The 57,671-nt window shown below is 49.0% G+C and carries 49 protein-coding genes (2 of these 49 only partly in view); 27 read left to right on the top strand and 22 right to left on the bottom strand.

What is annotated here, in order from left to right; translation table 11 throughout:
• From hppD to ACW9SV_RS18960, 4 genes are all read left to right on the top strand, one after another.
• Window positions 1–170, top strand: the end of a protein-coding gene (gene hppD, locus ACW9SV_RS18975; RefSeq protein WP_479558342.1) for a 4-hydroxyphenylpyruvate dioxygenase. The gene continues 931 nt to the left of window position 1, outside the view; the window shows 170 of its 1,101 coding nt (coding positions 932–1,101); the start codon falls outside the window, past its left edge; its stop codon occupies window positions 168–170.
• 71 nt (window positions 171–241) lie between these two features.
• Complete coding sequence (locus ACW9SV_RS18970; protein ID WP_479558341.1) at window positions 242–1,990, top strand: phospho-sugar mutase; 1,749 nt, start codon at window positions 242–244, stop codon at window positions 1,988–1,990.
• Window positions 1,991–2,710: 720 nt separating this feature from the next.
• Window positions 2,711–5,326: an Ig-like domain-containing protein gene (locus tag ACW9SV_RS18965; RefSeq protein ID WP_479558340.1), complete on the top strand. Its 2,616-nt coding sequence runs from the start codon at window positions 2,711–2,713 to the stop codon at window positions 5,324–5,326.
• Window positions 5,327–5,330: 4 nt separating this feature from the next.
• Window positions 5,331–6,338, top strand: coding sequence for a PorP/SprF family type IX secretion system membrane protein (locus tag ACW9SV_RS18960; protein ID WP_479558339.1), 1,008 nt, complete (start codon window positions 5,331–5,333; stop codon window positions 6,336–6,338).
• 296 nt (window positions 6,339–6,634) lie between these two features.
• On the opposite strand, the gene ACW9SV_RS18955 is transcribed toward ACW9SV_RS18960, so the two are convergent.
• Complete coding sequence (locus tag ACW9SV_RS18955) at window positions 6,635–7,756, bottom strand: glycoside hydrolase family 43 protein (protein WP_479558338.1); 1,122 nt, start codon at window positions 7,754–7,756, stop codon at window positions 6,635–6,637.
• Window positions 7,757–8,229: 473 nt separating this feature from the next.
• On the opposite strand from ACW9SV_RS18955, the gene ACW9SV_RS18950 reads away from it, so the two are divergent.
• Window positions 8,230–10,173 carry a glycoside hydrolase family 2 protein gene (locus ACW9SV_RS18950; protein WP_479558337.1) on the top strand — a complete coding sequence of 648 codons (1,944 nt, stop codon included), beginning with the start codon at window positions 8,230–8,232 and terminating at the stop codon, window positions 10,171–10,173.
• A gap of 154 nt (window positions 10,174–10,327) precedes the next feature.
• The gene (locus tag ACW9SV_RS18945; RefSeq protein WP_479558336.1) at window positions 10,328–11,089 is read left to right on the top strand and encodes an MBL fold metallo-hydrolase; all 762 of its coding nucleotides are present in this window, start codon (window positions 10,328–10,330) and stop codon (window positions 11,087–11,089) included.
• Between the two features lie 105 nt (window positions 11,090–11,194).
• On the opposite strand, the gene ACW9SV_RS18940 is transcribed toward ACW9SV_RS18945, so the two are convergent.
• Together ACW9SV_RS18940 and ACW9SV_RS18935 are read right to left on the bottom strand one after the other, a co-directional pair.
• A complete protein-coding gene (locus ACW9SV_RS18940) occupies window positions 11,195–11,575 on the bottom strand; it encodes a hypothetical protein (RefSeq protein ID WP_479558335.1) in 381 nt (126 codons plus the stop codon).
• Window positions 11,576–11,773: 198 nt separating this feature from the next.
• Complete coding sequence (locus tag ACW9SV_RS18935; RefSeq protein ID WP_479558334.1) at window positions 11,774–12,046, bottom strand: hypothetical protein; 273 nt, start codon at window positions 12,044–12,046, stop codon at window positions 11,774–11,776.
• A 177-nt stretch (window positions 12,047–12,223) separates the two neighbouring features.
• Between ACW9SV_RS18935 and ACW9SV_RS18930 the strand changes: the two genes are divergently transcribed.
• From ACW9SV_RS18930 to ACW9SV_RS18920, 3 genes are all read left to right on the top strand, one after another.
• A complete protein-coding gene (locus ACW9SV_RS18930; protein ID WP_479558333.1) occupies window positions 12,224–13,399 on the top strand; it encodes a transglutaminase domain-containing protein in 1,176 nt (391 codons plus the stop codon).
• A gap of 121 nt (window positions 13,400–13,520) precedes the next feature.
• On the top strand, window positions 13,521–15,989 hold the full coding sequence (locus ACW9SV_RS18925) for a S9 family peptidase (protein WP_479558332.1): 2,469 nt from the start codon (window positions 13,521–13,523) through the stop codon (window positions 15,987–15,989).
• Between the two features lie 150 nt (window positions 15,990–16,139).
• Entirely contained in the window at window positions 16,140–16,580 is a 441-nt protein-coding gene (locus tag ACW9SV_RS18920; RefSeq protein WP_479558331.1) for a hypothetical protein, read from the top strand.
• Between the two features lie 98 nt (window positions 16,581–16,678).
• On the opposite strand, the gene ACW9SV_RS18915 is transcribed toward ACW9SV_RS18920, so the two are convergent.
• From ACW9SV_RS18915 to ACW9SV_RS18890, 6 genes are all read right to left on the bottom strand, one after another.
• Window positions 16,679–17,722, bottom strand: a complete 1,044-nt coding sequence (locus ACW9SV_RS18915; protein WP_479558330.1) for a 2Fe-2S iron-sulfur cluster-binding protein — start codon at window positions 17,720–17,722, stop codon at window positions 16,679–16,681.
• 290 nt (window positions 17,723–18,012) lie between these two features.
• Window positions 18,013–20,514, bottom strand: a complete 2,502-nt coding sequence (locus tag ACW9SV_RS18910; protein WP_479558329.1) for a TonB-dependent receptor — start codon at window positions 20,512–20,514, stop codon at window positions 18,013–18,015.
• A gap of 625 nt (window positions 20,515–21,139) precedes the next feature.
• Window positions 21,140–21,892, bottom strand: a complete 753-nt coding sequence (locus ACW9SV_RS18905) for a hypothetical protein (protein WP_479558328.1) — start codon at window positions 21,890–21,892, stop codon at window positions 21,140–21,142.
• Window positions 21,893–21,898: 6 nt separating this feature from the next.
• Entirely contained in the window at window positions 21,899–22,276 is a 378-nt protein-coding gene (locus ACW9SV_RS18900; protein WP_479558327.1) for a GntR family transcriptional regulator, read from the bottom strand.
• A 15-nt stretch (window positions 22,277–22,291) separates the two neighbouring features.
• Window positions 22,292–23,068, bottom strand: coding sequence for a hypothetical protein (locus tag ACW9SV_RS18895; RefSeq protein WP_479558326.1), 777 nt, complete (start codon window positions 23,066–23,068; stop codon window positions 22,292–22,294).
• Window positions 23,052–23,906: an ABC transporter ATP-binding protein gene (locus ACW9SV_RS18890; RefSeq protein ID WP_479558325.1), complete on the bottom strand. Its 855-nt coding sequence runs from the start codon at window positions 23,904–23,906 to the stop codon at window positions 23,052–23,054. Before ACW9SV_RS18890 ends, ACW9SV_RS18895 begins: the two co-directional genes overlap by 17 nt.
• A gap of 297 nt (window positions 23,907–24,203) precedes the next feature.
• Between ACW9SV_RS18890 and msrA the strand changes: the two genes are divergently transcribed.
• Window positions 24,204–24,896 (top strand): peptide-methionine (S)-S-oxide reductase MsrA, encoded by a 693-nt coding sequence (msrA, locus tag ACW9SV_RS18885; protein WP_479558324.1) that lies wholly within the window; start codon window positions 24,204–24,206, stop codon window positions 24,894–24,896.
• A gap of 145 nt (window positions 24,897–25,041) precedes the next feature.
• Here the strand turns inward: msrA and ACW9SV_RS18880 are convergent, their stop codons facing one another.
• From ACW9SV_RS18880 to dnaB, 9 genes are all read right to left on the bottom strand, one after another.
• A complete protein-coding gene (locus ACW9SV_RS18880; protein WP_479558323.1) occupies window positions 25,042–25,362 on the bottom strand; it encodes a peptide-methionine (R)-S-oxide reductase in 321 nt (106 codons plus the stop codon).
• Window positions 25,355–25,810 (bottom strand): AAA family ATPase, encoded by a 456-nt coding sequence (locus ACW9SV_RS18875; protein WP_479558322.1) that lies wholly within the window; start codon window positions 25,808–25,810, stop codon window positions 25,355–25,357. Before ACW9SV_RS18875 ends, ACW9SV_RS18880 begins: the two co-directional genes overlap by 8 nt.
• Before the next feature lie 15 nt (window positions 25,811–25,825).
• Window positions 25,826–26,209: a methionine-R-sulfoxide reductase gene (locus ACW9SV_RS18870; protein WP_479558321.1), complete on the bottom strand. Its 384-nt coding sequence runs from the start codon at window positions 26,207–26,209 to the stop codon at window positions 25,826–25,828.
• Window positions 26,210–26,404: 195 nt separating this feature from the next.
• Window positions 26,405–26,785, bottom strand: a complete 381-nt coding sequence (locus tag ACW9SV_RS18865) for a PH domain-containing protein (protein WP_479558320.1) — start codon at window positions 26,783–26,785, stop codon at window positions 26,405–26,407.
• Window positions 26,786–26,936: 151 nt separating this feature from the next.
• Window positions 26,937–27,860, bottom strand: coding sequence for a class I SAM-dependent methyltransferase (locus ACW9SV_RS18860; protein WP_479558319.1), 924 nt, complete (start codon window positions 27,858–27,860; stop codon window positions 26,937–26,939).
• 232 nt (window positions 27,861–28,092) lie between these two features.
• Window positions 28,093–30,105 (bottom strand): S41 family peptidase, encoded by a 2,013-nt coding sequence (locus ACW9SV_RS18855; protein ID WP_479558318.1) that lies wholly within the window; start codon window positions 30,103–30,105, stop codon window positions 28,093–28,095.
• 122 nt (window positions 30,106–30,227) lie between these two features.
• Window positions 30,228–30,677: a hypothetical protein gene (locus ACW9SV_RS18850; protein WP_479558317.1), complete on the bottom strand. Its 450-nt coding sequence runs from the start codon at window positions 30,675–30,677 to the stop codon at window positions 30,228–30,230.
• Window positions 30,678–30,893: 216 nt separating this feature from the next.
• Window positions 30,894–31,625 carry a TlpA family protein disulfide reductase gene (locus ACW9SV_RS18845; protein ID WP_479558316.1) on the bottom strand — a complete coding sequence of 244 codons (732 nt, stop codon included), beginning with the start codon at window positions 31,623–31,625 and terminating at the stop codon, window positions 30,894–30,896.
• 208 nt (window positions 31,626–31,833) lie between these two features.
• Window positions 31,834–33,399 (bottom strand): replicative DNA helicase, encoded by a 1,566-nt coding sequence (gene dnaB, locus ACW9SV_RS18840; RefSeq protein ID WP_479558460.1) that lies wholly within the window; start codon window positions 33,397–33,399, stop codon window positions 31,834–31,836.
• 454 nt (window positions 33,400–33,853) lie between these two features.
• On the opposite strand from dnaB, the gene ACW9SV_RS18835 reads away from it, so the two are divergent.
• The gene (locus tag ACW9SV_RS18835; RefSeq protein ID WP_479558315.1) at window positions 33,854–35,236 is read left to right on the top strand and encodes a UDP-N-acetylmuramate--L-alanine ligase; all 1,383 of its coding nucleotides are present in this window, start codon (window positions 33,854–33,856) and stop codon (window positions 35,234–35,236) included.
• Window positions 35,237–35,245: 9 nt separating this feature from the next.
• Complete coding sequence (locus tag ACW9SV_RS18830) at window positions 35,246–36,067, top strand: exonuclease domain-containing protein (RefSeq protein WP_479558314.1); 822 nt, start codon at window positions 35,246–35,248, stop codon at window positions 36,065–36,067.
• A gap of 203 nt (window positions 36,068–36,270) precedes the next feature.
• Here the strand turns inward: ACW9SV_RS18830 and ACW9SV_RS18825 are convergent, their stop codons facing one another.
• Window positions 36,271–37,059, bottom strand: a complete 789-nt coding sequence (locus ACW9SV_RS18825) for a M48 family metallopeptidase (RefSeq protein WP_479558313.1) — start codon at window positions 37,057–37,059, stop codon at window positions 36,271–36,273.
• Window positions 37,060–37,302: 243 nt separating this feature from the next.
• Here ACW9SV_RS18825 and ACW9SV_RS18820 point away from each other — a divergent pair, with 243 nt between their 5' ends.
• The 12 genes from ACW9SV_RS18820 to ACW9SV_RS18765 all read left to right on the top strand — a co-directional run bounded on the left by ACW9SV_RS18820 (window position 37,303) and on the right by ACW9SV_RS18765 (window position 49,690).
• Window positions 37,303–37,914, top strand: a complete 612-nt coding sequence (locus ACW9SV_RS18820) for a fumarylacetoacetate hydrolase family protein (RefSeq protein WP_479558312.1) — start codon at window positions 37,303–37,305, stop codon at window positions 37,912–37,914.
• On the top strand, window positions 37,901–39,817 hold the full coding sequence (locus tag ACW9SV_RS18815) for a M23 family metallopeptidase (RefSeq protein WP_479558311.1): 1,917 nt from the start codon (window positions 37,901–37,903) through the stop codon (window positions 39,815–39,817). Before ACW9SV_RS18820 ends, ACW9SV_RS18815 begins: the two co-directional genes overlap by 14 nt.
• Window positions 39,818–39,978: 161 nt before the next feature.
• Window positions 39,979–40,425: a thioredoxin-dependent thiol peroxidase gene (gene bcp, locus ACW9SV_RS18810; protein ID WP_479558310.1), complete on the top strand. Its 447-nt coding sequence runs from the start codon at window positions 39,979–39,981 to the stop codon at window positions 40,423–40,425.
• Window positions 40,426–40,565: 140 nt separating this feature from the next.
• A complete protein-coding gene (locus ACW9SV_RS18805; protein ID WP_479558309.1) occupies window positions 40,566–41,423 on the top strand; it encodes a transketolase in 858 nt (285 codons plus the stop codon).
• Window positions 41,424–41,475: 52 nt separating this feature from the next.
• Window positions 41,476–42,873, top strand: coding sequence for a vWA domain-containing protein (locus tag ACW9SV_RS18800; RefSeq protein ID WP_479558308.1), 1,398 nt, complete (start codon window positions 41,476–41,478; stop codon window positions 42,871–42,873).
• 1 nt (window position 42,874) lies between these two features.
• On the top strand, window positions 42,875–43,828 hold the full coding sequence (locus ACW9SV_RS18795; RefSeq protein ID WP_479558307.1) for a transketolase family protein: 954 nt from the start codon (window positions 42,875–42,877) through the stop codon (window positions 43,826–43,828).
• Window positions 43,829–44,022: 194 nt separating this feature from the next.
• The gene (locus tag ACW9SV_RS18790; RefSeq protein ID WP_479558306.1) at window positions 44,023–44,562 is read left to right on the top strand and encodes an RNA polymerase sigma factor; all 540 of its coding nucleotides are present in this window, start codon (window positions 44,023–44,025) and stop codon (window positions 44,560–44,562) included.
• A 32-nt stretch (window positions 44,563–44,594) separates the two neighbouring features.
• Window positions 44,595–45,038 (top strand): hypothetical protein, encoded by a 444-nt coding sequence (locus ACW9SV_RS18785; protein ID WP_479558305.1) that lies wholly within the window; start codon window positions 44,595–44,597, stop codon window positions 45,036–45,038.
• A gap of 10 nt (window positions 45,039–45,048) precedes the next feature.
• Window positions 45,049–45,507, top strand: a complete 459-nt coding sequence (locus ACW9SV_RS18780; protein WP_479558304.1) for a Spy/CpxP family protein refolding chaperone — start codon at window positions 45,049–45,051, stop codon at window positions 45,505–45,507.
• A 338-nt stretch (window positions 45,508–45,845) separates the two neighbouring features.
• Window positions 45,846–47,039, top strand: coding sequence for an aspartate aminotransferase family protein (locus ACW9SV_RS18775; protein ID WP_479558303.1), 1,194 nt, complete (start codon window positions 45,846–45,848; stop codon window positions 47,037–47,039).
• A 159-nt stretch (window positions 47,040–47,198) separates the two neighbouring features.
• On the top strand, window positions 47,199–48,956 hold the full coding sequence (locus ACW9SV_RS18770; RefSeq protein ID WP_479558302.1) for an SLC13 family permease: 1,758 nt from the start codon (window positions 47,199–47,201) through the stop codon (window positions 48,954–48,956).
• A gap of 101 nt (window positions 48,957–49,057) precedes the next feature.
• Window positions 49,058–49,690 (top strand): hypothetical protein, encoded by a 633-nt coding sequence (locus ACW9SV_RS18765; RefSeq protein WP_479558301.1) that lies wholly within the window; start codon window positions 49,058–49,060, stop codon window positions 49,688–49,690.
• Between the two features lie 23 nt (window positions 49,691–49,713).
• On the opposite strand, the gene ACW9SV_RS18760 is transcribed toward ACW9SV_RS18765, so the two are convergent.
• On the bottom strand, window positions 49,714–50,145 hold the full coding sequence (locus tag ACW9SV_RS18760; protein WP_479558300.1) for a tellurite resistance TerB family protein: 432 nt from the start codon (window positions 50,143–50,145) through the stop codon (window positions 49,714–49,716).
• A gap of 300 nt (window positions 50,146–50,445) precedes the next feature.
• Here ACW9SV_RS18760 and pfkA point away from each other — a divergent pair, with 300 nt between their 5' ends.
• Together pfkA and ACW9SV_RS18750 are read left to right on the top strand one after the other, a co-directional pair.
• Window positions 50,446–51,417, top strand: coding sequence for a 6-phosphofructokinase (pfkA, locus tag ACW9SV_RS18755; protein ID WP_479558299.1), 972 nt, complete (start codon window positions 50,446–50,448; stop codon window positions 51,415–51,417).
• 207 nt (window positions 51,418–51,624) lie between these two features.
• The gene (locus ACW9SV_RS18750) at window positions 51,625–52,680 is read left to right on the top strand and encodes an aldo/keto reductase (RefSeq protein WP_479558298.1); all 1,056 of its coding nucleotides are present in this window, start codon (window positions 51,625–51,627) and stop codon (window positions 52,678–52,680) included.
• Window positions 52,681–52,779: 99 nt separating this feature from the next.
• On the opposite strand, the gene miaA is transcribed toward ACW9SV_RS18750, so the two are convergent.
• Both miaA and ACW9SV_RS18740 read right to left on the bottom strand, forming a co-directional pair.
• A complete protein-coding gene (miaA, locus tag ACW9SV_RS18745; protein WP_479558297.1) occupies window positions 52,780–53,715 on the bottom strand; it encodes a tRNA (adenosine(37)-N6)-dimethylallyltransferase MiaA in 936 nt (311 codons plus the stop codon).
• Window positions 53,712–54,797: a glycosyltransferase gene (locus tag ACW9SV_RS18740; RefSeq protein ID WP_479558296.1), complete on the bottom strand. Its 1,086-nt coding sequence runs from the start codon at window positions 54,795–54,797 to the stop codon at window positions 53,712–53,714. The genes miaA and ACW9SV_RS18740 overlap by 4 nt, the downstream gene beginning before the upstream one ends.
• Window positions 54,798–54,937: 140 nt before the next feature.
• Here ACW9SV_RS18740 and ACW9SV_RS18735 point away from each other — a divergent pair, with 140 nt between their 5' ends.
• On the top strand, window positions 54,938–57,671 hold the 5' portion of the coding sequence (locus tag ACW9SV_RS18735; protein ID WP_479558295.1) for a PAS domain S-box protein. 2,531 nt of this gene lie beyond the right edge of the window; 2,734 of the gene's 5,265 nt are visible here — the first part of the coding sequence; the start codon lies at window positions 54,938–54,940; its stop codon lies beyond the right edge, outside the window.

Here is a 57,671-nt window from a genome sequence, read left to right as displayed (position 1 = left end):
GCGACAATGAAGGGTATCTGCTCCAAATCTTCACCAAACCCGTGGAAGACCGCCCTACCGTCTTTTATGAGATCATTCAACGAAAAGGGGCCAAATCTTTCGGGAAAGGGAATTTTAAAGCTCTATTTGAATCAATTGAACGTGAACAGGCCCTTAGGGGTAACTTATAAACCGTTAAAGCCGTTCTGAGACTGTTTTCACCAAAACAGCCCCTAAACGCTTTTGTCTTTTCTACAAAACTATGGAAAACAATCTATCGCTGGAGCCAGCCGTATTGAACAAGGTAAATACCTGGTTAGAAGGTGCCTATGACCAAGACACCAAGACAGAACTGCAACGTCTTATTGATAGTCAGGATGCCGATGCCTTGACGGACTCCTTTTACAAAGACCTGGAGTTTGGGACTGGGGGCTTGCGCGGGATCATGGGCGTGGGCAGCAACAGGATGAACCGCTACACGGTAGGCATGGCCACCCAAGGCCTTAGCAACTACCTGTTAAAATCTTTCCCGGGGCAGCAGATCAGCGTGGCTATCGCCCATGATAGTCGTAACAACAGTCCTTACTTTGCCAACGTGGTAGCCGATGTGTTCAGCGCCAACGGTATTAAAGTGTATTTCTTCAAAGAACTGAGACCAACCCCCGAATTGTCTTTTGCTATTCGCCACCTGGGCTGCCAAAGCGGTGTGGTGTTGACTGCTTCCCATAACCCTAAAGAATACAACGGCTACAAAGCCTACTGGAACGACGGTGGCCAAGTAACCGCCCCGCACGATAAAAACATCATTGCCGAGGTAAACAAAATCACCTCTTTGGACCAGGTGAAGTTTGAGCGCAACGAGTCCAACGTAGAATTCATCCTGGATGAGGTGGATCAGGCCTACTTAGACAAAGTGGCGACGCTTTCCGTGGATCCGGAGATGATTAAACGTCAGCATGACCTGAGCATCGTCTACACGCCTATTCACGGAACGGGCATTACCCTAGTGCCGCGGGCGCTGGAGCGTTTTGGGTTTACCAACATGCACGTTTTAGAGGCACAAGCTACCCCAGATGGAAACTTCCCGACGGTAGTGTACCCTAACCCCGAAGAGAAAGACGCCATGAACCTGGCGATGCAGAAAGCAGAGGAGCTGAACGCCGAGCTGGTTCTGGCCACTGACCCTGATGCTGACCGCGTAGGCATTGCAGTTCGGGACCTTAACGGAAAGTTTGTGCTCCTGAACGGTAACCAGACAGCTGCCCTACTCACCTATTACATTCTACAGGCCTGGAAAAAAGCCGGAAAGCTCACCGGCAAAGAGTACGTGGTCAACACCATTGTCACCACAGACCTGATCAACCGAGTGGCCGAGGGCTTTGGGGTGGACTGCTACGAAACCTTAACAGGCTTCAAGTACATTGCCACCATCATGCGCGAGAAAGAAGGCCAGGCCCAGTATATCTGCGGCGGCGAGGAAAGCTACGGTTTCCTGGTGGGTGATTTCGTGCGCGACAAAGATGCGGTCTCTTCCTGCGCTATGATTGCCGAGATGGCAGCTGCGGCAAAAGATCAGGGCAAGAGCTTGTATGAGCTTATGATCCAGATGTACCAGGAGTTTGGCTACTACAAAGAGGATTTGATCTCCCTCACCAAGAAAGGTCATAGAGGGGCCCAGGAAATCCAAGAGATGATGCAGGAGCTACGGGAGAACCCGCCTAAAACCATTGCTAGCTCTGAGGTGGTAGAATTGATTGACTATAAAACCGGCTTCCGCAGAAACCTGCGTACTGGTGAAGAAAGCGCCACCGGCCTGGAAAGCTCTAACGTTCTTCAGTTCCTGACCGAAGATGGCACCAAGGTATCAGCGAGACCATCCGGCACTGAGCCTAAGATCAAGTTCTACTTCAGCGTTCGGGAGCCTTTAGCTTCAGCTGATGAGTTTGAACAAGTAGGTACCAAATTAGACCAGAAAATACAGCAGATTATCTCAGATCTAAACCTGAAGTAATTGCAAATGATTAATAAGATAAAGCCCTTGCTGAAAATTTCAGTAAGGGCTTTATCTTTTATGAACAGACCACACTTACAAGGAATTTTGGACTAGAGAGAGTGCCCCTTCCAGCCTACCTGATGCCTTGAACAATCTTAGGCCTTCAAGCTTGATTTTAAAAAAGTATAAACTTTTTTACACCTATTGTATTTAAAAAAGATAAATTATACCTTTTCAGAAATTAATCTACAATATACTTCTAGTTTAAATCTACTTTTTTCAGAATTTACGTAGATACAACGCGTGGTTAGTAAAATTTTGGGCCCTAGTAGTAAGAAGAGTTCTCTATACTTTGAAAATCCTTTAAGATTTTGGCCCAATAAACCGTTTTAACAAAGCACTTGTGCTTATGCTTTCAATTTTGTAGTATTAAATACTGAATACCTGATGCTTACCGCTTATTTCTGGGGAGCAAGGTTTCAAGCCTTCGCTTACCATTTTACCGTAAATGTTTTCAGGGATCTTATATACTAAAATCCCCTTTTTTACGATTAATAACAAGAGGTTCATACACTTAAGAAGACAGAACATTTGATATAACTATTACTACCCTCCTACATCTGGATCACCCCACCAAGTAGCACCTGTTTCTGGATAGGCAGACGCAATAGTTCTGTAAAGTTTTCTTCTTCACAAGGTTACCTATATTGATGTTGTTTACTTTTTCCAGAAAACCGAATGCATTCATTCAAAAGCTATCTGCTGATATTTGCTATTTATCTCTATAGCTCTTCCCTGGCATTGGGGCAAACCACCCCACCGCCACCTTGCGGCGCCGCTATTACACCACCTGCCAACACCACCGTCTGCTCTGGAACCCCATTAACGGCCACGCCATCTGGTGCCGGCTTTTTCTACCAATGGCAGAAAGACGGGGTTAACATTCCTAATGCAAACCAGAGCACCTTCCCTTTGGAAGAATCTGGCAGCTACACCGTCATTGTGGTAGGCCCTACCTGCGCGGCCGATACTTCTGATGCCGTTGCCATGACGGTAAACAAAGAGGAAGCAAAGTTCAGCGTGGAGAGTAGAGATCCGATGTCTCCCCAAAGCACTGATCCGGACTCATGCGGTATACCTGTAAAGGTTACGTTAAAGAATGAGTCTACTCCTGCTACCGGTGTTACCTACAAATGGGAAATCTTGGAGGGAGAAGACCCGGTAGCCCCAACTACCGCCAAATACATTGAGGGCACTTCTGAAACATCGGAGAATCCGATCATTCAGTTCAATGTAAAAGGGCAATACACTATTAAACTACGAATTCAGGGACCTTGCTTTGACCCTAATAACCCAGACGGACCAGAAGACCCTGAAGATCCTGAGAACCCAGACGCAGAATCTGACGGACGCTATGTCCACGAAGAAACAGTGGTCATTGTTTATCCGCAAGTTACTCCGCAGGCTTTTAGTGAATGCGAAGAGCCTGGCGTTCCCTATCAAACCACAGGGAACGCCCTTGCGCAGTTTGACCCCAATACTCCAGAACCAATCAAACAGGGCTCTATTTTGTGGGCAGTGGTGCAGGGAACCGGCGTAACCATCAGTAACCCAGCTGAGGAGAACCCTACCATTACGTTCCCCGAGAAAAGAGGCTCTTACGTTTTATCCGTTAAATTTGAAAACCAGTGCGAAAGCTCCGATGCTTTGGAAGGTACCCCAACGTTGATTAACGTTGACTTCAATCCGCGTCCGGCTAAGCCTTTCTTACAGGTTGCTCAAACTTCTATTTGCGCGGGGGGGAACTATGAAATTGCTCCTAGCCCTAATGATCCTAGGAAATCTTACAACTTCTACGCTACGGCTACAAGTACCACGCCTTTGAATACCAGTGGTCCGGTACCTTCTTATTTCGCGGGTCCGGTGAACAGCAGGACTGTGTATTACATTACGGCGGTAGAAGGCGATTGCGAAAGCTTAGAACGTAGTGAATTCACCATCAACATCATTCAGCAGGACATTGAAAATACCATTGGTACTGCCCAAACCATTTGTGCTGACACACGGCCAGCTACCTTAACCGGGAATGATGCAAGTTCTGGCAATAACAGACCTATTTATTTGTGGGAAAGCCGTGCCGAAGGTGAAACGGAGTTCACTACCGCCCAGGGAACCAGCAACCAGCAAAGCTATTCACCTCCGGTTTTAACACAAACTACCACGTACCGTCGTACCGTCACGTTTGAAGGTTGTGACACGCCAATCCTTAGCGCTGAGGTAACCATACAGGTCCTTCCGGTGATTGAGCCAAGTGAAAACACCATTGAAGTAGACCGCGAGCTGGTATGTAGAGGGTCGGCCCCAACTTTTACCGGCAACCTGCTCACCGGAGACATTGAGTACGTGTGGCAAAGCAGCACTACCAGCGAGACCGCGGGCTTTGTGGATGCCCCTGCTGCTCCTGGCTCTGACAATAAAAATGGAGCTTCCTTTACCCCGGCTTTCGTGTCACAGCCTACCTGGTTCAGAAGGGTAGCCAGATACAGAAACACCAACTGCGGGTTCGTGCCATCAGCCCGAGCAATCCTGATCAACATTGAGGAATTGCCGCAGGCTCCTATTGTGAAGTCAGCTGATGTGAGTACTTGCCAGGGAAGTTCTGCTATTTTGGAAGTGGAGCCTGCCACAACAGGCACGTATACTTACGTATGGTACACAGAGGCTACCGGAGGATCTCCTATTGGCTCTGGCTCACCGTTCTCTACTCCTCCGTTAACCGCGAACAGCATATTTTACGTGGAGGCCATCAGCGCCAATGAATGCGTAAGTGATCGCAGAACTGCCGTGCGGGTGACCGTTGCCCCTATTTCTGCCAACGCAGGAAGAGACACCACTATCATCCAAGGGCAATCGGTTCAACTGAAGGCATCAGGCGGTACTACTTACACCTGGACTCCAACCACTGGCTTAAGCGATCCAAACGTTGCAAACCCTCTGGCAACCCTGGCGGTGACTACCACTTACACCGTGACGGTTTCCAGCGGAGCAGGTTGCGAGGCGGTAGATGATGTTACCATTACGGTTTTACCAAGAATCGTGATTGTAAACACGTTCAGCCCAAACCGCGACGGTATCAATGAACTCTGGGAAATCCAGAACATTGAGAATTACCCCGATGCCACAGTGGAGATTTTCAACCGCTACGGTGCCCGGGTTTTCCAATCAAACGGATACGCGCAGCCTTGGGATGGTACTTACAACGGCAGTCCGCTCCCACTGGCCACATACTACTACATCATCCGCCTGAGAAAAGACGAGAAACCATTCACGGGCAGCATCACCATTATCAAATAATCAGATGAAGAAACATATAGGCGCTTTTCTGGTTTTTCTGCTTTTCACTGCCCCAGTGTGGGGACAACAGCGGCCGCAGTACAGCCAGTACATGATCAACAGCTACTTGCTGAATCCGGCCATCACCGGGATTGAAGATTACACCGAAGTAAAAATTGGGACCCGTCAGCAGTGGGTGGGGTTAGAGGGTGCTCCCAAGACTTATCACGTTAGTGTGCACACCCCTTTGAATAAACAGGTTGCCAGTGTGCGCACGTCGGGTAAGGGAATTACCAGCACCCGTACGGTGAACAAGAACCGTTTCGTGCGGGCATATCCGCACCACGGGGTGGGCATCCAGGCCATTAGGGATGAGACCGGGCCTTTAAGCCGCACCAATGTGAACCTGACATACGCCTACCACTTGCCCATTACCAGAACCATTACCGTGTCTATGGGGGCCAGTGCCGGAATTCTGCGGAACAGTTTCAACCCAAGCAAGGCCACCTTCACCAATCCAGACCCAGCAATCGGTAGCAGTTACGTAAACCGTAATTACTTTGACCTGGGCCTTGGAGCCTGGATTTACTCTAACAGCTTTTTCGTGGGATTGTCAGGCGCCCAATTATTAAAGAGCAACAGAGATTTGAACCCAGGTGAGGAAAACGAGGTATCTAACAACGTCCTTCAGAAGCACTTTATAGGAACAGCGGGTTACAAATTCAATGCTGGGCGCGATGTAACCCTTATCCCGTCGGTGTTAGTAAAACTCACCGATCCTAGCCCCACCACTTTGGATTTTAACCTGAGAGCCATTTACGCAGACCGCGTTTGGGCGGGAGTCTCTTTCCGGAACCAGGATGCTTTTGCCTTGATGACTGGTGTGAACATCAGCCACATTATGGATGTAAGCTATTCTTATGACTACAACACCTCTGAGTTAAGATTGGCTAATTCTGGAACCCACGAGGTGGTGTTAGGTTTGAAACTCTTCAACAAAGCCAAGGTGATTTGCCCAAGGTGGATGCATTGATTATGTAACTAAATAAAAAAGAAGCCCCTAATCCAAAATGAATTAGGGGCTTCTTTTTTGAAATCACCCGAAAAAGATAAAAAGGAGTTTAGTGCTTGTTTTACTAAAGTAGGCTCCAAACTCCTTTTAGGGTTCTGCCCTACCAGTTACTACCTTTTGATAAAGGACTGGGATCAATGCCAAACTAGTCTTGCGGATATCCAGCCTCCCCATCAGAACTAATTTTCCTCACGCCCTTAAAATAGAAAGGCCCCACCTCAGTAGAGATGGGGCCTTTCTAGTAGGGTTTAGCTTTGTTATGATTTCACAGCCGTGATGGTTTGAATAGTGCCATCTGGGTTGTGCTTTAACTCAGTGACTTTGATGTTACGCAGGTGGGTTTTTCCGGAAAGCTGCGTGTCATGGTAGAAAAGGTACCATTTGCCTTTGAACTCCACTATTGAATGGTGGTTTGTCCAGCCTTGTACGGGGTTCAGGAGAACGCCTTGGTACGTGAAAGGTCCGGCTGGTGAATCGCCAATGGCGTAGGCAATGTTGTGGGTATCCCCGGTAGAGTAAGAGAAGTAGTACTTACCGTTGTATGTGTGCAGCCAGGCAGCCTCAAAGAAACGTTTGTCGTGATCAGTGGCTGGGAATGGCTTTCCGTTTTTATCTAAGATCTGCACGTCTTTCACCGGACCATCGAATCCTAACATATCGGCGCGCATCTTGGCCATTTTAGGAGCCAGAGCGTTACCCGTAGCCGGCTCAGGAGCAGCCGTAGAGTCATACTTCCCGGTTGCCCAACGCTGTAATTGTCCGCCCCAGATGCCGCCGAAATACATGTAAGAGGTACCGTCGGTGTCGGTGAAAACGGCTGGGTCAATGCTGAAAGAACCAGCTATTGGTTTTGGTTCCGCTTTGAATGGGCCGGTAGGCGAAGTAGACGTTGCTACTCCTATTCTGAAGACATCCTGCTTGTCTTTCACCGGGAAATAGAGGTAGTATTTACCATTCTTGAAAGCGGCATCAGGCGCCCACAATTGGCGACCTGCCCACGGAATATCTTTTATGTCCAAGGCTACCCCATGATCGGTTACCTTGCCGTTAATGTCGTCCATGGAGAAGATGTGGTAATCCCGCATGTCAAAGTGGTCACCGTTGTCATTCTCAGGGGTACCGGCTTCAATGTCGTGAGAAGGGTAAATGTAGATCTTACCGTTGAACACATGCGCCGATGGGTCGGCGGTGTAGATCTCCGTTACCAAAGGTTTAGACAGGTACTTTGAATCAGAGGAATCGGTAGAAGCAGTAGTGCCACTCTGTACTTCTGAAGATTTAGTTTCTGCCGACCCAGACTGCTTTTGGCAGGCGCTGGTGAAAGCAGAAGCTGCTACAAATACCAAAGGCAGGTACTTGGCGGTTCTAAACTTTGTCATCTTTCGTTTGTGGTTTTAGATTAGTTAGGTGAATATAGGCAAAACTCTTTTTCTCTCTGCAACCGATTGCAATAAAATCACAACAAAAGCATTACACCAGAGTAACTTTCAATTAACCTTCCATTTCCGCTTCATCTTTGAGGCTTTGATTCGGAATATCCGAAAGGAATAAACGTGAGAGTTGCCAGAGCCCAGCCAAGGCTCTCTCTGCTTACTGCCCTCCATTTTAAAATCAGGCTTAAAGGTTTAAGGTGGTACTTTGTTTTTATTAAAATATAACGCACTGGAAAGGTGGAGTCGTAAACTTCTGCGTATCAACCTTTTCGGTCTACTTTGTAAAAAATAGCCTGAAAGCCGTTCGGAAATAAAGTTGAATTATTCCAAACTGATTTCATCCGGAGACAACCTTAGCCGAAATAAACTTCGTTTAAGCAAGGAAAGATAAATGATACCTCTACAAATTATCTACAACTATGACTGTTAAACACCCCAACCTCAACGTAACCGAGAGCTTTGAAGAAGCAATTGTTTCAAAGAATATTGAGGAGTCCATAGAGGCTGAAATAGAGGATGTTTCCCTTGCCCATAAAAGCACCGAAAACCCCTTACCCCGGGTAGTTCTGCGGCCTAACACCTACTCTTTGCTGGACGGAGAATGGAAATTCTCCCTTGACCAGGATGACCGGGGCCTGCGGGAAGGTTGGTACCTGGGTTATAAATTCAAGCATACCGCCAACTGGCCGGGCTCTGTAGAGGAACACATGGCCCAGAACAAAGAAACGCTGCAAACCCCTGCCTGGCAAGACAAGGTGATTGCCTGGTACGAGCGGGAGTTCACCAGACCCGAGAAGCTGGAAAGCGGCGGGAAGCGGATCTACCAAATCACCTTCGGGGCTTGTGGGTACGAAACTCGGGTTTGGCTTAACGGCCGGCTGCTCACCGACATTGAAGGCGGCGAAGTGCACTACGGGGAATACAACTCCTTTTCCTTTGAGATAAACGAAGACCATCTGTTGCCGGTGAACTGGCTTACCGTGCGTATCTCGCACAGCATGGATGCAGAGGTACCGCGGGGTAAACAGGAATCTCACGTGTACAAGCGCGGGGGTATCTGGTACCAAACCTATACCGGGGCGGTAAGAAGTGTCTGGATTGAAACGGTAGAGCGCAACCGCCTCCGCTCCAGGGTAGGGGTGCAAGGCCTCATTGAAGACTCACTAGTACGGTTCAACTTCACCACCAGAATCCAAGACCCGGGCCAGTACACCCTCCGATTGAACATCTATGAACGGGATGCCCCCGATGACTCCGCTCCTCTTGCCACCTCAGACTATGAACTTAGGTTAGAGGCCGGCCAGAAATCTCAGTATGTTGTCATTGAGGTTCCGAATGCCGAGCTCTGGAGTCCCGAGGACCCACACCTGTACCGGTTTGAGGCGCACCTGATAGATGCCTCTGGATACGCCTCTGAAATAGCCGGACACTTTGGTCTGCGCAAGATTGAAGCCCGCGGTCGGCACATCTACCTTAACAACAAGGAAATCTACATTGATGGTATTTTGTACCAGCCGGGTACGGCCACTTATGAGGAGATGAAGCGGCACATGTACGCCATGAAAGAACTGGGCTGTAACCTGGTTCGGGTGCACATTGCCGGAATTGATCCTCGGATTTATAATCTGGCCGATGAAATGGGCTTGCTGCTCTGGGTGGAAGTGCCCAGTCCGCACTCCTCTACCAAACGCAGCCGCGAAAATCACCGCATAGAACTGCTGCGCATGTTGGCCCTCATTGAAACTAACCCATCGGTGGTGATCTGGAGCTTGTACAACGAGGACTGGGGAGCCCAGGACATTGCCACCAACCCTGAAACGCGCCAATACATTATGGAGATCTTCCACTTCATGAAGATCAGATATCCGCAGTTCCTGGTGGTAGACAACGACGGTTGGCAACACATTTCCTATGAAGGCAAATTAAAGACTGACTTACTCACCGCCCACCTGTACACGCCCAAATTGAACAAGTGGAAAAAACTGCTGGATAAAATGACGGCCGGTGAAATGGAAGGCGTGGCCGTGCTGCCTTTGGTGATTGGGGACCAGTACTTCTACCGTGGCCAGACTCCGTTGATTGTAAGTGAGTGGGGTGGATTCGGGTTCTCAGATTACGGCGGACCGGAAAGTTCTGAGGAACGTACTGAACGGATCAGGGCATTCAAACAGGAGTTGCGTAAGCGCCGGATAGCCGGTGATGTCTACACCCAGGCTACCAACATTGAGGAAGAGAAAAACGGATTGATTGACTTCCATACTGGAGAGCTATCGGTGCCGGCGGGTCTATTGAGCACCCAGAATACCGACTTTGAGCAGCAGCCCAGCAAGCGGGTTGGCCGTAAGAAAAAGAAAAAAGAGTAGTTAGTGGGAGCTTCGCTCCGAAAGGACCTGTTTAGGGTGTGTTTTGCAAAAACGTGCTTTAAACAGGTTCTTCTTTATCAAAAGATTTAAGCTATAACCCTCTAAAACATTCCTCCTTTTAAATTGTCATTCACCAACTAATAAAGAACAACCTATGAAAAAACTTCTGCTGTCTTTGATGCTAGGCATCGGTACGGTACAAGGCTGGGCGCAAAACCTTCCTCAGCCAGACCGCATCAAAACCGAGAAAGGCGATTTGATTGTCCAACCCATTAACCACGGAACGCTGGCCCTGCAGTGGAACGGCAAGAACATTTGGGTTGATCCTTACGGAGGCGCCTCCTTGTTCGCGGGCCTGGCGAACCCTGACCTGATCCTCATCACTGACATTCACCCTGACCATCTGGACCTGAAAACCTTGCAAGCCCTCCCCATCACTGGTGCTACCATTGTAGCCCCTCAAGCGGTGGTAGACCAATTACCTGAGCAGATGAAGTCCAAAGCGGTTGTGCTCAGCAACGGGGCCAAAACAAAACAACTGGACATGGACATCCAAGCCATTCCCATGTACAACCTACCTGAGTCTCCCACTACGCCCCACACCAAGGGCCGCGGCAACGGGTATGTGCTTCGTATTGGAAACAAAAACGTGTACCTCTCCGGTGATACCGAGGACATCCCCGAAATGCGTGCCTTGAAGAACATTGACGTTGCGTTTGTGTGCATGAACCTGCCCTATACTATGGACGTTGACCAGGCTGTTTCAGCGGTGTTAGACTTCAAACCTAAAGTAGTGTACCCCTACCATTACCGGGGGCAGAACGGCTTCAGTGATGTAAATGCCTTCAAAACCAAAGTAGAGGCAGGCAAGAAGAATGTAGAAGTACGTTTGCGGGAATGGTATCCTAAAAGCTAATCCTCGGCCTGCTTACAGAACCATCTTTAAGCTTCATTTTACAAAACATCCTAAAAACAAGAGCGGGGCTTTTCTAAGCCCCGCTCTTGTTACTTAGAAAGCTTCCTACAGTCTGTTATAGTCTACATCCTCTGAATCAGTTTCTTTGCTACCCAGGGGTTGGTCATTCATTCTTAGGCCATTGGCGCTCCCATCCATGGCATCATAACTTCCTTCCATCTCAAACCCGGGACCTTGGGTGTCAGACTCCTTGCTGTCTGGGTCATTGGCTCCGTAGCCGGTTAATTCATTTCCACCAATGTGCAGATTCTCCAGTTTGTCTTTCTGATCGTTCCGCTGCAGGTCACCCTTTGGTCCTACGTTACGCTTGGCCGAAGGGTCTGGGCTGTTGCCCATGGTGTTCCGGTCATTGTAATCATCGTGGATGTTTTTGGTGTTTGATTTCTCCTGGTCTTTATCGTCGTTGAAAATATCTAGAATACCCATAGTTGTAAATTTAAAGTTCTAGGATTGTTTACGGCGATGGGTGCAGGTAGTTTAAAACCAGCCCTTTCTACATGAAAAGAGGACCTGCTAATTACAGGTCCTCTTTTCATGTAGAAAGGGCTGGAAGGATAGGCTTAGTGTTTTTTGCCTTTTTTCTTCTTTCCGCCGTGCCCTTGGCCATTCCCGTTGCCGTGTCCTTTACCGTTTTTTTTTCTGTTGGCCTGGGGCATACGCTTTGGCAGATTTGTCACCGTACACCTTCTTGGCTTGTCCTGGAGGCATTCCACTGGTAGAAGAGGTTCTGGGTTCCCGGAAGATGACACCCGGCAAGGAACCTGGATACCGCTGGCTTTTAGAAGTGCCGGTGCCTGAAGGGTACCGCGAACTGCTGTTGTTTCTGGAACTGGAGCAGGAAGCAACACTCACCAGAAAGACGATCAAAACTACTAATTGTACAATCTGTCTTTTCATAAAATTCTCTCAATAGCCTAACTTTTGCAAAGGTGGCTGCAAGTATAAAGCCAAAAAATTTACGAGAAGACGTTTGCAAACCCATTTTAGTAAACAAACCCTGAAACGATATCATACCAGGCGCTGTTTGGTCGTTACAAGAAACACAGATCCTCCTTCTTTTCAGGGCGTTACAGAATGGCTAAGCTAGCTTTTTATATTTTACTTTTTTTCTTCTCCTTACCGTCTTTTGCCCAGGGAACCATCGCCTCCCCGGACAGGGGGCCGCAAGGTGCACCCGTGATACCGGTGTCGCAAGCCAAAACCACGGAAGGCATTGCCCGGTTTGTCAACAGCCACTACAAAACGCCGCAGGAGAAAGTGAAGGCCATTTACCAGTGGCTTGCCACCAACATAAGCTATGACGTGCTGGCTTTGACCAACATGCCCCGCTACTATGAGAAGGAAGCGCTCATCACCCAAACGCTTTCTACCAAAAGAGCCCTTTGCCAAGGCTATGCCGAGGTCTTTTCTGACCTTTGCGCCAAAACAGGCATACAAGCGCACCTGATTACCGGTTTTGTCATCCAGCGGGGTACTTCTACACCCATGACGCACGCCTGGTGCGCCGCTCAGATTGGTGGTCAGTGGTACCTGTTTGACCCCACCTGGGGGGCGGGCTATGTAGACAACGGAATGTTTGTCTCGCGCATCAATGACCGGTACTTCATGGTAGCCCCCGCCAAAATGATTCAGACCCACATCCCGTTTGACCCTCTGTTCCAGTTCCTGACTCAGCCGCTTACCTACCAAGAGTTTCTATCCCCAAGGGCTTTAACCCCTACCCGCAAGCCGGTCTTCTATTTCCGGGATTCCCTTGCCGTTTACCAGGCGTCTACCAGCAAAGCGCAACTGGAGGGCACTATTAGAAGAATTTCGGAGAACAAGGTAATTCCGGCAGTGGCCTTGGAACAACTAAACCACGTGAAGAAAAACCTGGCCGTGGTACACCACAACCAAACCGTAGACCTGTACAACCAGGCGGTCAAATCTTTCAATGCAGCCATCGACAAACTAAACCAATTCACCCGGTACCGCAACAACCGGTTCCAGCCCGCTAAGTCTGACCAGGAGTTGAAGAAAATGCCTCAGAAATGTACAGAAAAGCTGTTAGAGGCGAAGCAATTTCTGCAGCAGATTAAACCTGAGGATAATACAAGTCTTTTTCTTTCGCTGCAGAACATGAAAGCCATGGTAGAAAAGGCCTTGCTGCAGGCGGAGAAACAAGAGGCTTTTGTAGCAAGATACCTGAACACCCCGGTAAAACAGCGCAATGCCCTCTTCTACAAACAAGCCTTGGCTGACACGAATTAATTGTATTAGGTTGTGATGGTGGGAGCTTCGTTTAGGGCTATTTTGATCAAACAAAGCCCTAAACAGAAGTCAGGAGATTTAGCTATATTAGCTTTTACATCCTTCCACCAACTACACAAACATGTCACACAAAGTCATTTCCAGCCGCTCCAGGTTGGCGGTTTGGTTTCTGGCGCTTTCCTTAACAGGGCCTGCCGCCCTGGCCCAGGGAAACAAAGACCTGAACCTCCCCTACCAACGCCCCGCCGAGTCCATTGCCAAGCTGATTGAGGCCCCTGCCACTCCTTCCGTTCTCTTTGATTCTAAAGGAGAATGGATGTTGCTCATGGAGCGGGCCGGATATCCTTCCATTGAAGAGGTGGCTGCGCCCGAGGCTCGTATTGGCGGTCTGCGCATTAACCCGGCGGTGAATGGGGCCAGCCGTGGTTCCTCTTTCCATAACCTCAAGTTCAAGAAAGTAACGGGAGGCCAGGAGTTTGCCATCCAGGGCCTGCCCAGCAACGCCAAGATCACCGATGTGACCTGGTCACCAGACGAGAAAATGGTGGCCTTCCTGAACACCGTTTCCAATGGCATTGAATTGTGGGTCATCTCTGCTGCTGACAGAAAAGCTCAGAAACTCACTTCCGCTGCCGTGAACGACGCCTGGGGCAATGCCTTCAGTTGGACCCCAGACAGCAAAAACCTTTTGGTAAAACTAGTAAACCCTTCACGCGGCGAAGCACCCAAAAGCAACACCACTCCCGTTGGGCCCATCATCCAAGAAAACCTGGGCCGCACCGCTCCTTCCCGCACCTACCAAGACTTACTTAAAAATCGGCAGGACGAAGCCCTGTTTGATTATTACCTCACCAGCCAGTTGGTGCAAGTCTCCCTTGATGGAAAACAAACTAACTTAGGCAGTCAGGGCATTATCCGTTCGTTCAGTGTTTCGCCAGACGGGCAGTATGTGCTGGTGGCCAATACCCATCGACCATACTCGTATCTGGTGCCTTCCAGTTTGTTCCCCTACACCGTGCAGGTGTGGGACCGGTCAGGCAAAGTGGTGAAGCAGATAGCCGATATTCCTTTGGGTGAAAACATCCCTGTAGGATTCAACGCCGTGGCAGCTGGCCCCAGGAACGTGGCCTGGCGCGCCGATCAACCAGCTACGTTGTATTGGGTAGAAGCCCAGGACGGAGGCGATGACAAGAAAGACGTTCCGGTAAGGGATATCGTCTACACCCAAACTGCTCCTTTCTCAGAGAAACCCGTGGCTTTGGTAGGCACTAAGCTGCGCTTCAGCGGCATCACCTGGGGAAACAATGACCTGGCACTAGTGACGGAACGCTGGTGGAGAACCCGCCAGGAGCGTCGTCTGCGAGTTAAACCAAGCCAACCTGGTGCTGAGCCAGTGGTGCTGGTGGAACGCTCATACGAAGACCTGTACACAGATCCGGGGTCACCCGTCATGACTAAAAACCAATTCGGCCGAAGCGTACTTCTAACGGATAAAATAGGCCAGCATCTGTACATGATCAGCGAAGGAGGTTCGCCGCAGGGGAACCGGCCGTTTTTGAGCAAGTTTAACGTAAACACCAAGAAAGCCGATATTCTTTGGCGCTCAGAGGCTCCGTATTATGAACTTCCGGTTGATGTGATTAATGCCGAGAAGGGCACCTTTATAACCCGCCGCGAGTCTGAGAACGATCCGCCTAACTATTTCCTACGGCAGGTGGGCTCAAAGAAACTGACCGCTGTAACCAAATTCCCGCATCCCTCTCCTGAGCTGATTGGCGTGGACAAGCAGTTACTCACCTACAAACGCAATGATGGGGTAACGCTAACGGCCACTCTTTACACCCCTAAAGGCTACAAGAAAGAACAAGGCCGCCTACCTATGCTTATGTGGGCCTACCCACGGGAGTTCAAAGATGCCGCCAGTGCCGGACAAGTAAAAAGCTCGCCTTATGAGTTTACTCGCATCAACTACGGCTCTCCCCTGTTCTGGGTCACCAGAGGCTACGCCGTTCTGGACCGCACCGATTTCCCAATTGTGGGCGAGGGCGATGCTGAACCTAATGACACGTATGTAGAGCAGTTGCTGGGCAGCGCCAAAGCCGCCATTGATGAGGTAGCCAAAATGGGCATCGCAGACCCTAACAGAGTAGCTGTAGGAGGGCATTCTTACGGTGCGTTTATGACAGCCAACCTGCTGGCGCATTCAGATCTGTTTGCGGCCGGCATTGCCCGCAGCGGCGCCTACAACCGCACACTTACTCCCTTTGGCTTCCAGGCTGAGGAACGTACGTTCTGGCAAGCCCCCGAGGTGTACGCGAAAATGTCGCCGTTCAATTACGCAGACAAGATCAAGACGCCTTTACTCATGATCCACGGCGAGGCCGATAACAATTCAGGAACGTTCCCTATACAAAGCGAGCGCTTCTACAATGCCCTTAAAGGCCACGGTGCCACCACCCGCCTAGTGTTCCTGCCTGCAGAGAGCCACGGGTACGGCGCCAAAGAATCTATCATGCACATGTTGTGGGAGATGGACCAGTGGCTGGAGAAATATGTCAAAAACAAACCCCAACCGCAGACCAAGCGGTAAAGGGAACAAATAGGTGCAAAAAGGGCTGGCAAAAATCGCCTGCCTTTTTTGTTTTCCGTATTTCTACCAAAGAATACCCATAAAAACAACAGCAAGGGATAAGCGAAGAATAGTATCTTTGCCCAATTCCTTGACAATAATTACCTCCTCATGTCGAAAGTTGAATTGAAAAAAGCAAATGGAGACGTTTTCCTGATCGCAGAACGTGCGCCCGAAAACGAATACATTCATGCGCAATGGATAGGCATCCAGACCCTGGATACGGTGAAGCAAGGGGGAAGCTATTACATCAAGTTAATGGAGGAACTGCCTTGTCCCCGGCTATTGAACAACCACAAAGAGTTGATCGGTCCTTGGGATGTCGCAAACGAATGGATTGTGCAGTACTGGACCCCAAAGGTGATGGAACTTGGGTTACATTATATGAGCCAGGTGTTGGCCCCGGGGGTGTACGGGCAGATGTCATTTCACCAATTGCACCAACACATCGGAGACAAATTCCAGATCAAGATGTTTGAGCATGTGCCCCCTGCAATGGAATGGCTGCTCACTGTGGGCAAGGAAAATTCCCCCTTTTCCCCGACCAAATAATGTTATACTTCTGTATCTAAAAAGGCAGCCACTCTCTTGTAGCTGCCTTTTTGGTTTTTTACCCTTTTGTTCGCCAAACGGTCTTTAAAACGAAGACGTTACAGCACCTTTAGTACCACATCTCCCCCAACGGCATACCCCACGCACGTCAAGACTAACCCGGAGGCTACTTCCCTTTCAGTGAGGACCTCGTTGTACGACATCCAGACTTTTCCTTGTTGGCAGATAGCAGCGCAGTTGCCGCACCGGCCCGCCTCACAACTGTAAGGCAAGGAAAGCCCAGCCTTCTTAGCGGTTTGCAGAATGGTCTCTGGGTATTGCGCCTGAAGTTTGTGACTCTGGCCTTTGTACTGAAGAGTAACCGTATGTGGGTCTGTATCAGGCGGCGTTTCCCTTGTCTGGATCTTGGTGGTGCTGAACGTCTCCTGCCTTATGTTAGCCGCAGGAACTCCTATCTCCCGCAAACCATACAAACATAAGCGGCGGTAATTCTCCGGCCCACATACATAACATAATATTTCAGCCAGAGACACTCTTGCATATTGCCTGACAAACTGCTTCAACAAATCTTTGTGTAGCCTAGCTTCATTCAACTTAGGGGAAATGCTGAACAGAAGTCTCAATTGGAAACGGTCTGGGTTCTGCTCCGCCAATAACGTCAACTCCTGAAGGTAAATGGTGGTCTCGGGCGAGTGGTTGCTATACACCAGAACAACAGAGATACTAGGGTGAGAATGCAGAATGGTTTTCAGGAGAGCATAGATAGGCGTAATGCCACTTCCGGCAGCCCAGAAATAAACTTGCTTGTACGGCGAAAGATCCTCAGGCAATGTAAAAAAACCGGCAGCCCCAATCGTGAGCACCGTGTCCCCAGCTTTGGCCTGGTCCACTAACCTGCGCGACAGAAAGCCATTCTCAATCCTTTTCACTCCAATGGCCAAAGGCTCCTGTAATGCCGGGGCCGAGGTAATGGAGTACGATCTCCTGATTTCTTCTTGTCTGCCTTGGGCCACCAAGGTGAGGTATTGGCCGGGCAAATACGTGATCTTCTGGGCATCTTCCCCGCCAAACACCAAAGTCTTTACGCCCGGTACTTCTTCTTTGATTTGAGTGATGGTGAGGGACAGGTAATCAGGAGTCATGCAGGAAGTGCTTTCAAAGTTGATTTGTCTCTAAACGGAATTACCCCAAACAGAGATCACCCAAACAGCAAAATACCTAAGCCTTCTTAAATGAACAAAGGCAACCCTAATGGATTGCCTTTGCTTTAGTAAAATCACGTGTAAAACGCCTCCTTGTTTTAGGTCTATTTTCTACATACTAGCCATTAAAAGTCCAATCAGGATAAAGACGATCATCATAAAACTAATCCTAAAAGCCAGATGACCTAAAACTCTGGTTACCTACCACAAACAGTAAAAATGGACACCTGTTAGTTGGCGTTGGCATCACTTTCTGATTTAGCGTCATCGTTGTTGATTTTCTTCTTGCGTTTAGGTTGGCCTTTGGTGGTTACTTTCCCAAACTTGTAGCTGCCTGTTACCTTGAATTGACGCGCATAGATGTACATGTTGCTGGTCTGCTCCACCGAAGGTGTTCTGAAGATGTTTCGCTGTCTCAGGGTTTCAGAGAAAGGGTTTTCCACGCCCACCGTGATGCTGGCATTCTTGTTCAGAATCTCTTTTTTCAAGGCAAAGTTAAACACGGTGAAAGGATACATTTTGCCTTGTAAGGTCACTCGGGGTGAATTGTACTGGCCAAAAGCCTGAGCACTGATTCCTTTGTTAAAGGCATAGGAAAGGTTCAGGTTGGCGTTATACATCATGCTGGAATTGGAAGCATTCAGGAAGGAGTTTTCGCTTTGCAGGTCTACGTAAAAGACATTCAGGTTGCCGCTCAAATTTCCTTTCTTCAGGAACTTGGCGCTACTGAAAAGGCTTACCCCGTAGCTTGAATTCCGGCCGATATTGGCGAAAGTGGTATAGTTCACCCCATCCTGGTTCGGTAAGGTATAGGGTTCAATGGAGTTGTTGGTTTGCCTCCAGTAGAACGTAGCATTCACAGAGAACCCGTTCTTGAAAAAGGTACTGTACCCCAGTTCATAGGCATTGGTGATCTCGGCCTGCAGGTTAGGATTTCCTACCTGGATGTTGAACGTATCCGTGCGGTTTTCAAAAGGATTGAGGTAGCTTAACTGTGGCCGCTGAATGCGTTTGGTGTAGTTGAATTTCAACGTCTGATTGTTTTTCAGAGATCGGGAGATGGCTATGCTGGGGATTAAGTTGTCATAATCCTGCGCCACTGAAGTCTTGGTAGAGGTAAAGTCGCCCCGCACGTGGGTGTACTCGTAGCGGGTACCAAACTTGAAGTTGTATTTCTTGTTCACGCTGAACTCATAGGAAGCATATGCCGCCCCCACGTTCTGATCATATTCAAACACATCAGTGCGGTCAGGAACCAGGACAAAAGGCGCAATAGCCGGATTGGCTTGCAGGAACTGGAAATCACTCTCGGCGTAACGCAAAATGGCTTTGGCGCCCATTTCTAATTGATGCTTGTTTTTGAACGGATGGGTGTAATCTATCTGCAGGGTCTTTTCCTCGTTGTACGCCTCATTGAAGTAGTTCTCTTTCAGCGTCAATTGCTGTTCAAGGTTCAGCACATCGGCAAAGTTGTCGTTGTTTCGGTTGCTGCGGCTTAACAAGCCCAACACGCTGAGTTCCTGGCCTGGTTTTGATAATTGGCTCGTAAAATCCAGGTTGAGGTCATAGTTCAGGTTGTCAAAGTTACTGCGGTTGTTTCTGGTGTTTCCCGCGATAATGCCTCCGTTCAGGAACTGCGTGGAGACCTGGGAAGTCTTGAACGTAAACTCCCCGCTCTGCATCCGTAAGCCCGCCGATAAGCTGCTTTTTTTGCTGAGGTCGTAATCGGCCCCGAACTGGATCATCTGGAACTCGCCGTTGCGTTTTCCATCCATGGTTTGGCTCAACCGATCAATGCCTTCTATCCCGGTGTAATTTGTCTCTCTAGTACTTTCCAGGGGGTTATTGCGCCACATACGGCCTAAGGTAGTGTTCACCCCAAACTTACCTTTTCGGTAATTCACATTGCCGTTTACGTTGCTGGCGCGGTTGCCATAAGTGGCGTTCACGGTGCCGTTTATCCCCTGCAGGTTGTTTTTCTTGGTGATGATGTTGATGATTCCGGCGGTGCCTTCTGCATCATACTTAGCCGATGGGTTGGTGATGATCTCCACGCTTTTGATCTGATCAGCAGGAATCTGCTGCAAGGCATCGGCCACGCTGGCCGCCATCACCGCCGAGGGTTTGTTGTTGATGAGCACCCGTAAGTTGGAGCTTCCGCGCAGATTCACGTTCCCCTCCAAATCTACTGTTACCCCAGGTACTTTCTTCAGGACATCACTGGCCGTGCCCCCTGCGTTGGTAAGGTCTTTCTCGGCATTGTATACCATGCGGTCTACTTTGTCTTCAATGAGCAGCTTATCTCCCACTACCGCCACTTCATCCAGTACCTTGGCATCGGTTTTCAACGCAATAACCCCCACGTTTGCTTCGTCTTTGTTGCCCAGTGAGATGTTCTCCACCATCTTGGTTTCATACCCCATAAAACTGATGGATACGCTGTACTGTCCCGGAGCCACCCGTACCAACGAGAACTTTCCTTTGTTGTCTGACACGGTGCCGTCTACTGTTTTTCCGGTGGCTTTGTCAATCAAGGTAATGGTGGCAAATTCAATCGGTTTCTGCCCTCCTCCGTCTAAAACCACCCCAGATATTTTCCCGTTGCCTTTGGGTACAGAGGTGGTAACAGCCGGCGAGGGTTTGCTGTTTTGGGGCTTGTCTTGGGGAGTTTGGGCAAAACTGTGCTGCGCGACCAGGATGCCGGCCACAGCCATGAGTACAACTTTTTTCATAAGTCTGGTTTTATTAAGTAAAAGAAAACTTAAAACAATACTATCTCAGGGCACCTTTCTGGCGCCATTCCTATTTGAATATTTCAAACACTCTAACCCGAATGCCGATCAGGGAGAAGAAATTTTATGAAGCAAGAATAGGGAGCCTCCTGCTTAGCGGAAACTAAATGTGATGAAAGGCGGAAAAAATGTGACAAACTTCAACTTCCCTACATTCTGGAAGTAACTGGTGGGCGAAAAACCAGCGTCTAAAGATTAACAGGCAGTACTAACCATGCACGTTCTTCCCTGCGAAAACATGGCAGGATCGTTTCTGAGCATCATTACCGGTTCAACCGCTTCTAAGCAGCCGTACAAAAAGGAGCAGGTTCAAAACGTTCGAAGTAAATCAAACTAATCGGTGATAGTAAATAGAAAAGGGTTTTAGCGGGATTGTTAGTTGAAGTATTCCTGTGGCAGGCTATATCATCAAGAATTTCTGCAGAGAATAGGATTAGGAAAATACAAGCATATTGGTTTTGTGCTGTTTTCCTGGCAAGGGCACCAAACCAAGAATTACAATTTTGAGATAAGGCAGGGAGGAGAAAAGTACAAACCTATTAAAACTCTTCCCCTCCCGTTCTTACTACTTATGGCTTACTAGCCCTAAAGCCTTACCAGAAAACTCTGCTCTGGCACTGTCAGAGAATTGGTAAGAGACAGAAGGAATCACCACATCATGCATGAATAAGGTGCTTTTGTTTTTGATGTCAAGTGCAGCAGAGTTGATTTGGTTTTCTTTACCAATAACAAGTTTGGAGCCGCTCCCCGGGCTTAAACCTAATATCCCATTTAGGTGTCCAAGTTTAGTTTTTATCAGTTCCACGGTAGTAGCATGGTCCTGCGTGAGTTTTAGACTGTCCTGCTCAAAACCTACCACCTGCACTGTTCTATAGATGTACGAGTCATTAAAGTACAAATCCTGGTGAGGCTTTCCGGCTATGGTATAATCTGTAGTAGTGGTCAGCGCATTTAGTTTAGGACAAGAGATGTACACCACATGACGATTGTTGGTCCAGGAATTTTTCTCTTTTTTGTTGACCTCTATCACTAGTTTATTTCCTTCTTGTTTTATTTGAACAAAGTCCTGCACCCGGTTATGCAAACTGACCTTGTATGGACCTTGTACTATTTTTAAAGCTATTTTACTAGCTGCTAAACTGGTGGTTCCGTTTACTTCTACGGCATCAAACCCGGTAAAATCCCGTGAAACAAACTCATGATAGGGGTCTTTGTAGTGTCCTGTTTCATATTCTGCTTTCATCACGAAGTTGAAAGCCGTTAAGGTGCCCAGGAAAAAGACCAAAGCTGACACTATAAGGATAGTACTCTTTTTCATGATCTTCTAATTAAGGGTGAAATGTTCTGATTTAAATTGCTCGTAGCGTTCCTGCAGTTCTTCCAGAGGTATGTCCAGTAAAAAGACATTTCGGAAGAACTCGGGCAGATCTTGCTGTATGAAGCGTTCTTTGCGGTGCTTCTTTACCTTGCCAACTCCGTCTTGGGTCACAAAGAAGCCTATCCCTCTCTTGTTGTAAATTACTTCTTGGTTCTGGAGGTATTCAAAGGTGCGCATGACAGTATTGGGGTTTACCTGCAATTCTACCGCCAGCTCTCGCACGGAGGGTATCTTATCTTCTGGCAGCCATTTGCCCAGCAAAATGTTTTCGCTTACGTACGCGGCAATCTGCAGGTAAATGGCTTCATTATTTCTAAATTCCATACTTTCTAGTTTAGCCTACACTTGTTTCTCTTTTAACTTAAAGTAGGCACTGGCCCACAACAGCACGGCCGTTCCCATCAAAGCCAGGGTGACCAGAAATTCGTTTTCATCAGGAAAGCCAATAGAGAAATATTCTCCGGCTTCCAACAAAGTGATGGAGGCAAAAGGGATCACCTCATCCAGTTCGCGGCCTATGATGGTCTGCATGAAAGGTTTATTAAGGATGACCAACAGCAACCCGAACGCGAAAAAAAGTAAGGCAGTTTTAATAAATTGCCACTTCTCAAAGAAGATGGAGCCCAGCAAGGCCAATGAGTGCAGCAAGAAATAAGTGGTTAAGGCAAATACCTGCCCGTTTTCCTGAGAATACAGTTGCATGTACTCTATCTCCTCCCCACCCCAGTCATCTAAAGGCAATAAGATGACCGCTACCAGGTAAAAACAGGCAATATACACCACCTGAAAAATGACATAGGAGTAAAGCCAACCTACCAGGTACTTTTCAAAATGAGAGGCGGGCAAGGTAAGGGAGGCAATGGCTTTTCTCTTATCTCCTAAGTCAGAGAAAATAGTGCTGGTGAATATCGGACCTGCTGCTAAAAGCAAAATAATGAAAATATAGGTTTGCTTTTCTGCATTCATGGGAATTTCCTCCACGATGATAAGAAAACCCATAAACAGGGTCATAATCCCCATCAAGACGGCCGCAGACATCAGGTAGTATTTGAAGTGCTCAGCAGTGTGTTTTTGGAACAACCACCAGAAGCGGGTGAGGCTAAATTGCGTTTTCATATTGTTCAGTTTGTAAGAGGTGAAGCATTGGTCTGTTTCCGGCAATTACGGCGTTAAAGAGAAGTTCCATGTCTACCCGGCTATACACCCCCTCATGGTTTGGCAGAATGACATTTTTCCCTCTGAATGATTCCTCGGAATACAATACCTCGTAGCCATCGGTGGAAGTTAGGGTGGTGAACACCAATTTCTCGGCAATTCTGTCTAACTCCTGGTTCACCACTACCTCGTGGTCGTGCATGATGATCAAGGTATCAATCAAGCTCTCCAAATCACGGATCTGGTGGGAGGAAATAATCACGCACCGTTCTTCGGTTAGCGCCGAGGCAATGATTTTCCGGAACTGGATCTTGGAGGGAATGTCAAGCCCGTTGGTAGGTTCATCCATGATCAGCAGGTCGGTGTTGGTGGCCAACCCAAACGCGATCATCACCTTTTTCTGCTGCCCAAACGAAAGCTTGTCCAATACCGAGTCGCGGGGAACGTCAAACTCTGACAAGTATGTATGGAATTGCTCCTCGTTGAATTTGGGGTAAAAACGCGCGGTGTTAGAAATGAATCTTGCCGTGGTAATGGAAGGCACGTACACCTCCTCCGGAAGGAAGTAAATGTTGGCGAGCACTTCCGGCGAACGCTTAGACACATCGGCACCGTCTATGGTACAGGAACCCGCCGTTGGGTACACCAACCCGATGATGTTCTTCAGCAACGTAGACTTACCGGCACCGTTTTTCCCCAGCAAACCATAGATGTGCCCTCTGGTAAGTGATAACTGCAGGTTATTGAACAGCAATTTGTTCTTCTTGTACCCGAAACTCAAGTTGTTGATGTGTATCATAGCGACCTTGTTTACTGTATTAGTTACATAGTACACTACAAATGTAGAAAGTGTTTTTACAAAAGCAATACCTTGGTTAAAATATTTTAAAGAATAGGTAGGGTTTACAGCATTAAACAAAGAAAACAGCCTCCAAACGTCGTTTGAGGGGTTTTAAAGGCCACCTTCTTTCAAAACTTAACAGGTTTATTGTCTCACTCAAACTTGGAATTTGAATGCGTTTAGCGGAGTTTGCCTTACGCGGAGGTGTACTAGGTGGGCCATTCACGTCTTCTCTTGTTTTGCGTAAAAGGACCCATGAACCCTTTTGAAGAAGATAAATTACCTGCCCTAGACAAGCTCACCTACTCCTCTACCCAAACAGCTACGTTTGCCATGGGCTGTTTCTGGGGGCCAGAGTCTTTGTTTGGCGCTACCCCTGGCGTCATTAGAACCCGGGTCGGCTTTGCCGGGGGAACCACGGAAAACCCCACCTACCGAATCCTCGGAGACCACATAGAAACCGTTCAGCTTGACTATGACCCAGAACTGGTGACCTACCAGCAGTTGCTGAAGTTATTCTTCGGCCATCATACGCCTACCAAAGAACCCCGCAAACGGCAGTACACCTCAGCATTATTCTTCCATTCTCCGGATCAGGAGAAAGCGGCCCGAGAAGCCATTCAGGAAGCAGAAATCCAGTTTAAGGAGAAAGTACAGACAGAGCTAATACCCTATTCTGCTTTTTACCTGGCTGAGGAACGCCACCAGAAATGGAAATTGAGGCGGGTTACAACGGTTTTGCAGGAGTTACAGAAAATCTACCCCAAAGAAGAGGCTTTCAACAATTCAACCGCAGTGACTCGGGTAAACGGATATGTGGGTGGCAACGGTGAGCAAGAGCAGTTTATGGAGGAAATGGGAAGCCTAGGCCTCTCCTATCCGGTACAGCAAACTCTTTTGGCCCATTTCTTGGCGAAGGGCCTAGGTGATTTGCCGTTCATACGGTGACCTCTTTTTGACCAAGGTGGTTCCCGGGTGTTTTTGCTAAAACGGGCTAAAAGGAAAGGTTACAAAAGACTCAAAACTCCCTTTCAAACCAAGGCTACCTATTTTTTGCTTAAAAGTATGAGGCTGTCAGCGTGGATTCCAAAACTCATTCTTTTTTCTGCAGGTGAATGGAATCGGCGTTGATACAGTACCTGACTTGGCTGGGAGTTCTGGCATCCTGAAACAGGTGACCCAAATGGAGGCCGCATTGGTGACAAAGTAATTGAATGCGGTCGCGGTCGTACGTATCTAGCAGGTGTTGTTGTACGTTTTCGCCTAAATGGGCCCAAAAACTAGGGAAGCCAGTCTTAGAGTCGAACTTCTGCCCGGAGGAAAACAAGGAAGAACCACATTGCCGGCAGACGTAGGTTCCAGCCTCCTGTTGTTGGGCGTTTTTATCCCAGTCTATTTTCCGGTTTTCAAACATGTCCTTCTTCCTTTACCCACTCTTCAACCACAAAAGCATCGCCCTGAATACGTACGCTGAACAGCCGGTCAAATCCTTCTGAAAACGAGGGGACCTCTAGCTTATTACGGACGTCATACAGGGCTATGTCTTTTACTTTGTCTTTTCCTTCGCGGGCACGGTTTCGGGCAAGAGCGTCCTGAATGGTTGTTTGAAAATAATACCCTACCACTTGGTATCGGCGCTCTTTCAGCAGGGCGATGTACCCTGCCCTATCCTCTTTCCGGGGATTGGTATTGTCAACCACCAGTTTTGCGCTTGTTTTCAGGCACAGTTGCAGGAACAGCCGCTCCCGGTTGCGGGTCTTCAGCAGATCCAGGCTGATGCGTACGTGGGAGTTAAAGAAATGCTTCTTGTAAAACGTTGACTTCCCAGATGCTTGCAGGCCCATGAAGAGAATGGCTTCCAACCGCGTTTTTTTAGATTATTTGTCTTGGGCGGGTACAAACGCCATAGAAATGGAATTAACGCAGTGTCGGGTGTTTTTAGCGGTGAACCGCTCACCTAGGAATACGTGGCCCAAGTGGCCTCCACAGTTAGAGCAAACGATCTCGGTCCGGCGACCATCTGCGTCTGGTACGCGCGTCACCGCCCCAGGGATTTCATCATCAAAGCTGGGCCATCCGCAATGTGACTCAAACTTATCTTCTGAACGGTACAATGGCGCGTTGCAGCGGCGGCAGACATAGGTACCGGGTTCTTTCACAGTGTACAGTTTTCCGGTGAAAGGCCTTTCCGTGCCTTTGTGCAAAATCACGTATTCTTCCTCGGGGGTGAGGTCATTATATTTTTTCTCTTGGTTTTCCATAACTCAGTTGAAGTTAATTTCTGGGGTTTGTACTCAAATAAGAGGGATCTCGTTGCTCTGATACCAACGATGCAAAGGTAAAGAGAATTATAAAAGCCTCTTTTGTGGTTGATTCCAGGAAACTACCCTAAAAACAAATCGCCACCTCTAAAAAAGAAGTGGCGAACCTTTGATAGTCTTCTGAAGGTGGCGGAGCTACCGTAACACATGCATGGCCAGCACTTTCTGCACCTCGTACACATTCACTGATTTGTTAAAGCGTTTCCGGATGCTGGGCTCTGCCTCTGAAGATACCCAGATTTTGAGTTCGGCATCCAATTCAAAAGTACCGGCAGTTTCAACACTAAACCTTGAGATGCTTTTGTAGGAGATGGACAGGTACTCCACCTTATTTCCAGTAAGCCCCTGCACCTCAATCAGGATCAGCCTTTTAGAAGTGAAGATGAAAGTATCCCTGATCAACTTGAACCCCAATTCTATCTCTTCCCCCTCGGCCAGCAATTTGCCAAAGTCTCTGAGTAAAGTCTCTGGGTTTACCGCCCCGGCGTTTCCTAATATTGCTGAAAAGAACCCCATAGGTGTATTCTTTATTTGAGTTATAAGATAAATTACTCGTAAAACTTTGCCGAAAGTTTCTACTTAATTGCACCCCAAAACAACGGGCTGAACGAGAAAACCAGCTAATTGAATCTAACTTCAATCTGAATTACTGCCTAATCAAAGTCCTTTAAAACGGCTTTTGTAACAGAATTGCCGTTTGGTGGTCGTGAGCTTCGGGAGTCACTGACACTATGTTGGCAAAGCGGGACCATTTTTTGACCAGGTACTCCCGGTTGTAGAATATCTGAGAGGCCGGGTCTGAAAAAATGGTAAAGTAGACGTAGTTCTGCAGCTCCTCGGCCGATTGCTGCTCATAGAACTTTTGGACCGCGTCTATAAAGTAAAAAAACAAAGGATCGTCTTTGTACTTGGTGAACATGAGGTCCAGCGTGTGCTCGTCATGGATGGTCACGTAGGCGTAACCTCCTTTCCGGAGAATCCTTTTTATCTCCAGAAGCCAGGCATCGGCGGTATCGGTGATGTGGGTAAAAACCGAGCCGCAGTACACCAAATCAAAGGAGTTGTCTTCAAAAGGTAAATGCGGAGCGGTGGTATTGGTGAGGAAGTAAAAAGGATCATCAAAATTCTGCTGGCACCAGTTAATGTATTTCGCGTTGATGTCAGAACCCCATAACTCGGTTTTATCGGTGAGCGCCGGGTAATGCCGCAACATCCTTCCGGCCGCGCACCCTAAGTCCAACACCTTCGTCAGCGTTAAGGGGGATTCATTGGCCTCGTTCAGAATGGAAAGCATCGCAGCCATGTCTTTCCGGCCGCCTGCCAAGTAATCCTCCTCTGTTTCAGCGTAACCCTCCCAGTACTCCAAAGGCGGAATCGGAAGAGTGGAGGCAGAACTTCTTCCATCCTTTTCTACCTTGACAATGTACTCAGTAGAGGTGGTATTATAGGGCAATAATTTACCCGTGATAAACGAGTTGTCCAACACCCTGCTATCCATGGGCAACAGCCTCTGCTTCACCATACCTTCAACCATTGGCCGTACCGCATTGACTATTCTGTCTCTTACCGTGTGCTTAAGCTTGTTTATCATGTAGAAATAAGGATATAGGGATAGTTAAGATTCTTTTATTATAAAGAACCAATATTATTTATAACTAAATATAGTAGTTTCTTTTATAAAAGGAAGAGTGAATCAGAAAGCATTGGAGAAGATTACCTAGAAAGAGGTCTTTTTTATGAGTTAAAAAACTGCGGGTGTACCGGATGTGCTTTCAACGAAGCAAACCGATACACCCGCAGGGTAGATAAAATGAAAAGCCAGACTACTTTTTTGCCTGCGCCTTTTTGGTTTCTGCTTTCTTAGGCTCTGCCTTCTTGGTCTGTACTTTCTCTTCCTCTGCGCCAATGGTTTCAATAGCCTTCTCCAGCAGTTCGTCTTTTTTGGAGAGTACACCTTTAATGGTGGGTCGTACCACCTCGTCCAGCTGCACGCCCAAGCGTTGGGTAACCGCATTGTTGGGGTAAAAGATTCCGTTACCAGAAAGCGCCACCACATACTTGCCCGGAAGCACTATCCTTTTCACGTCACCATCGGCACCCGCGGTTTGCTCCCCCATGGTGATGCTGCCCGGGAAAAGACGCTGCAGGCTCATGGTATGCCACTCTCCAATGGTTTGCGTGGTGCCGTTCACCAGAATGACCACCTTGCCCGGGTAAGTGGCTTCATCCGGGGTAATCTCAGTGGGGTAATAGACTTCTGGTTGGGTAAGCAGGCGGTAAGATCCTGGTTGGTAAGGGTTCAACTGAAAATAGCGGGCAAAATAGTGGTTCTGCTTCCCAAACTTCTTGTACACGTAATGGAACACGAAGTCGCTGTTATCGGGCTCTCCGCGCATGTCAAAGATCATTCCCCTGGCTTTCATAGCGCGGGTAAAGAGCGAGTCCATGAGGCGGTAATCTTCCTCAGAGTCCTCATCTTTGATCATCCGGAAGGTATCATTGATCTTAAAGTGGACAATCCCTTTGGCTGCGTACACCAGACCTTTACTCTTCTTAGCCGGTACGGCTTGCTTCTTTTTAAAATAGGCGTCTATGAGTTTCGCCTTGGCGGCTTGGCTAGGGTCCATCAAGCGGAGAGTAGTTGTGATGGGCTTATCAGCCCGGGTGAGTTGCACCTGCATCTCAGCATCCTCTGACCGGAACAACAAGTTATCGCCCCATTCCCCTACCCTGCTCCACAAAGAAGATTCGTTTGAAACGGATAACAGCGGATCTAAGGCACGCACCCACTCGGCAATCTGAACACTGTCCAGCCCTTCAATGATATCGCCCCGGCGGATGTTGGACCGTTTACAAAGCGCCTCATCAATCACCGCGGTAACCACAATCTTGTTTTCGGCTACCTGGTAATCAAAGGGCGGGTAATAATGGTTCTTAAATAGCTTTTCGCGGTGGTGCAGTTGCCTAAAGAAAGAGTATGCCTGGGTGTCATCTAGGTTGGCATTCACGGCCATGAGTAAACGCTCATACTCCTCGCGTGAGGGGCATTGGGCAAACTGGGGTAGGTACTGGCTAACCACCGCATCCCAGTTCTGGTCCATGAGGTGCTTGTATGGATAGAGATAGTCTACAAAGGCCTTGAACTTGGCCAGGGCCAACATACGCAAAGGATACGGTAAATTTTCGGTGGTCTCAGTGGCATACTCCGGCTCATGGGGCATGGTGCCGCCGTAAGGATTGTTGCGCACATAGGTGTAATGGTGCTTATCACCGGTGTAGCGTCGTTCAAAAATCTGGTTTAGCGTTTTGCGGTTCTGGGAAGTCAGGAACTTTGACTTAGTGCGCCAGGAGTCATCCAGGTTCTTGAGCAGGAAAGAGCCTTTGGGATCATCTTTCTGCGGCCCCTGTTTCTGCCCCTCGGGTACGCCCACATCTTTGAGCAACTGTTTGAAGACGGCATTTACCTGTTTCTGGTTTTTAGCGGAGTCTACCAGGGGAAGGTACGCCAGGAAAACAGAATCGGCGTTCAGTTTGCCGGTAGCCGAAGCAGGATGGTGGTACTTCAGATGTCCCCAAACCCGAAAATAGTACAACTGCTTCTCGGTGTCAAAGTTTTCCTGAGCCCAGGCCCTTCCCTCAATTATTAATAAGAGACTAGCCAACAGGAAAAGAGCCCAGCCATTTACCCGGCATTGCGAGACCTTACAAACAAAGGATGGTTTTGTGTAGTTGTTCCTCATAATGAAAATCTTCTCCGGCCCGTTCATCACCTGAAAGTAAAAGTTGCCTGCCTCAAAGCACCTAATCAAAGGGTACTCCCACAGGTTCCTACCCATGCGGGTTGTTAATAATGCTTCCCCACCTTTTGTCTACCTGTATTGGTTTCTAGTACCTTTTTAGAAAAAGTACCTAGAAGCAAGTTCAGTTTAAGAACGGCTGGAAGCAGTGGCTTATTTTGCTACTCTACAATGAGCACGCCCCTTCCTGCTAATGAATCAGCGAAATGAAGGTCATCCAGATGGCTGAATTCAAGTGTTTTCCGCCGGTTGTCATTCAGGAAAAGGGTAATCATGGGCACCTCGTCTGAGGACCGGAGTTTCTTTTGGGCTTTCACAATCTGCTTCACATCAATCTCGTCACGACCTGCATCTTTCAAGCCCCTGGTATAGCCCACGTAGAGCCAAAACAGCACAATGCCCACCGATATGGCGGTGAAAAGCAGTTGGTAAAATTGGTGGGTGAGCAGATAAGTTTTGTAATGTTTTTGCGCTTGGAGGGAGAAAAAAGCCGTCCAGCAGATGGCCGAAAGAAGGTGCAGCACTTTCACATAACCGGCTTGATTACCACTGATGAAAATCCGGTCTCCCTCTAACCGCAGGATGCCTCTCTTTAATTGAAACGTATTCATTAGATGAATCTAAGCCAACACTACCACGAACTTACCACAACGGAGGCAGAAACGAAAATAACGATCCCACCCAATCCGGTTCTATACGGTATTACGGTCATATTACTCTGCTTTGTCCGTAGATTTAGACCTATTTTTATAAGACAAGGCTAAAACGTATTAAGAATTTGAGTTGCAAAGTTCAGGTGATCTCTTTAGACGCGAAGTGGCGATGTTTTAAAGGTTAGTTACGGAAGACTTGTGTAGCAATTCTTTGACCTCAGCTTCTAACCGAGCAAAGTTCTGCCGGTTTGCTTCTTCCACGGTGATGATGACTTCTTTCCCGTCCTCGCCTGTGTAAGTTCTGGCGGCTTGTGCTCCCTGGCTAAAGTTGACCACCTTGTTTTCAGCGGTGATCAGGTAGTTGCTGGGAAAGCCCATGGTGTGCCTGAAACCAGAAATGTCAATGGTATTGGGGTCTGACACTTCCTTATTGGAAGGTACCAAGGTGATGGTAGAATTGTATTCTTTGGAAAGGTTTGTAAGCCTGTCTGCCGGGTCCTGGAACAAAAGGACAAAATTTACCTGATCTTGGTACTTCTCCGCAATCTGGTTTAATGCCGGGATTTCCGCCTGGCAAGGCACGCACCAGGAAGCCGTCACCTGCAGGAACAGAGGCTTGGCCTGTTTGGCAGTCTCAAATACAGCACCATTCAGAGAGGTGAAGCTATGTTCTTTGAGGTAGGTGTTGACAATGACTGCTTTGATGGAGTCGCGGTACTTTTGGGCATTCTCTGCATCACTCCTGTCCCAATATTTTTGAGAGTCTTCCCGGTACTGCTGTATTTTGCTTTCGATGCTTGCCAAATAAACCTTCTCCTCTGGTAAAATTTCTGCCGCCTGTTGAACTTCTTTGGTGCAAGACCATGATAATGAAGCAAGTAAAATAGTGTAGGCGATTCTTTTCATGAAGGTTTACTAAAGAATAAGTTTGTTTATAGATACTAATGATAGGTGGGCAAGGAAATTGGTAGTTTCACCCTCAACGGAATATTAAGAGTTTCTAATATACACTATCAAACTTGTTTTAGGCTAGATTCTTCAAAACAAGAGGTAAAACGAAAAGGCCGCTCCTAAACAGAAGCGGCCTTTTATGCCTGATTTCTCCAAAAAAGCTTTAAAACGGAGGCGCATCGTCAAACGAAGAAGCAGGGAATCCGCCACCATCATTCATTTTGCTGCCTAACCGAATGGTACTTGGGCCGCCGCCCGCCGGTGGTCCGTCGAAGTCGGAGGTCGGGAATCCGCCGCCACTGTCTATGCTGCCACCGCCGCCGAAACCGTCTTCCAGGTTCCCGAATTTGGTGTACTTTCCGATAAACTTTAGGAAAACGCTACCCACTTCACCGTTCCGGTGTTTGGCTATGATGACCTCACCCACGCCTAAGGTTGGGTTACCCATCTCATCCTCGGTGATACCGTAGTATTCCGGACGGTACAGGAACACCACCATATCCGCATCCTGCTCAATGGACCCAGATTCACGTAAGTCAGAAAGCATTGGCTTTTTGTCACCGCCTCGGGTTTCCACGGCCCGGCTCAACTGCGAAAGCGCAATTACCGGCACGTTCAATTCCTTGGCGAGCTGCTTCAGAGCCCGAGAGATAGACGCAATTTCCTGTTCACGGTTACCGCCGCCTTTGCCTTCGGTGTTACCGCTCATGAGCTGCAGGTAGTCAATGATGACCATCTGGATGTCATGCTGAGCTTTCAAACGGCGGCATTTGGTCCGAAGCTCCCTGATAGAAAGACCCGGGGTGTCGTCAATGAAAATAGGCGCCTGGCTTAGACGGGAAATTTTGTGGTTCAGCTGCGCCCACTCGTAGTCGGCGAGGTTACCTTTTTTGATCTTCTCCCCTTCCAGCTCAGCCTCGGCCGAGATAAGACGGTTAACCAACTGAATGGACGACATCTCCAGAGAGAAGATCGCCACGCCTTTGTTGAAATCCACGGCGGCGTTCCGCATGGCCGAAACCACGAACGCCGTCTTTCCCATCGCTGGACGGGCGGCAAGGATGACTAAGTCAGAAGGCTGCCAGCCAGAGGTTACACGGTCCAAGGCATTGAAGCCACTAGGTACCCCGGTCAAGCCTTCTTTCTGGCTTTTCTTCGCTTCCAGTTCTTTGATGGCTTTGTGCATCAACGACTGCATGTCATCAAAGTTCTTCCGGATGTTGCTTTCAGACACCTCAAACAGTTTAGCCTCGGTGGAGTCCAGCAGGTCGAATACGTCGGTGGTGTCTTCGTAGGCGCGGCCTAATACTTCAGAAGAAATACTGATGAGGTCGCGCTTGATGGCGGCCTCCGTGATGATACGAGCGTGAAACTCAATGTTCGCCGCTGAGTTGATGCGGGTCGTGAGCTGCGTCACGTAAAAGGCACCGCCCACAAACTCCAGTTCCCCCTGCTCGCGCAGTTCCTGTGTAACTGTCAAAATATCGATCGGCTCTGATTTGTCAAACAAAGCCAGAATCGCTTTAAATATGCGCTGATGCGCGTCTTTGTAAAAACTTTGGGGTTTTAATAAGTCAATTACGGCCGTAAGGGCGTCTTTCTCCAACATGAGCGCACCCAATACCGCCTCTTCCAGCTCCAACGCCTGCGGCGGAAGCTTTCCCATTCCCGGAGATACGGTCTGCTTGGGGTTCCAGGCAGCCTTACCTCGCGTCGCTTTTAATTTCATCTCCTCCATAAAAGCAAATGTAACTAAGTTCAGGCTTCCGGTAATCCACAAAAAAGACCTACATATCCACACTCCAAAAGCAGAATGCCTGACCAGAAACCTATCTCGCTGATTTTCTTTAGGTCAATGCCACTAGAGGACAGAAAAGGAATTTGAAGAAATTACCTGTGCTTAAAGCAATATACTCAATACAAGTTATCTGCATGATTTATTTTGCAGCAGTTTGCACAATAGCTACGCTTCCGTTTAAAGGCTTTTTTTGTGAAACCACACCTAAACCAGAGGCGCACAGAGGCGCATTTTTGAACTGTTGGCGCTATTCATTGGGACTTCGGCTGACATCACCGGAAGAGTAATCCACAAATTTCATGGGAGATATCCACAAATCGGTTGCGGGTCTCGTAGAAGGTCGTATTCTAAAATCACTACATTTGCTCTCTTTGATTGAGACTACATGAGTACAGAGGCGTATCAACACATTCACATGATTGCCATCGGAGGTAGCATTATGCATAACCTCGCCCTGGCATTGCACCGGAAAGGCCTGAAAGTAACAGGCTCAGACGATGAGATTTTTGAACCGGCCAAAGGCCGATTAGCAGCCGAAGGGTTACTCCCCGAAGCAGAAGGCTGGTTCCCCGAAAAGCTTCATTCCCGCCCTGATGCCGTGATTGTGGGCATGCACGCCCGCCCGGATAACCCCGAGCTGCTCTACGCCCAGGAACACAACATTCCTATTTTCTCTTTCCCCGAGTTCATCTACGAGCAGTCAAAGAACAAGCAGCGCATTGTGATTGCGGGCAGCCATGGAAAGACGTCCATCACGTCTATCATCCTGCACGTACTGAAATACCATAACCGCCAGTTTGACTATGCAGTAGGTGCCCAGCTGGAAGGCTTTGACCTGATGGTGAAACTCACCGAGGACGCTCCTATCATTATCATTGAAGGCGATGAGTACCTGTCCTCCCCTATTCAGCGCGTGCCCAAGATCCATAAGTACCACCACCACATTGGCGTGATCAGCGGTATATCGTGGGACCACATCAACGTGTTCCCCACGGAGGAAAATTACCGCGAGCAGTTCCGCATTTTCGTGGACATGACGCCAAAAGCAGGCACCCTTATTTACAACCAGGACGATGAGCAGGTGCAGGAAGTATGCGTGCCCAACAACTCAGACGTGAATTATATTGGGTACACCATCCACGAGCACAAAATCAAGAAAAGCGGCAAAACCGTGCTCAAAACCAAAAAGGATGATGTAGAAATCCAATTATTCGGTGAGCACAACCTGCGCAACATCAGCGCAGCCAAAGAAGTCTGCAAGCAAATCGGTATTAAAGGACAGGCATTCTATGAGGCATTGGCTACCTTCAAAGGAGCCGCCCGCCGTCTGGAGAAAATAGGTGAGAACGAGCACACACTGGTCTACAAAGATTTCGCGCACGCACCGTCTAAGCTGAAAGCCACGTCTGAGGCACTGAAAAAGCAATTCCCAGACCGCCAGCTGATTGCCTGCCTGGAGCTGCACACCTTCAGCAGTTTGAATAAAGACTTTCTTCCGCAATACAAAGGCACGTTCCTGTCACCAGACGTGAAGATTGTCTACTTTAACCCGAAGACCTTGGAACACAAGCGCATGCCTCCGCTGGACCCACAGGATTTAAAGGCGGCCTTCGGCGATGAAGGAATAGAAGTGTACACCGATAACCAGGCCCTGCAGGAGTTTCTGCTCAGCAACAACTGGAAAGACAAAAACCTGCTCATGATGACATCTGGCAACTTCGGGAACCTGGACTTGCAGAAACTGGCAGATACCATCACCGCTTCTTAAACCAAGTCAATGAAATTACATCTGCGCAAACCCATTGTCTTCTTTGACCTGGAAACCACGGGAGTGGACATCTGCCGCGACCGAATCGTGGAAATAAGCATGCTCAAGGTGATGCCTAACGGTGAGGAAATCCTCAAGACCACGCGTGTCAACCCCACCATTCCTATTCCCATTGAGTCCAGCATGATTCACAAAATCTACGACGATGACGTGGCTGATTGCCCTACCTTCGCCAAGCTGGCTCGGTCGTTGGATGAATTTCTGAAAGGCTGTGATCTGGGCGGTTTTAACCTCATCAAGTTTGACATTCCCTTGCTGGCCGAGGAGTTTCTGCGCGTAGACATTGACTTTGACATTGAGAACCGCTCCATTGTAGACGTGTGCCGCATCTTCCACATGATGGAACAGCGCACCCTCTCAGCGGCTTACAAGTTCTACTGCAACAAACCGCTGGAGAACGCCCACTCCGCCGAGGCGGACACCATTGCCACCTACGAAATTTTGAAATCACAAGTGGAAATGTATGACCAGGTGCCTCTCCCCGGAGCCGAAGACCAGGCCATATTCCCAGTGCAGAACGACATGCAGGCCCTGCACAAATTCACCTTCCAGAAAACCGCTGACCTCTCTGGCCGCATTGTGTACAACAGTAACGGTGTAGAGGTCTTTAATTTCGGGAAGCATAAGAACGTGTCAGTGGAAGATGTGCTGAAGAAAGAACCCAGCTACTATGACTGGATGATGAAAGGCGACTTCCCGCTTTACACCAAGAAGGTGCTGACCCGCATCAAGCTTAGAGGTGCTTTGCAGCAGACAGCTTTGAAACTGTGATCAGAATCAGCTTATAAGACTCTAGCAATCCGTTAAGGGCCGTTTTATTGAAAACCGCCAAGAAACAGAAAGGCCTCTTTCAGATGAAAGAGGCCTTTCTGTTTAGGAGTATCAAGGGGTTCCTACTTTGCTTTGTCAGATTTCAGTAACAAGGCAATCAGAACGGTACTGAAGATAAACCACTTTGTTCTTGCTTTCATGGCCTAGCGGGCTTTGTAGTATTTTCTGGCTTCTGGTAGGTTCTTCTGGATATCCGCAATCCTAGTCTCGTTGGAAGGGTGCGTGCTCAGCAGTTCAGGTGGTGATTGCCCGTTGCTGGAGGCAGCCATTCTTTCCCAGAAGGAAAGCGCGGCTTCGGGGTTGTATCCGGCCATGGCCATAAAGATCAAGCCTAAACGGTCGGCTTCAGATTCTTGGGTACGACCCCACTTTAAAAGAACACCTTGCGCGCCAATACCGTAGGCCGCATTGATCACCTGAGAAGAAGCTCCTCCGCTCAAAGATCCCAAAGTAGCGCCCCCGTATTGGGCTAACAACTGCTGACTGATGCGCTCATTAGAATGCTTGGCAATAGCGTGGGCAATTTCGTGGCCCATCACTACCGCTAATCCGGTCTCGTTCTGGGTGATGGGCAGCAAGCCGGTGTACACAGCAGTTTTACCTCCGGCCATGGCAAAGGCATTCTGTTGTTTGTCATCCTGGATCAGGTTGAACTCCCACTGGTATCCTTCAAGCTGCGCCGAAGCTCCTTGTTGGCGCATGAAGGTTTCTACGGCGCCTTGGATACGCTGGCCTACTCGTTTCACCATAGCGGTTTGCGAGGCATTAGAAGACAATTTGCTTTGTTTCAACAGGTCATTGTAGGCCTGGAAAGACATCTGGATCACTTCCTGGTCACCCACCAGCGATACTTGCCGGCGGCCGGTGATAGGAACGGTGGTACACCCTACCATCAGCAGAACCGCCAACGAGAGAAGTGCATTTCTAAACATGCTCATTTTCATAGATAGATTAAGGTAATACAAAATAGATCCTGCTCCGGCGCTGCCCTCTGCATAGGAACGATGACCTATACGGAGAAAAAGAGACAAAGTGATAGCCGCTCAGAAATCCGGGGCAAATCTATGTTTATTCCCACATACAATTCCATGCCAATTTTATTTTTGAGGAAGTCTTTTTGACAGGCTTGAGGCGGCAGGGAGAATGTCCTATCTTTGAAAACAAAAAATTTCCTCATGAAAATACTTGCCATTGGTCGTAATTACGCCGAACATATTGCTGAGCTGAAAAACGAGGTACCAGACGAGCCCGTGATTTTCTTTAAACCAGATACCGCCGTTCTGCGCAACAACGAACCTTTCTACTTCCCAGATTACAGCACGGATATTCATTACGAGGTGGAGTTGGTGCTGCGCATCAGCAAGGAAGGCAAGAACATTCAACCCAAGTTCGCGGCCAAGTATTTTGACGCCATTGGCATAGGCATTGATTTTACCGCCCGCGATTTGCAAACGAAGGCAAAAACGAAAGGCCTGCCCTGGACCCTGGCCAAGGGCTTTAACGGCTCTGCCCCTATTTCCGACTTTTTACCGGTAGAAGAGTTCCCGGCGTTTGACAACATCAACTTCAGCCTGAAGCTGAACGGCGAGTTGAAGCAGCAGGGAAATTCAGGCATGATGATTCATGACTTCGGCGCGATTCTGGCGTATATGTCCCGGTTCATCACGCTTAAGAAAGGCGACTTGATTTTCACGGGAACGCCAGCAGGCGTGGGCCCGGTTAAAATAGGAGACAGACTTGAGGCGTTCATTGAAGACAAAAACCTATTGAATTTTGAAGTTAAGTAGCGTACGTCATTACCTAGTAGCATTTCTTTTGGGAACCGGCGGAGCAGCCATGGCACAAGCCCAACCTACTCCCCCAGCTCCTTTTACCGCCAATCCGTTTGCGTTCCCTATCAAACCCGGCACCCAGAACTTTCTATCTGGGAGCATGGGTGAAATACGACCAAACCACTTCCACGGCGGCATTGACATCAAAACCGAAGGCAAGATAGGTCTGCCGGTGTATGCCGCCGGAGATGGCTACATTTCGCGCGTAAAAATCTCCAGCTATGGTTACGGCAATCTGGTGTACATCACCCACCCCAACGGTTTGGTGACCACCTACGCCCACTTGCACCATTTTGCCCCGGCCTTGGGAGACCACATGCTGGCCTTGCAGTACCAGAAAAAGGATTTTGATGTAGAGGCGTTTTTCAACGAGTCGCAATTCCCGGTGAAGAAAGGCGACATCATAGCGTACTCTGGTAATACGGGCGGTTCCGGCGGGCCCCACCTCCACTTTGAGGTGCGCGATGCCAAAGACAACCTGCTTAACCCCTTGCGGTACGGCTTTGCCGAGATTGTAGACCAGATCCCTCCTACCGTCTATAACTTTGCCTTGATCCCACAGAGCATTGACGCGCGGGTAAAAGGAGAATTCACGCGCCGCGAGTTCACGCCGGTGAAGCAGGGCTCCACCTATACCATTGCTGATACCCTTTCGGCCTCTGGTCTCTTGGGACTGGAGATTCAAGCCATTGACCAGTACAACGGGGCCGCTAACACCAACGGGGTGCAGGCCATGGAGCTCAAAATTAACGGCGAAACCATATACCGGCACAACATTGACGGCATACCCTTTGAAAAGCAACGCCAGGTTTCAGCGCACATCAACTTCCCGGTTCTTAAGATCAATAACCGCGCGTTCCAGCGCCTGTACGTAGCCGATGGCAACACGCTGCCCATTTACGAAATAGACCATAACCGAGGCCGTTTTAGGGTAGAGGAAGGCAAAGTGTATGAGGTAGTAGCCGACCTGTTTGACTCTAACAAGAACATCTCCCAACTGCGCTTCTTTATCAAAGGAGAGAGCTCTGCCTACAAAGCCATGGGCACCCCGCAGGTAACCAAACCTAAGATCGGGCACGAGGTGATGGAAAGCTTCCTGAAGATCACCGTTGCCGATACCGCCAAAGAAGCCCGAAACCTGGATCTGTACATTGGCAATTACAAGTATGCCGTAATTCCGTCTTACACGACAAAGGCCGGATCGGTGTACCTGTACAATATGATTGGAGGTTTGCCAGATTCTGCTGAGGTGACTGGTACCCGCGTACGGTTTCCGTTTAACCACCTGGTACCTCCGGGCACAGAGTATTTGTACTCCAACCGTTACATGGACATCACCTTCCGGGAAAACTCTTTGTATGATACCCTTATCCTGCAAACCAACCGCGATGCGCAAGATGTTTTCAGCATCAACAACCCCTTGGTAACGCTTTTCCAGCCGGCTAAAGTGACCATTAGGCCCGCTAAGTTGCCGGTTGATAAATCTAAAGCTGCTGTTTATGCATTGGGCTGGGGAAAAGGAGCTGGTTTCCTGGGCGGCACCTGGAACGGAGACGCCATCACGTTTAGCGCTCGAGACTTGGGCAAGTTCAAAGTCCTGACCGACACCGTGGCTCCTACCATCAAGCTTAACAGCAAATCGGCAAACCAGATCAGTTTCAGAATCTGGGATAACCTGTCAGGCATCTCTTCCTGGAACTGCGAGGTCAATGGCCAATGGCTGTTGCTCAAGTGGGAGCACAAAACCTCTACCCTCACCTCAGAGAAGTTAGATAAAACTGTACCTTTGGCCGGAGAGGTGGTTTTGCGCGTGAAAGATGCTATGGGCAACGAAGCGGTTTACACCACAAAAATTTAATATTGCTGATTGTTGGTTGCTGATTGTTTTCTAAACAAAGACCCTCAAAGTCATTTAAGAGCAGAAGCCATTTAGGGGCTTTTTTCAGAAACCAGCTCCAAAGCCTGCTTTCGTAAACTGAGCAAACAACAATCAACAACAAACAATTAACAATAAAAAGCATGCTACAAATAGGTGATGCGGCCCCAGATTTTGAGGTGAAAGACCAGAACGGTGCGCCGGTGAAAATGAGTGATTTCAAAGGGAAGAAAGTAGTCCTTTACTTCTACCCTAAAGACGACACGCCCGGTTGTACCGCCCAGGCCTGTAACCTGCGTGACAACTATGATGCCCTGCTGGCTAAAGGTTACGTGGTGTTAGGGGTAAGCGTAGACGATGAAAAATCGCACCAGAAGTTCATCCAGAAGTTTGACCTGCCTTTCCCGCTGTTAGCCGATACCGAGCACGAGATTGTGGAGAAATACGGCGTGTGGCAGGAGAAAAGCATGTACGGCCGTAAATACATGGGCACCATGCGCTACACCTTCGTGATAGATGAGGAAGGTACCATTGAAGACATCATCACTAAGGTAGACACCAAGAACCATACAGCCCAGTTGCTGAAGTAATATTCAAGGGCTGCCACTCCTTAAACGGGAGCGGCAGCCCTTTGCTGTTTTCAGGGCACTTTGCTTAAATCAGGCGAAAAGCAGATATTACCGAAGAACGGCTTTTCCAATTTCAAACCTTACATCAATACATCATTCATATGAATCCATTCAACTACGACGCGGATCAACTGCTGAACGTGGCGCACCAGGTACGCCGCGACATCGTGCGCATGGTGCATGCTGTAAACTCAGGGCACCCGGGCGGCTCACTGGGCTGTACCGAATTTCTGGTGTCGCTGTATTTTCGGCAGATGACCCACAAGCCCGAGTTTGATATGAACGGCATCGGCGAAGACCTGTTCTTCCTGTCCAATGGGCACATATCACCAGTATGGTACAGCACACTGGCCAGAGCCGGTTACTTTGACCCTAAGGAATTAGCCACGTTCCGGAAGCTGAACTCCCGTTTACAGGGGCACCCGGCTACCGAGGAGCATTTACCGGGCATCAGAATCGCGTCTGGTTCACTGGGTCAAGGTCCATCGGTAGCCATTGGCGCCGCCCAGGTGAAAAAGCTGAACGGAGACGATAAATTGGTGTACGTGTTAACCGGCGATGGTGAGTTGGAGGAAGGCCAGATCTGGGAAGCCGCCATGTACGCCGCCCACCACAAGGTAGACAACTTCATCTGGACAGTAGACTACAATGGCCAGCAGATTGACGGTCCGGTAGACGCGGTGATGAGCTTAGGAAACCTTCGGGCCAAGTTTGAGGCCTTCGGCTGGAAAGTGCTGAACTGCGATAACGGAAACAACTTTGCCAGCCTGATTCCGGTGCTGGATGAAGCCAAAGCTTTGACAGGCCAGGGACAACCCATCTGCATTCTCATGAATACCCAAATGGGCTACGGCGTTGACTTCATGATGGGCTCGCACAAATGGCACGGCGTGGCGCCAAATGACGCCCAGTTAGAGCAAGCCCTGGTTCAGCTCAAAGAAACCCTCAACGACTATTAATTGACCTCAACCGGCAGGCTTTGACGTGCCTGCCCCTATTTTCTTCTGCGGTATGAAACTGGTGCGTTCTGTTTGCCTGTGGTGTGTCTGCCTCTTGTTAGGAGGTTTGCTGGCCCTGCCTGCTGCTGCGCAAAACGCCCCTGCCCCGCCGCCCAAGAAAACCCGCTTGTTGTTCTTGTTGGATGCCTCCGGCTCTATGCTGGCCAAATGGGAAGCCAGCCAACGATGGGCAGTGGCCAAAACCATGCTCGCCCGTATGGCCGATTCCTTGGACACCTACGCCAACCTGGAGATTGCCTTGCGTGTTTACGGGCACCAAACCCCGGTAAACCTCAAGAATTGCAAAGACACCAAACTGGAGGTTCCGTTTGCGGCCCATAATGCCGGAAACATCAAGAAAAAGCTGCAGCAGATTGTGCCCAAAGGAAATACCCCTATCACGTATTCCCTGGAGCAATCGGCGAATGACTTTCCCAAGGACCCTAACTCGCGTAACGTCATCATCATCATCACCGACGGCCTGGAAAGCTGCGGCGGAGATCCCTGTGCTACCTCGCTGGCTCTGCAGAAAAAGCGGGTATTCTTGAAGCCTTTTATCATTGGCTTGGGCGATGACCCGGGATATGCGCAGCAGTTTGGCTGCATGGGCCAGTATTACAATGCCTCAGACATCAAGACCTTTCAACAGGTGCTGGACAATGTAATAAAAATCGCCCTGAAGAAAACGACCGTATCGGTGGAGTTGACAGATGAAGCAGGCAGGCCGGTCGAAACCAACGTGAACATGACTTTCCTGAACAACGTGACGGGTCAGCCGGAGTATAACTTTGTGCACTACCTGGATGCCGCGGGCAAACCTGACATGCTGGAAATAGACGCTCTGCTTTCCTATAATTTGGTAGTTAACACTCTGCCGGCTGTACAGTTGCGAAACCTGGACATTAAACCCGGTCAGCACAATGTATTCAAAGTAAAAGCTCCTCAGGGTTATTTGTACCTGCGGCAAGACGCACCCACTTCCTACGGCTCCATGACAGCTTTGGTCAGGGCCAAAGGCGATGAGGAATTTCTGCAGACCCAACGATTTCCCAGTCAGCACAAATACTTGGTGGGCACTTATGAGGTAGAGCTATTGACCTTGCCGCGCATCAAAAGAACCGTCACCATTAAACAAGGTCAAGCCACCGAAATCACCTTCCCGCCCCCGGGTGCCCTTAACATCACCCAGGACCTGAAAGGCTACGGCAGTCTGTACTTGATTAAGAACGACGGCACCCAGGAATGGCTCTGGAATCTGCCCGAGGGCAGCAGTAAGATAAGTGTACCTTTACAGCCGGGCCGTTACCGGGTGGTGTACAGAATCAAATCGGCTAAAGGAAGCCGCTTTACAGATGTAAAGAATTTCAGTATTCAATCGAATTTAACGACTACGATAAAACTTTTCAATTAAGATGAAGGACTTCCCATACTCAGAATCTAAAGATACTCGCTCCGGTTTCGGGGCGGGCCTATTGGAACTTGGCCGCACGAATCCTAACGTGGTAGCCCTTTGCGCCGACCTGGTGGGCTCCCTTAAGATGGGCGATTTTATAAAGGAGTTTCCCGAGCGCTTTTTCCAAGTAGGGATTGCCGAAGCCAACATGATTGGTCTGGCCGCGGGGATGACTATTGGCGGTAAGATCCCGTTCACTGGTACGTTCGCTAACTTCTCTACGGGCCGTGTGTATGACCAAATCCGTCAGAGTGTGGCGTATTCCAGCAAGAACGTAAAGATCTGCGCTTCCCATGCGGGTTTGACGCTGGGGGAAGACGGCGCCACGCACCAGATCCTGGAAGATTTGGGCATGATGAAAATGTTGCCGCACATGACGGTGATCAACCCTTGTGACTTCAACCAAACCAAAGCCGCCACCATCGCTATTGCCGAATACGAAGGTCCGGTGTATTTGCGCTTTGGCCGTCCGGTAGTGCCTAACTTCACCCCTGCCGATCAGAAATTTGAAATTGGCAAAGCCCTGATGTTGAATGAAGGTAAAGACGTGACCATCCTTGCCACCGGGCATTTGGTTTGGAAAGCGATTCTGGCCGGTAAGCTGTTATCAGAGCAAGGCATTGACGCCGAGATCATCAATATTCACACCATTAAGCCGTTAGATACAGAAGCCATTTTAGCCTCTGTGCGCAAGACAGGTTGCGTGGTGACCGCCGAGGAGCATAACTATATGGGTGGCCTAGGCGAGTCAGTGGCCCGCGTGTTGGCCCAGCAGTTGCCTACCCCACAAGAGTTTGTGGCTGTGAACGACACCTTCGGGGAGAGCGGCACTCCGGAACAGTTGATGGAGAAGTATGGTTTGAACGAGCAAAGCATTGTGGCCGCCGTTCAGCGGGTAATGGCCCGTAAGTAATCATGAATTGTTTATTGCTGATGGTTGGGCTCTTACCCAAAACATGATGGAGCGATCAAAAGTCTTATTATAATAGCAACAGTTCTCCTTTCTGTTTCAGGCTCTGTTTTTAGAAATATAGTCTGAAACAGAAAGGAGGCCCCATCAACACCATCAGAGTCAATCCATCAGCAATAAACAATCTTTAGAATTCTTTGGAAGACAAAGAAATATTAGAAAAATTTCAGCACCCAGATTCAAGAAATCTGGCATTTAACCAGCTGGTGCGCAAGTACCAGCAAAAGGTGTACTGGCACGTACGCAAAATGGTCATTGACCATGACGATGCCGATGACCTTACCCAGGAGGTGTTCGTGAAAGTATGGACGCACCTGGAAAATTTCCGGAAAGATTCTCAGCTCTACACCTGGATCTACCGCATTGCCACCAACGAGTGCCTCAACTTCCTGAGCGCTAAAAAGAAACGCTTCTTTCTGCCCATCCACGACGTGGCCGCCGAGCTCTCCGAGAAGCTGGATTCCACGGATACCCTCACCGGCGACGAGATCCAACTGAAACTCCAGAAGGCACTTCTGCGTCTGCCCGACAAGCAACGGCTGGTCTTCAACATGAAATACTTTGATGAGATGAAGTACGAGGAAATCTCTGAGATCCTGGGTACCTCGGTGGGAGCGCTTAAGGCCTCTTACCACATCGCTGTAAAAAAAATTGAAGAATATTTAAAAAAAGATTAAACCACAGGCCTCTTAACGCATCTAAGAAACAGATGGAAAGGAAACAGGAGTTTGATATGGCAGATTTACCCAAAGATCCGGGGTTTAAGGTACCGGAGCATTATTTTGATGCCTTGCCTACCCGCATTATGCAGCGAACGGCTTATGCCTCAGCAAAGACGGCCTCTCCGGTTTCTTGGTTCTGGCAGCTAAGGACCGCCGTAGCTGGTGCTTCCCTGGGGGTAGTGTTTGCCTTGTCTTTCCTGGCCACGCAGTACTTTGACGCGACCCCTGCCCCAAACATGGTAATGGCCCAGATCTCGCAGAAAGACATTTACCAGTATCTGGTGAACCACGAAGACTTGGAAACCGCTGACCTGGCTGAGGTTCCTGCCGTCAAACCAAACCAGTCTCTGGAGTTTCTGGATGTCAGGAACTCAGACATAAGTGAAGAGCAAACAAAGGAGTTGTTGGAAGAAGAGTTGGAGAATCAATAAAAGAAGTAGAATGAAGAGTATAAAGTTGCTGTTTCTGTTTCTGATGCTTTTGGTAGGATCGATTTCCTACGGGCAGGGCCAGAAAAAAGAGACGCCCGAAGAACGCAAGGCACGCATAGAAAAGATTGAGACCGCCAAGATCGCCTTCATCACGGATAAGGTAAACCTCACTGGTGATCAGGCACAGCGTTTCTGGCCCGTTTACCAGGAACATGACCGCCGCCGAAACGAACTCCGCCAGAAAAGCCGTCCTTACAAAGAGCAGAACCTAAACGCCCTTTCTGAGGAGCAGATTCAGGCAGGATTAGAGGCCCGCCTGAACCTTCGGCAACGCGAATTGGATCTGGAAAGAGAGTACATGGACAAATACCTGCGCATCATCAGCCCAAAACAGTTAGCCTTGTTTTACCGCGCCGAGCGGGAGTTCACAAAGCTCCTGTTGGAGCGTTTGCAAACTGCCAGCAAATAAAGAAATGGTTTTAGTGTAGAGAGGGAGGCTTGCGCCTCCCTTTTTGTTTTAAAGGTGTTTTGAGGAAAGTGCCCCTAGAAATTATGTGGAACCGCTTACTCACCCTCCTTTATGGTGTTTGTGAAAGGGGGTTGCCTCTGTCCCCGTAGGGAAAACATTCCTGTAATTACGGCCATATCGTCGCCATGTTGAACACAGCTCCACTGTTGGAGGTGAGCGAAGAAGGATAAGTATTCTTCTTTAAACTGGTTATTCCCTGCTTTCAGCTGATCTTCCTTGAAGACCCCGCGCCTACCAGCAATCTTCGTATCTTTGCGGCTGACTAAAATTCAAATAATATGCTTTCTCCCCGCCAGCTTTTCCTTCAACACCAAGCCCAGACCACAGATTTCCCTTTGCTTTTAGAGGTTGAGCGGGCCGAGGGCGTTTACATGTACGGACCTACAGGGGAGCAGTATTTGGATTTGATCTCGGGGATTGGCGTGAGCAATGTGGGGCATCGGCACCCAAGGGTTTTACAGGCCATTCAGGAGCAGTTAGACAAGTACCTGCATTTGATGGTGTACGGCGAGATTGTGCAGGCCCCACCTGCCCGGTTGGCCCATGCCTTGGCGCAAACCCTTCCGGCAGGCCTGGACAACGTGTATTTTGTTTCCTCGGGTAGTGAAGCCGTAGAAGGTGCCTGCAAGTTGGCTAAGCGGTTCACGGGCCGTACTGAGTTGGTGGCTTTTGAGAATGCGTACCATGGCTCCACCCAAGGTTCCTTGTCCTTGAACGGATCAGAAAGCTTTAAGCGGGCGTTCCGGCCTCTGCTCCCCGATGTACGTCACATCCGCCACAACCAAGCGGAAGATCTGGCCCAAATCACGTCCCGCACCGCCGCCGTTATTTTGGAGACGGTACAGGGAGAAGCCGGGGTAAGGGTGCCCACCGTGGAATACCTTCAAGCGTTGCAACAGCGGTGCCGCGAGGTGGGCGCCTTGCTCATCCTGGACGAGATCCAAAGCGGTTTTGGCCGGACCGGTACTTTCTGGGCTTTTGAACAGTTTAACGTAGTGCCCGATATCCTTACCTGTGCCAAAGGCATGGGCGGCGGCATGCCCATTGGCGCCTTTATTTCCCGCCAAGAAATCATGCACTCGTTGAAGAATGACCCTATGCTGGGCCACATCACCACCTTTGGCGGGCATCCGGTTTCCTGTGCGGCTTCCCTGGCTACCCTGCAGGTAATCCAGGAAGAAGGCTTATTGACGCAAGTACCCGCCAAGGCCGCTCGGTTCAAAGAACGCTTGGTGCACCCCGCCATTAGTGAAATCAGGAACCTGGGCTTGATGATGGCGGTGGAGTTTGCGTCTTTTGAAGTCGTAAAACCTATCATTGACAAAGCCATCCTGAAAGGCGCCCTTACCGACTGGTTTCTGTTCTGCGATAAATCCATGCGCATTGCCCCTCCCCTCACCATCACCTTTCCGGAGATAGACGAAGCCTGCGACATCATTCTGGCGGCTATTGAAGAAGAAGTGCGTTCTTAGGCTTTTTCTCTGAAAACAAGCCAAAATCCCCTTTATTTTATTCCTGAACCTTTTAGCCCCTCTAGCAGTACAAGACACGAATTAGAATAAGCTTATTACTGGCCTTTCTTACCGTTCCCCAAAGAAACCGACATTCACGTTTAATCTCGCGCTGCCCCTATGGAGATAGCTTTAGTTCTCTTCTTACTTCTGGCTGCTGTCGCGCTTTTCGCCTCAGAAAAGCTCTCCGTTGATATAGTCACCATCATCCTGTTGATTATCTTAACCAGTTTTAAAATCATCACGCCAGAAGAAGCTTTCTCGGGGTTTAGTAGTGATTTCATCATTATCCTGGCTTCTATTTTCGTGATAGGAACGGCGCTGGAAGACACGGGTATTCTGGACTTTCTGGTCAACTGGCTCATGCGCCATGCCGGGCACCGGCCCAATACCCTGCTGTTCTCCATTATGTTCTTCCCGGGTCTGGTCTCGGCGTTCATGAACAACACCACCGTTACCGCCCTTTTTGTTACCCCCATTGTGGGGGTAGCCAAGAAGATGCGTACCAGCAGTTCGAAATTCTTGATGCCCTTAGCATACGCCTCCATCCTGGGTGGCACCTGTACCCTTATTGGAACCTCCACCAACGTAGCGGTGAGTGGATACATGAGCAAGGCAGGGTATGAACCCTTCGGTTTCTTTGAGTTCAGCGCGGTAGGGCTGGTCATCTTTGTGGTAGGAATCGCCTACATGATGACCATTGGTAAGCGCATGTTGCCCAACACAGCCACCATTGCCTTGACCACCCGGTACAACATCAAAACCTACTTGACCGAGATTGTGGTGCAGGAAGACTCCCCTTTGATTGGGCAGGTGGCGTTCACTTCTGACCTTTCAAAGATGGGTTTCCGGATTCTGAACATTATCCGGAACAAGGAGAATTTCCTTCCCGATTACCGAACCCGTATCAGACCCAGCGATGTGCTATTGGTGGAAGGGGAAATGGGCGACCTCATCAAAGTAAAAGAAACCAAGGGAATCCAGATTCTGGCAGATGTGATCGTGGAGGACGATCTGGTGGGAGGTGACATCCGGTTGGCCGAGATCCTGATCACCGGCAAATCTGATCTCCTCAAAAACTCCATAAAGCAAGTTGAGTTTCAGCGCCGCTTCGGGTTGGTGGTACTGGCGGTATCCCGGCAAGGCGAAACCATCAGAACCAAGATTGGCGATGTGCAGTTGCAGTTGGGTGACATGCTGTTGGTGCAGGGCCCCGCCGAGCGCCTAGAGTATATCAGGACAAATCAGCACCTAGCGGTATTAGATGAGTTTAAGCCTATCATGTTCAAGAAACGGAAAGGCATACTAACCCTCAGTTTCTTTTTCCTGGCCATCTTGCTGGGGAGCTTCAATGTGTTGCCGCTTTCAATTTGTTTTCTGGGGGCCGCTTTACTGAGCGTCTTGTTTAAGTGTATTACCACGGACAGGGCGTACCAAGTGATTGACTGGCGCCTGCTTATCTTAATTGGCGGGATGACTGCTTTTGGGTTGGCCATGGAAAACACCGGGGCCGACAAATTCCTGGCAAACGGGATTGTGAACCTGCTAGAGCCTTTCGGAACTATTGTCATCCTGGCCGGTTTCGCGATTCTAACGGTATTTTTGACCCAACCTATGTCCAACGCCGCCGCTGCCTTGGTGGTATTGCCGGTAGCCTTGCAGACGGCTATTCAACTAGATGCCAACCCTCGTAGCTTTGCCATAGCCATCATGCTATCGGCTTCGGTTTCGCTGGTGACGCCCTTTGAGCCTTCCTGTATTCTGGTGTATGGCCCGGGAAAGTACACGTTCAAAGATTTCCTTAAAATTGGCTCGGGCCTCACCTTTTTGCTCGTTGTCCTCATCCTGGTCATAGTCCCTATTTTCTGGCCTTTGTAATACAGTTTTAATCGTTTCAAGGGAAAAGAGCCTTAAATCCGAAATCGGTAAAGTAGCCCCGCAAGGAATTCATGCGTACACAAAACCAAACTGATGTACAAATGAACCGAATCCTTCCGCTTTTATTACTGCTTTGGGGCTGTTCTCCTGAAAAGGCCCAGGAAACGATTGCCACGGAGACACCCGCCGCTGACACCGCTGCTTTGGACCAGGTAGTAGACTCCGTGACCAATACCCGGATTGACGGCACGGCCACTACCACTCTGCCTGTAGACGTAAAGCAACAATTGCCCGCAGAGTTGGAGGTTCACCTGGACAGAACCCATGGGCTTTGGCAACTGCCAACGCTTACCACCTTTGACGTGCAGCGCATCCCACGGGAAGAGCAAGGCCCCTATTTTCTGCAAGCCGATTTCAACGGAGACAAGAATCTAGACTACGCCGTCCAGATTGTGGAGCGGGATTCGGCTTTTGTGTACGTTTTCTTGAAAAGTGCCCCAAATGAGTTTCAGGAGTACCTGCTGGAGCACGACCAGTTGTATGATATAGAGGAAAAGAAAAGAAGTATCAGGTATCTGCGGCTGGCGAAGAAAACAGACAGTTACTATGATTATGTCACTCGCAGAAAAGACATTGTTTTACCGCATGATGGCATCTCAGTGGGGGCTGAGAATTACACGGCCACATACGTTTGGGAAAAGGGGAAATTCAGGAAATACGAAACTGGAGATTAGAGCGGCTTGGCAAAAGATAGCCTTTATTGAAGCTCCAGAAAATGAATGGCTTCGTCCTTGATCTCCTCGCGGGAAAGGCCATCTTTCACGCCCGTGGTGATCTTTTTGACCAGCACGCCAACTACAGCCTTCCGGAAACCCATTTTGGTGGCTATGTCAATGCAGAAATCCATCTCACTGTCATCCACAATGCCGTCGGCCAACATCATTTCCACCAAGTCATAGATCTGGTCAAACCTATCCATGTCATTGTTGGGCATGGTGAGTTTCACGTTACCGCAATTGGCCAGTAAAGCCCGCACATCCTGCGCCCGCATTCCCTTGCGTTCACCAATGGCAATGATGTGTTCCATCTCCGCCGAGTCTATATGCCCATCAATTTTAGCCAACGCCCCTAAATTAACAATATGGCTTTTAAGCCGCTTTGTTTCCTCACTTTCAAAAATTGAAAACATAGAGTTAGATGATTGGTGGTTGAAGATATTTTCCGGTCTTGCCTCGGTCCTGCGCAAAAATTGCACATTATCATTTTGACCATATAATTTACGAAATTTCATAAAAAATCGCTGCCCCAATTGGTGAAAAGTATCCATATTTTTCTTCACAGCTCTTTTTAAGGTTCTTATTGCAGAAAATCCTTAGAATCAAGAAGACAGCAGAAAGAAGCCACCAGAGAGTTTTTGGGGACAGAGTAGGCAAAAAGCTTGAGTTTTCTTCGGTAATGCCTTACTTTGCGGCTCGTTTTAGAAATTAAGATGAAGAAAATAGCTGTTTTTACGTCTGGGGGAGATGCCCCGGGCATGAATGCCTGTATTCGCGCAGTAGTGCGGACGGCAGTTTACCATAAATTAGAAGTGTACGGAATTGGTCGTGGCTACAATGGCATGATCCAGGGAGAGATCTATCGGTTATTCTCCCACTCTGTGAGCAATATTATCCAAAAAGGCGGTACCATCCTTAAATCAGCAAGGTGCCTTGAGTTCCAGACACCCGAGGGCAGAAAAAGAGCCTTTGAGCAAATCTCCAAGTTCGGGATTGAGGGCATTGTGGCCATAGGAGGAAACGGGACCTTTACTGGTGCCCAAATCTTCCATGAAGAATACGGCATTCCTATCATCGGTTGCCCAGGCACCATTGACAACGACCTTTTCGGCACCGATTACACCATCGGATATGACACTGCCGTAAACACCGCCCTTGACGCCATTGACAAAATCAGAGACACCGCCGACAGCCATGAGCGCGTGTTCTTTGTGGAAGTGATGGGCCGTGACTCTGGCTACATTGCCTTGCCTTGCGCCATTGGCGGCGGGGCCGAGATGGTGATGATACCGGAAACCATTACCTCTATGTCTGAGGTGATTGAAACCCTGCAGCAAGGCTGGCGCCGATCCAAAACCTCGTTCATTATCATTGTGGCCGAAGGTGATGATGAAGGCGGAGCCACCGAGATTGCCGCTAAAGTAAAACAAGCCCTTCCGCAAATGGACGCCAAGGTGACCATCATTGGCCACGTGCAACGCGGAGGTACCCCTACTGCCGCTGACCGCCTGTTGAGCAGTCAGATGGGAATGGCCGCCGTGGAAGGCCTTATTGCGGGCCGCTCTAATGAAATGGTGGGCGTGATGAATGGCGAGATCGTCTACACCCCTTTCCATGACACCATCACCAAGAAAAAACCAATCAGCGAGAGCTTCCTGAAACTGGTGGAGGTATTAAGCGTGTAATTTTCCAGAGAGCTTTTTCAAACTGTGAAAAGCGTTTTGAGGCCTGTTTCATCACACAGGCCTCAAAACGCTTTATGCATTTCATGCTAAAAGTAAATGGATGTTTGATGGTTCATCTTTCCTTTGTTCTAAGGAAAGGCTATGCACTTTCTTCTAAACCAATAGAAAAGAACACCGTTTTTACACATTCATCCTACACCAAGACAAATGGAATACAGACAATTGGGGGCATCGGGGTTGCAGGTCCCGGAGCTCAGCTTCGGGACGGCCACTTTTGGCGGTGGTGGCGAATTCTTCAAAGCTTGGGGAAACACCCAGGTAGAGGAAGCCACCCGTATGGTCAACCTCTGCATGGAGGCTGGGGTAAATTTCTTTGACACCGCCGACATCTACTCACAAGGCATGTCAGAAGAGATTCTGGGCAAAGCCATAGAGGGCCAACGGGATAAAATGATCATCTCTACCAAAGGCACCTTTCCCTTCGGCGAAGGTCCCAATAACCAAGGCTCCAACCGGTTCCATCTGATGCGGCAGGTAGAAGGTAGCCTGAAACGCCTCAATACTGATTACATTGATATTTATCATATGCACGGGTTTGACGGCAACACGCCGGTAGAGGAAACCCTGCGCACCCTGGATGACCTGGTGCAAAGCGGCAAAGTACGCTACATCGCCGCCTCCAACTTTTCTGGCTGGCACCTAATGAAATCTCTGGCAGTTTCTGAAAAATACGGCTGGAACCGCTACGTGGCGCACCAGGTGTACTACTCCCTTACCAACCGGGAATACGAATGGGAACTGATGCCACTAGGGTTGGACCAGAACGTAGGTGCCATCATCTGGTCACCCTTGGCCGCCGGGCGGTTAGGCGGAAAATACCGTCGAGGTCAACCTTTGCCCCAGGACAGTCGCATCGCTCAAGGCGGAAGTCCGGTACCCGAGGCAGTGGTGAAGGAGGAGCAATTTTACGGAATCATAGACGTCATGGATGAAATAGCCGCCGAGACAGGCAAAACCGTGGCTCAGATTGCCCTTAACTGGTTGCTTCAACGGCCTACGGTTTCCAGCATTATCATTGGAGCCAGAAACGAGGAACAACTCAAGCAAAACTTGGGTGCCGTGGGCTGGAACCTTACCCTTGATCAGGTGAAAAGACTAGACGCCGCCAGTGAGGCCCCTCCTATTTACCCGTATTGGCACCAACGTCAAAACACCAAACTAAATCCGCTTCCCCCCTTCTACCCTAAAGAAAGGCTGAAGTAAGGAAGCAACCGAATGTAAGATGCCGCTGTTTTAAAGCTTTTTTAATAAAAGGGCCTAAAAACAGCGGCATCGTTCTGGCTAGAGACTTCTCAAAAGGTATCATTCCTGTTGGTCTGCTTCTACTTTTGCTATTTCGTCTTTAATGTAAGTTAAAACCTGTTGGAACTGATTTGGGTGGAACCAATGGATCTCCGGGTCACGGATAAACCAGGTTAACTGCCGTTTGGCATACCGGCGGCTATTGCGTTTGAGCAACCGAACGGCTTCTTCATATGGGTAAACCCCATCAAAAAAGTCAAACAGCTCGGTGTACCCTACCGTTTGCAATGCCTGGTGCTGGCGGTACGGGAGTAGCCGCTTCACTTCCTCCAGAAGCCCTTGTTCCAGCATCATATCCATGCGCTGGTCAATGCGGTCATAAAGCTCCTGCCGATCCCGGTTTAACCCTATTTTGATGATACTAAAGTCGCGTGAACGCTCCTTGCTTTTGATCCGGAAGGAAGAGTAAGGCTGGCCGCTGCTCAGGCAAACCTCTAAGGCCCGTACAACCCGTTGCGGGTTCTGCACATCTACCTGGGCAGCGTATACGGGGTCAAGTTCCTGCAACTGATTTACTAAGGACGGAAGGCCCTCTTCCTCTAACCGTTGGGTTAATGCCTCTCGGACTCCCGGCAAGATCGAAGGCATCTCGTCCAACCCTTCGCACAGCGCCCGCACGTAAAGTCCTGACCCGCCGGTAGCCACTACCACCTGGTGCTCCTGAAACAACCGCTGGAGTAAACTTAAGGCATCTTCCTCAAAGGCGCCGGCATTGTATTCCTCCAGAATGGAATGGGAGTCTATGAAATGATGGACTATTCCTCCCTGCTCTTCCGGGGTTGGCTTCGCGGTCCCGATGCTTAATTCCTGGAAGAACTGCCTTGAATCCATGGAAACAATCTCGGTTTGAAAATGTCGGGCCAGTTGTACGCAGAAATTGGTTTTACCTACCGCGGTAGGGCCTACTACTACAACTAAAAAGGGAGGTTGCTTCATGGTATCCGGGCAAAGAGGTCGGTTAAGGTCTGGCTTTCGGTTTCCCAACTCCACTGCTCCCGTGCGCGCAGGCAGTTTTGCTGTAACCTCTGGTAGGTTTCCTGATCCTGGAGCAAAGTTAACAGAGCAGCCCGGACTTCCTGCACCTGGGTGTTTGCCAGAATAGCGACTTCGTGCTGGTTATTTAGTAATTGGTACTCTGGAAAAGGCACGCACACCTGCGGAATCCCGGCCTGTACGTAGTCAAAGAATTTGTTGGCTAGGGAATAGTAATAACTCAGCCCCTGGTTCTCCAGCAGCATGATACCCGCCCAAGCGGCAGCCGTGAATTGAGTTAAGGCAGCCGGGTCCACGTTTCCTTTGAAAATGACTTTCTCCTGAAGGCCCATCTCCCTGGTGAGTTCCTTTAGGTTAGGCATCAATGGTCCTTCCCCGTAGATGATCAATTGAGCTGGCACGTGCTGCATGGCCTGCAAGGTGACTTCCAGCCCCCGGCCCACGTTCAGGGCACCCTGATAAATGAAATACGGCGGATTCTGGGGCAAGGCAAATGCGAGTTGGCGTAAGGGCATGTTCCGGATTAGGTGCACTTCTCGGCCATATCTTTCCTGAAAATACGCCACCAGCGAGGCACTTACGGTATAAGCGAGCGTGGCCCGGGAGAAAGCCATTCGCTCTAGAATCGTCCAAATTTTTCGTATTGCCGGCCGGTGGATTACCTCGGGCATTTCTGGGAATAGTTCATGGGCATCGTAGACCAGGGGCTTTCTTCGCCAGGCAACCGTAAAGATCCCGGCCAGGGCGGTGTCTGCGTCCACTACCCCGTACACGTCAAACCGATGCTTCAGAAACCAGAAGACCAGACGCAGGTTATACTCCAAGTAAAAAAGGGGCCCTTTTAGAAAACGGCACCGTAAACGGTGTTGGTGAAAGGTCCTTTTCTGAAGTGGCGCCGATCCGGGGAGCACCCTTCCTACCAAGGTAACAGAGTAGCCAGCCGCGGCTAACGTACCGGCAATCCGCTGCATTCGTTGATCATGGGTAAGATCTGTAGTGACCGTGAAAACAATGGATTTAACCATATTCAGAGATAAACCGGTATGCCGATGGCTGCTATGTAAAAAAACCAATTTTTAGGTTATTTTTGCTAAAATAGGTTTTTTCCAGCCAAGTGCCGCTTACCTGGAAAAGGACCTCCCCTAGATAAAGCAGATCAACAGAGATGACAAAGAGTAGCACACTGGTAGACAGGACAGCACAGATAACCGCCGCCGCACGTTTGATTGACTTTGCGGAGCAAGTGAGTGGCAGCCGCAAATACATGTTCGTGTGCACTCCAGACGGAACTCTGCTGCGCACAAACCAGCAAGCCAAAGAGGCTTTCTTTCAGGGAAATGACTTCCCGGAGGACATGAACGTCAAAGAATTGCTGGATGAAAAACAAAGCGGTGAATTTGACCGCAATGTGCGGCTGCTACGCAAGCGGAAGAATATCAGCGGGTTCTTTCAGCCTAAAATCAAGGTACAGGAAACCAACCTCCTTTACTTCAAGGAGAGCTTGGTATGCCAGGACGGGTTTGAGCTGCTTTACATTGCGATAAGGGCCGCCTCGGCAGAAGTAATGCCCGCCGGCGATATGTTTGCCACCGAGTCAAGCTACCGCACCATTTTTGAGGAAAGCAATGAGCCTTTGTTTATTCTGGACAAGAAGGGCATGTTCATCGACATGAACAAGGAAACAGTAGGCCTCATTCAGATAGAAAAGCAGGATCTGGTGGGTAAAAGTGTTTACGAGGCGTTTGACTTAAACCCCTCTGAAAAGATTGCCTTCAAAACTAAAATCCTCCAGGCGTGTGACGGCCAAACCCAACGCTTTGACTGGTGGTTCAAAAGCCACGACGGAACCCATTTCCCGCTGTTGCTTTCGTTCAGATGCGGCAAGTATTTTGGGCAGGAAGTGATTCTGGGAACCGCCAAACCTATGGAAGATTCACGGGGCACCTCTGAGGGCGGAAGACAACGCCAGGAACAGCAGGAATTCATGGCGAAGCTTCTACCGCTTTTCCAGAACCTGAAAACCGCTGATGACATTCTATCTGTAGTGTTGGGCGAATTAATCACCCTTCCTAACATTTGCGGTGGGGGCGTCTTTGTGTACCAGCCCTCTACCCGTTTGGTGCAATTGGTCTGCAACAAAGGAGACCATTCTTACTTGCTCAAAGAGAAAAGCGTACTGGCTCTAAACCCCGAGTTTTTGGCGCAACTGGAAAACAAAAACAAGAACCGCTCTCTGTTAAGCATTTCGCGTAATTTCCAGCATTTATTCAATAAACGCGAGGTGCTGGCCATGCCCATCAGCACAGACAAACATTACCTGGCTACCATCATTCTGTTGATAGATGATGCCATGAACATGACCAGCAGCCTCACCGAATTCATCAATCTTTTAGGCTTTGAGGTAAGTTCTTACCTCTCCAGGTTTGAGTTACGGCAAGAACTGCATTACTCAGAAGGCAAATACAAAACCCTTTTTGAGTCCTCTAACGACTCCATCTTCCTGCTTAACAATACTCAGATTGCGGACTGTAACTTTCAGGCCACCGTATTGCTGGACTGCGACAAGCAGAACATCATAGGTAAACGCCTGGCGGACTTCTCCCCCGGCCTTCAGGCAGACAACTCCTCCTCGGTAGAGAAGTCTTTGCAACTTATTGAAAGCACCTTGCTGGATGGCCAGCCCAGAAACCTGGAGTGGCGCATAGAAAAATCTGACGGCACCATTCTGGACAGTGAAATCAGTTTTAGCGCCATTTTACTGGAAGGGGTGAGTTTTGTGCAGTGCATTGTGCGGGATATCACCTCGCGCAAAGAAGCGCAGGCCCTTATCCGCCGACAAGAGGTGCTGCGGGAGTCTATGCACCAGTTCCGTTCCTTCCTGAGTCAGGTGAACCTGGCTTACGTAAGCATGGACCTTGACTTACGCGTGGTGTACGTAAATGATTATTTCCTGCAGTACACGGGGTACAAACGCGAGGAAGTGGTGGGACAGAATTACTACGAGCTTTTTGTGCCTGAAAAGGAAAGAACCACCCGAATCCAGGAAATCAAAAAAGCCCTACAGAACCAGTCCCTGCGGAGCTACTATGAGTGGGACCTGATCACCAAATCACAGTCGGTGAAGATCCTGCGTTGGAACATCATGTTTGAGATGGATGTGGAAGGCAAAGTGGTGGGCATCACCGCCGTTGGTAAGGACATGACCGATAAGCGCATTGCCATGGAAGCCTTGAAAGACAACAAGGTCAGGCTGCAGGACTTGTTTGACAATGCCCATGACTTGATCCAGAATATTTCCACTGATAATAAATTCATTTTCGTAAACCGTGCTTGGAAAGAGAAACTGGGTTATAACGACTTTGACATTGAGAACCTTACGCTCAATGACATTGTGCACCCTTACTACAAAGCCAAGCTGATTTACCAGCTTCGTAACCTCTACAAGGGCGAAGATGTCAACAAGATTGAGACCGTTTTTTTGACGAAGAGCGGAAAGCCTATCCACTTGATTGGCAGTATCAACTGTAGCTGGCAGGACGGCAAGCCCATTGCCACCCGGGCCATCCTCCACGACATTACCGATAGGATCAAGGCAGAGCGCTTGCAGAAGGTGTACTACAGCATCGCCAACCTGGCCATCAGTTCCAAGGATTTGCCCTCTTTGTACAGCGCCATCCACCGGGAACTGAGCAAAATCATCGAGACCCACAACTTCTACATTGCTCTGTTTGATGAAGAAAAAGAGCTGATCAACTTTGTATACTATGTAGACCAACTCTCCAATGTACCCGCCGCCCCTCGGCCATTCTCCATGGGCATGACCGAGTACATTATCAAAACCGGGAAACCGCTCTACGCCTCCAAAGCCGATTTCATGGAGTTAGTGAATGCCGGAAAGG

The organism is Rufibacter sp. JT20002 (genome assembly GCF_056491185.1).
Note: the sequence above shows the minus strand (reverse complement) of the source record. Positions and strands in the feature narration are given on the sequence as shown.

What these genes read in the sequence shown, in the direction of transcription:
- ACW9SV_RS18970 (WP_479558341.1), top strand. Translation starts at nt 242, where the DNA reads ATGGAAAACAATCTATCGCTGGAGCCAGCCGTATTGAACAAGGTAAAT.
- ACW9SV_RS18965 (WP_479558340.1), top strand. Translation starts at nt 2,711, where the DNA reads ATGCATTCATTCAAAAGCTATCTGCTGATATTTGCTATTTATCTCTAT.
- ACW9SV_RS18960 (WP_479558339.1), top strand. Translation starts at nt 5,331, where the DNA reads ATGAAGAAACATATAGGCGCTTTTCTGGTTTTTCTGCTTTTCACTGCC.
- ACW9SV_RS18955 (WP_479558338.1), bottom strand. Translation starts at nt 7,756, where the DNA reads ATGACAAAGTTTAGAACCGCCAAGTACCTGCCTTTGGTATTTGTAGCA.
- ACW9SV_RS18950 (WP_479558337.1), top strand. Translation starts at nt 8,230, where the DNA reads ATGACTGTTAAACACCCCAACCTCAACGTAACCGAGAGCTTTGAAGAA.
- ACW9SV_RS18945 (WP_479558336.1), top strand. Translation starts at nt 10,328, where the DNA reads ATGAAAAAACTTCTGCTGTCTTTGATGCTAGGCATCGGTACGGTACAA.
- ACW9SV_RS18940 (WP_479558335.1), bottom strand. Translation starts at nt 11,575, where the DNA reads ATGGGTATTCTAGATATTTTCAACGACGATAAAGACCAGGAGAAATCA.
- ACW9SV_RS18935 (WP_479558334.1), bottom strand. Translation starts at nt 12,046, where the DNA reads ATGAAAAGACAGATTGTACAATTAGTAGTTTTGATCGTCTTTCTGGTG.
- ACW9SV_RS18930 (WP_479558333.1), top strand. Translation starts at nt 12,224, where the DNA reads ATGGCTAAGCTAGCTTTTTATATTTTACTTTTTTTCTTCTCCTTACCG.
- ACW9SV_RS18925 (WP_479558332.1), top strand. Translation starts at nt 13,521, where the DNA reads ATGTCACACAAAGTCATTTCCAGCCGCTCCAGGTTGGCGGTTTGGTTT.
- ACW9SV_RS18920 (WP_479558331.1), top strand. Translation starts at nt 16,140, where the DNA reads ATGTCGAAAGTTGAATTGAAAAAAGCAAATGGAGACGTTTTCCTGATC.
- ACW9SV_RS18915 (WP_479558330.1), bottom strand. Translation starts at nt 17,722, where the DNA reads ATGACTCCTGATTACCTGTCCCTCACCATCACTCAAATCAAAGAAGAA.
- ACW9SV_RS18910 (WP_479558329.1), bottom strand. Translation starts at nt 20,514, where the DNA reads ATGAAAAAAGTTGTACTCATGGCTGTGGCCGGCATCCTGGTCGCGCAG.
- ACW9SV_RS18905 (WP_479558328.1), bottom strand. Translation starts at nt 21,892, where the DNA reads ATGAAAAAGAGTACTATCCTTATAGTGTCAGCTTTGGTCTTTTTCCTG.
- ACW9SV_RS18900 (WP_479558327.1), bottom strand. Translation starts at nt 22,276, where the DNA reads ATGGAATTTAGAAATAATGAAGCCATTTACCTGCAGATTGCCGCGTAC.
- ACW9SV_RS18895 (WP_479558326.1), bottom strand. Translation starts at nt 23,068, where the DNA reads ATGAAAACGCAATTTAGCCTCACCCGCTTCTGGTGGTTGTTCCAAAAA.
- ACW9SV_RS18890 (WP_479558325.1), bottom strand. Translation starts at nt 23,906, where the DNA reads ATGATACACATCAACAACTTGAGTTTCGGGTACAAGAAGAACAAATTG.
- msrA (WP_479558324.1), top strand. Translation starts at nt 24,204, where the DNA reads ATGAACCCTTTTGAAGAAGATAAATTACCTGCCCTAGACAAGCTCACC.
- ACW9SV_RS18880 (WP_479558323.1), bottom strand. Translation starts at nt 25,362, where the DNA reads ATGTTTGAAAACCGGAAAATAGACTGGGATAAAAACGCCCAACAACAG.
- ACW9SV_RS18870 (WP_479558321.1), bottom strand. Translation starts at nt 26,209, where the DNA reads ATGGAAAACCAAGAGAAAAAATATAATGACCTCACCCCCGAGGAAGAA.
- ACW9SV_RS18865 (WP_479558320.1), bottom strand. Translation starts at nt 26,785, where the DNA reads ATGGGGTTCTTTTCAGCAATATTAGGAAACGCCGGGGCGGTAAACCCA.
- ACW9SV_RS18860 (WP_479558319.1), bottom strand. Translation starts at nt 27,860, where the DNA reads ATGATAAACAAGCTTAAGCACACGGTAAGAGACAGAATAGTCAATGCG.
- ACW9SV_RS18855 (WP_479558318.1), bottom strand. Translation starts at nt 30,105, where the DNA reads ATGGGTAGGAACCTGTGGGAGTACCCTTTGATTAGGTGCTTTGAGGCA.
- ACW9SV_RS18850 (WP_479558317.1), bottom strand. Translation starts at nt 30,677, where the DNA reads ATGAATACGTTTCAATTAAAGAGAGGCATCCTGCGGTTAGAGGGAGAC.
- ACW9SV_RS18845 (WP_479558316.1), bottom strand. Translation starts at nt 31,625, where the DNA reads ATGAAAAGAATCGCCTACACTATTTTACTTGCTTCATTATCATGGTCT.
- dnaB (WP_479558460.1), bottom strand. Translation starts at nt 33,399, where the DNA reads ATGAAATTAAAAGCGACGCGAGGTAAGGCTGCCTGGAACCCCAAGCAG.
- ACW9SV_RS18835 (WP_479558315.1), top strand. Translation starts at nt 33,854, where the DNA reads ATGAGTACAGAGGCGTATCAACACATTCACATGATTGCCATCGGAGGT.
- ACW9SV_RS18830 (WP_479558314.1), top strand. Translation starts at nt 35,246, where the DNA reads ATGAAATTACATCTGCGCAAACCCATTGTCTTCTTTGACCTGGAAACC.
- ACW9SV_RS18825 (WP_479558313.1), bottom strand. Translation starts at nt 37,059, where the DNA reads ATGTTTAGAAATGCACTTCTCTCGTTGGCGGTTCTGCTGATGGTAGGG.
- ACW9SV_RS18820 (WP_479558312.1), top strand. Translation starts at nt 37,303, where the DNA reads ATGAAAATACTTGCCATTGGTCGTAATTACGCCGAACATATTGCTGAG.
- bcp (WP_479558310.1), top strand. Translation starts at nt 39,979, where the DNA reads ATGCTACAAATAGGTGATGCGGCCCCAGATTTTGAGGTGAAAGACCAG.
- ACW9SV_RS18805 (WP_479558309.1), top strand. Translation starts at nt 40,566, where the DNA reads ATGAATCCATTCAACTACGACGCGGATCAACTGCTGAACGTGGCGCAC.
- ACW9SV_RS18800 (WP_479558308.1), top strand. Translation starts at nt 41,476, where the DNA reads ATGAAACTGGTGCGTTCTGTTTGCCTGTGGTGTGTCTGCCTCTTGTTA.
- ACW9SV_RS18795 (WP_479558307.1), top strand. Translation starts at nt 42,875, where the DNA reads ATGAAGGACTTCCCATACTCAGAATCTAAAGATACTCGCTCCGGTTTC.
- ACW9SV_RS18785 (WP_479558305.1), top strand. Translation starts at nt 44,595, where the DNA reads ATGGAAAGGAAACAGGAGTTTGATATGGCAGATTTACCCAAAGATCCG.
- ACW9SV_RS18780 (WP_479558304.1), top strand. Translation starts at nt 45,049, where the DNA reads ATGAAGAGTATAAAGTTGCTGTTTCTGTTTCTGATGCTTTTGGTAGGA.
- ACW9SV_RS18775 (WP_479558303.1), top strand. Translation starts at nt 45,846, where the DNA reads ATGCTTTCTCCCCGCCAGCTTTTCCTTCAACACCAAGCCCAGACCACA.
- ACW9SV_RS18770 (WP_479558302.1), top strand. Translation starts at nt 47,199, where the DNA reads ATGGAGATAGCTTTAGTTCTCTTCTTACTTCTGGCTGCTGTCGCGCTT.
- ACW9SV_RS18765 (WP_479558301.1), top strand. Translation starts at nt 49,058, where the DNA reads ATGAACCGAATCCTTCCGCTTTTATTACTGCTTTGGGGCTGTTCTCCT.
- ACW9SV_RS18760 (WP_479558300.1), bottom strand. Translation starts at nt 50,145, where the DNA reads ATGTTTTCAATTTTTGAAAGTGAGGAAACAAAGCGGCTTAAAAGCCAT.
- pfkA (WP_479558299.1), top strand. Translation starts at nt 50,446, where the DNA reads ATGAAGAAAATAGCTGTTTTTACGTCTGGGGGAGATGCCCCGGGCATG.
- ACW9SV_RS18750 (WP_479558298.1), top strand. Translation starts at nt 51,625, where the DNA reads ATGGAATACAGACAATTGGGGGCATCGGGGTTGCAGGTCCCGGAGCTC.
- miaA (WP_479558297.1), bottom strand. Translation starts at nt 53,715, where the DNA reads ATGAAGCAACCTCCCTTTTTAGTTGTAGTAGTAGGCCCTACCGCGGTA.
- ACW9SV_RS18740 (WP_479558296.1), bottom strand. Translation starts at nt 54,797, where the DNA reads ATGGTTAAATCCATTGTTTTCACGGTCACTACAGATCTTACCCATGAT.